The organism is Ruegeria sp. CDSB136 (assembly GCF_059610965.1).
Genome location: NZ_JBXWOP010000009.1, coordinates 57,378 through 112,741 on the forward strand (window position 1 = coordinate 57,378; position 55,364 = coordinate 112,741).

General features: G+C 58.5%; 62 protein-coding genes and 1 pseudogene (2 of these 63 cut by a window edge). 23 read left to right on the plus strand and 40 right to left on the minus strand.

Annotated elements, in window-relative coordinates; genetic code table 11:
• Positions 1-357 carry the 3' end of a bifunctional 2-polyprenyl-6-hydroxyphenol methylase/3-demethylubiquinol 3-O-methyltransferase UbiG gene (gene ubiG / locus AC2FIR_RS11250; RefSeq protein WP_480914961.1) on the plus strand. The gene continues 390 nt to the left of window position 1, outside the view, so only the last 357 of its 747 coding nucleotides appear in the window; its start codon lies off the left edge, out of view; the stop codon is at positions 355-357.
• Between the two features lie 52 nt (positions 358-409).
• On the opposite strand, the gene AC2FIR_RS11255 is transcribed toward ubiG, so the two are convergent.
• The 4 genes from AC2FIR_RS11255 to AC2FIR_RS11270 are packed head-to-tail and all read right to left on the minus strand — an operon-like array spanning position 410 to position 2,735.
• Entirely contained in the window at positions 410-850 is a 441-nt protein-coding gene (locus AC2FIR_RS11255; RefSeq protein WP_010442526.1) for a MarR family winged helix-turn-helix transcriptional regulator, read from the minus strand.
• A 14-nt stretch (positions 851-864) separates the two neighbouring features.
• On the minus strand, positions 865-1,695 hold the full coding sequence (locus tag AC2FIR_RS11260; RefSeq protein ID WP_496746747.1) for a carbon-nitrogen hydrolase family protein: 831 nt from the start codon (positions 1,693-1,695) through the stop codon (positions 865-867).
• Complete coding sequence (gene grxC / locus AC2FIR_RS11265; RefSeq protein ID WP_170615509.1) at positions 1,695-1,952, minus strand: glutaredoxin 3; 258 nt, start codon at positions 1,950-1,952, stop codon at positions 1,695-1,697. The genes AC2FIR_RS11260 and grxC overlap by 1 nt, the downstream gene beginning before the upstream one ends.
• A 36-nt stretch (positions 1,953-1,988) precedes the next feature.
• Entirely contained in the window at positions 1,989-2,735 is a 747-nt protein-coding gene (locus AC2FIR_RS11270; protein ID WP_480914960.1) for a double zinc ribbon domain-containing protein, read from the minus strand.
• On the opposite strand from AC2FIR_RS11270, the gene AC2FIR_RS11275 reads away from it, so the two are divergent.
• Both AC2FIR_RS11275 and hemH read left to right on the plus strand, forming a co-directional pair.
• Positions 2,734-3,564, plus strand: coding sequence for a methyltransferase domain-containing protein (locus AC2FIR_RS11275; RefSeq protein WP_496746748.1), 831 nt, complete (start codon positions 2,734-2,736; stop codon positions 3,562-3,564). The genes AC2FIR_RS11270 and AC2FIR_RS11275 overlap by 2 nt on opposite strands.
• Before the next feature lie 55 nt (positions 3,565-3,619).
• Positions 3,620-4,669 (plus strand): ferrochelatase, encoded by a 1,050-nt coding sequence (gene hemH / locus AC2FIR_RS11280; RefSeq protein WP_480490802.1) that lies wholly within the window; start codon positions 3,620-3,622, stop codon positions 4,667-4,669.
• A 72-nt stretch (positions 4,670-4,741) separates the two neighbouring features.
• Here the strand turns inward: hemH and AC2FIR_RS11285 are convergent, their stop codons facing one another.
• Both AC2FIR_RS11285 and AC2FIR_RS11290 read right to left on the minus strand, forming a co-directional pair.
• On the minus strand, positions 4,742-4,924 hold the full coding sequence (locus AC2FIR_RS11285) for a hypothetical protein (RefSeq protein WP_010442520.1): 183 nt from the start codon (positions 4,922-4,924) through the stop codon (positions 4,742-4,744).
• Between the two features lie 139 nt (positions 4,925-5,063).
• Positions 5,064-5,663, minus strand: a complete 600-nt coding sequence (locus AC2FIR_RS11290; protein WP_321250490.1) for a L,D-transpeptidase — start codon at positions 5,661-5,663, stop codon at positions 5,064-5,066.
• A gap of 169 nt (positions 5,664-5,832) precedes the next feature.
• On the opposite strand from AC2FIR_RS11290, the gene dalA reads away from it, so the two are divergent.
• Positions 5,833-6,348 carry a divisome-associated lipoprotein DalA gene (dalA, locus tag AC2FIR_RS11295; RefSeq protein ID WP_170615517.1) on the plus strand — a complete coding sequence of 172 codons (516 nt, stop codon included), beginning with the start codon at positions 5,833-5,835 and terminating at the stop codon, positions 6,346-6,348.
• 57 nt (positions 6,349-6,405) lie between these two features.
• Here the strand turns inward: dalA and AC2FIR_RS11300 are convergent, their stop codons facing one another.
• From AC2FIR_RS11300 to AC2FIR_RS11330, 7 genes are all read right to left on the minus strand, one after another.
• Positions 6,406-6,870 (minus strand): PTS sugar transporter subunit IIA, encoded by a 465-nt coding sequence (locus tag AC2FIR_RS11300; protein ID WP_170615519.1) that lies wholly within the window; start codon positions 6,868-6,870, stop codon positions 6,406-6,408.
• A 59-nt stretch (positions 6,871-6,929) separates the two neighbouring features.
• Positions 6,930-7,493: a ribosome hibernation-promoting factor, HPF/YfiA family gene (gene hpf, locus AC2FIR_RS11305; RefSeq protein WP_170615521.1), complete on the minus strand. Its 564-nt coding sequence runs from the start codon at positions 7,491-7,493 to the stop codon at positions 6,930-6,932.
• A 252-nt stretch (positions 7,494-7,745) separates the two neighbouring features.
• Entirely contained in the window at positions 7,746-8,504 is a 759-nt protein-coding gene (lptB, locus tag AC2FIR_RS11310) for an LPS export ABC transporter ATP-binding protein (RefSeq protein ID WP_170615523.1), read from the minus strand.
• Positions 8,504-8,995, minus strand: coding sequence for an LptA/OstA family protein (locus AC2FIR_RS11315; RefSeq protein ID WP_170681930.1), 492 nt, complete (start codon positions 8,993-8,995; stop codon positions 8,504-8,506). The genes lptB and AC2FIR_RS11315 overlap by 1 nt, the downstream gene beginning before the upstream one ends.
• Before the next feature lie 3 nt (positions 8,996-8,998).
• Positions 8,999-9,598, minus strand: a complete 600-nt coding sequence (gene lptC / locus AC2FIR_RS11320; RefSeq protein WP_480914954.1) for an LPS export ABC transporter periplasmic protein LptC — start codon at positions 9,596-9,598, stop codon at positions 8,999-9,001.
• Positions 9,599-9,610: 12 nt separating this feature from the next.
• Entirely contained in the window at positions 9,611-10,579 is a 969-nt protein-coding gene (locus AC2FIR_RS11325) for a KpsF/GutQ family sugar-phosphate isomerase (protein WP_170615529.1), read from the minus strand.
• Positions 10,576-11,190 carry a ribonuclease D gene (locus AC2FIR_RS11330; protein WP_496746751.1) on the minus strand — a complete coding sequence of 205 codons (615 nt, stop codon included), beginning with the start codon at positions 11,188-11,190 and terminating at the stop codon, positions 10,576-10,578. Before AC2FIR_RS11330 ends, AC2FIR_RS11325 begins: the two co-directional genes overlap by 4 nt.
• 177 nt (positions 11,191-11,367) lie before the next feature.
• Between AC2FIR_RS11330 and AC2FIR_RS11335 the strand changes: the two genes are divergently transcribed.
• From AC2FIR_RS11335 to AC2FIR_RS11350, 4 genes and pseudogenes are all read left to right on the plus strand, one after another.
• Complete coding sequence (locus AC2FIR_RS11335) at positions 11,368-11,796, plus strand: Lrp/AsnC family transcriptional regulator (RefSeq protein WP_170615533.1); 429 nt, start codon at positions 11,368-11,370, stop codon at positions 11,794-11,796.
• A gap of 212 nt (positions 11,797-12,008) precedes the next feature.
• Positions 12,009-12,563 carry a transglycosylase SLT domain-containing protein gene (locus AC2FIR_RS11340; RefSeq protein WP_496746752.1) on the plus strand — a complete coding sequence of 185 codons (555 nt, stop codon included), beginning with the start codon at positions 12,009-12,011 and terminating at the stop codon, positions 12,561-12,563.
• Positions 12,564-12,633: 70 nt separating this feature from the next.
• A pseudogene (gene flhA, locus AC2FIR_RS11345) lies at positions 12,634-14,661 on the plus strand (flagellar biosynthesis protein FlhA).
• Positions 14,658-15,668 carry a flagellar basal body P-ring protein FlgI gene (locus AC2FIR_RS11350; protein ID WP_480441697.1) on the plus strand — a complete coding sequence of 337 codons (1,011 nt, stop codon included), beginning with the start codon at positions 14,658-14,660 and terminating at the stop codon, positions 15,666-15,668. The pseudogene flhA and the gene AC2FIR_RS11350 overlap by 4 nt, the downstream one beginning before the upstream one ends.
• A gap of 30 nt (positions 15,669-15,698) precedes the next feature.
• Here AC2FIR_RS11350 and AC2FIR_RS11355 read toward each other — a convergent pair whose 3' ends face one another.
• The 8 genes from AC2FIR_RS11355 to AC2FIR_RS11390 are packed head-to-tail and all read right to left on the minus strand — an operon-like array spanning position 15,699 to position 23,178.
• Positions 15,699-16,343, minus strand: coding sequence for a DUF1523 family protein (locus AC2FIR_RS11355; RefSeq protein ID WP_496762369.1), 645 nt, complete (start codon positions 16,341-16,343; stop codon positions 15,699-15,701).
• A gap of 11 nt (positions 16,344-16,354) precedes the next feature.
• A complete protein-coding gene (locus AC2FIR_RS11360) occupies positions 16,355-16,621 on the minus strand; it encodes a hypothetical protein (protein ID WP_496746753.1) in 267 nt (88 codons plus the stop codon).
• Complete coding sequence (locus AC2FIR_RS11365; protein WP_496746754.1) at positions 16,622-17,959, minus strand: DUF6638 family protein; 1,338 nt, start codon at positions 17,957-17,959, stop codon at positions 16,622-16,624.
• A gap of 16 nt (positions 17,960-17,975) precedes the next feature.
• Positions 17,976-18,581 (minus strand): hypothetical protein, encoded by a 606-nt coding sequence (locus AC2FIR_RS11370; protein ID WP_480914947.1) that lies wholly within the window; start codon positions 18,579-18,581, stop codon positions 17,976-17,978.
• On the minus strand, positions 18,578-20,509 hold the full coding sequence (locus AC2FIR_RS11375) for an AAA family ATPase (RefSeq protein WP_496746755.1): 1,932 nt from the start codon (positions 20,507-20,509) through the stop codon (positions 18,578-18,580). The genes AC2FIR_RS11370 and AC2FIR_RS11375 overlap by 4 nt, the downstream gene beginning before the upstream one ends.
• Before the next feature lie 57 nt (positions 20,510-20,566).
• Positions 20,567-21,685 (minus strand): hypothetical protein, encoded by a 1,119-nt coding sequence (locus AC2FIR_RS11380; protein ID WP_496746756.1) that lies wholly within the window; start codon positions 21,683-21,685, stop codon positions 20,567-20,569.
• Positions 21,678-22,094, minus strand: a complete 417-nt coding sequence (locus AC2FIR_RS11385) for a hypothetical protein (protein ID WP_496746757.1) — start codon at positions 22,092-22,094, stop codon at positions 21,678-21,680. The genes AC2FIR_RS11380 and AC2FIR_RS11385 overlap by 8 nt, the downstream gene beginning before the upstream one ends.
• Positions 22,095-22,098: 4 nt before the next feature.
• On the minus strand, positions 22,099-23,178 hold the full coding sequence (locus tag AC2FIR_RS11390) for a hypothetical protein (protein WP_496746758.1): 1,080 nt from the start codon (positions 23,176-23,178) through the stop codon (positions 22,099-22,101).
• Positions 23,179-23,448: 270 nt separating this feature from the next.
• Here AC2FIR_RS11390 and AC2FIR_RS11395 point away from each other — a divergent pair, with 270 nt between their 5' ends.
• Positions 23,449-24,924, plus strand: coding sequence for an NAD-dependent succinate-semialdehyde dehydrogenase (locus tag AC2FIR_RS11395; protein ID WP_480914940.1), 1,476 nt, complete (start codon positions 23,449-23,451; stop codon positions 24,922-24,924).
• An 18-nt stretch (positions 24,925-24,942) separates the two neighbouring features.
• Entirely contained in the window at positions 24,943-25,149 is a 207-nt protein-coding gene (locus tag AC2FIR_RS11400) for a hypothetical protein (protein WP_496746759.1), read from the plus strand.
• A 137-nt stretch (positions 25,150-25,286) separates the two neighbouring features.
• Here AC2FIR_RS11400 and AC2FIR_RS11405 read toward each other — a convergent pair whose 3' ends face one another.
• Positions 25,287-26,240, minus strand: a complete 954-nt coding sequence (locus tag AC2FIR_RS11405; protein WP_170615559.1) for an SDR family oxidoreductase — start codon at positions 26,238-26,240, stop codon at positions 25,287-25,289.
• Between the two features lie 168 nt (positions 26,241-26,408).
• On the opposite strand from AC2FIR_RS11405, the gene AC2FIR_RS11410 reads away from it, so the two are divergent.
• The gene (locus tag AC2FIR_RS11410) at positions 26,409-27,302 is read left to right on the plus strand and encodes an AraC family transcriptional regulator (protein WP_480914937.1); all 894 of its coding nucleotides are present in this window, start codon (positions 26,409-26,411) and stop codon (positions 27,300-27,302) included.
• A 175-nt stretch (positions 27,303-27,477) separates the two neighbouring features.
• On the opposite strand, the gene AC2FIR_RS11415 is transcribed toward AC2FIR_RS11410, so the two are convergent.
• From AC2FIR_RS11415 to AC2FIR_RS11440, 6 genes are all read right to left on the minus strand, one after another.
• The gene (locus AC2FIR_RS11415; protein WP_480490818.1) at positions 27,478-27,945 is read right to left on the minus strand and encodes an Hsp20 family protein; all 468 of its coding nucleotides are present in this window, start codon (positions 27,943-27,945) and stop codon (positions 27,478-27,480) included.
• A 124-nt stretch (positions 27,946-28,069) separates the two neighbouring features.
• A complete protein-coding gene (locus tag AC2FIR_RS11420) occupies positions 28,070-28,888 on the minus strand; it encodes a trypsin-like serine peptidase (protein WP_496762372.1) in 819 nt (272 codons plus the stop codon).
• Entirely contained in the window at positions 28,885-29,670 is a 786-nt protein-coding gene (locus AC2FIR_RS11425; RefSeq protein ID WP_321250447.1) for a trypsin-like serine peptidase, read from the minus strand. Before AC2FIR_RS11425 ends, AC2FIR_RS11420 begins: the two co-directional genes overlap by 4 nt.
• 116 nt (positions 29,671-29,786) lie before the next feature.
• Positions 29,787-31,112, minus strand: coding sequence for a glycolate oxidase subunit GlcF (gene glcF / locus AC2FIR_RS11430; RefSeq protein ID WP_170615566.1), 1,326 nt, complete (start codon positions 31,110-31,112; stop codon positions 29,787-29,789).
• 4 nt (positions 31,113-31,116) lie between these two features.
• Positions 31,117-32,244 carry an FAD-binding protein gene (locus tag AC2FIR_RS11435; protein ID WP_496746764.1) on the minus strand — a complete coding sequence of 376 codons (1,128 nt, stop codon included), beginning with the start codon at positions 32,242-32,244 and terminating at the stop codon, positions 31,117-31,119.
• Positions 32,245-32,300: 56 nt separating this feature from the next.
• On the minus strand, positions 32,301-33,740 hold the full coding sequence (locus AC2FIR_RS11440) for an FAD-linked oxidase C-terminal domain-containing protein (protein ID WP_496746765.1): 1,440 nt from the start codon (positions 33,738-33,740) through the stop codon (positions 32,301-32,303).
• Positions 33,741-33,943: 203 nt separating this feature from the next.
• On the opposite strand from AC2FIR_RS11440, the gene AC2FIR_RS11445 reads away from it, so the two are divergent.
• On the plus strand, positions 33,944-34,291 hold the full coding sequence (locus tag AC2FIR_RS11445; protein WP_170615572.1) for a hypothetical protein: 348 nt from the start codon (positions 33,944-33,946) through the stop codon (positions 34,289-34,291).
• Positions 34,292-34,294: 3 nt separating this feature from the next.
• On the opposite strand, the gene AC2FIR_RS11450 is transcribed toward AC2FIR_RS11445, so the two are convergent.
• The 4 genes from AC2FIR_RS11450 to AC2FIR_RS11465 all read right to left on the minus strand — a co-directional run bounded on the left by AC2FIR_RS11450 (position 34,295) and on the right by AC2FIR_RS11465 (position 37,174).
• Positions 34,295-34,780 (minus strand): flavodoxin family protein, encoded by a 486-nt coding sequence (locus AC2FIR_RS11450; RefSeq protein WP_170615574.1) that lies wholly within the window; start codon positions 34,778-34,780, stop codon positions 34,295-34,297.
• A 1-nt stretch (position 34,781) separates the two neighbouring features.
• On the minus strand, positions 34,782-35,252 hold the full coding sequence (gene rlmH, locus AC2FIR_RS11455; RefSeq protein ID WP_496746766.1) for a 23S rRNA (pseudouridine(1915)-N(3))-methyltransferase RlmH: 471 nt from the start codon (positions 35,250-35,252) through the stop codon (positions 34,782-34,784).
• A gap of 44 nt (positions 35,253-35,296) precedes the next feature.
• Positions 35,297-35,656, minus strand: a complete 360-nt coding sequence (gene rsfS, locus AC2FIR_RS11460; protein WP_058276550.1) for a ribosome silencing factor — start codon at positions 35,654-35,656, stop codon at positions 35,297-35,299.
• Positions 35,657-35,821: 165 nt separating this feature from the next.
• On the minus strand, positions 35,822-37,174 hold the full coding sequence (locus AC2FIR_RS11465) for a mechanosensitive ion channel family protein (RefSeq protein ID WP_480526650.1): 1,353 nt from the start codon (positions 37,172-37,174) through the stop codon (positions 35,822-35,824).
• A gap of 114 nt (positions 37,175-37,288) precedes the next feature.
• On the opposite strand from AC2FIR_RS11465, the gene AC2FIR_RS11470 reads away from it, so the two are divergent.
• From AC2FIR_RS11470 to AC2FIR_RS11495, 6 genes are all read left to right on the plus strand, one after another.
• Positions 37,289-37,384, plus strand: coding sequence for an isopropylmalate isomerase (locus tag AC2FIR_RS11470; protein WP_480441683.1), 96 nt, complete (start codon positions 37,289-37,291; stop codon positions 37,382-37,384).
• 43 nt (positions 37,385-37,427) lie between these two features.
• A complete protein-coding gene (gene leuC, locus AC2FIR_RS11475; RefSeq protein ID WP_170681888.1) occupies positions 37,428-38,831 on the plus strand; it encodes a 3-isopropylmalate dehydratase large subunit in 1,404 nt (467 codons plus the stop codon).
• Positions 38,832-38,869: 38 nt separating this feature from the next.
• On the plus strand, positions 38,870-39,421 hold the full coding sequence (locus AC2FIR_RS11480; RefSeq protein ID WP_321250428.1) for an HdeD family acid-resistance protein: 552 nt from the start codon (positions 38,870-38,872) through the stop codon (positions 39,419-39,421).
• 42 nt (positions 39,422-39,463) lie between these two features.
• Positions 39,464-40,069 (plus strand): 3-isopropylmalate dehydratase small subunit, encoded by a 606-nt coding sequence (gene leuD / locus AC2FIR_RS11485; protein ID WP_496762374.1) that lies wholly within the window; start codon positions 39,464-39,466, stop codon positions 40,067-40,069.
• 330 nt (positions 40,070-40,399) lie between these two features.
• On the plus strand, positions 40,400-41,230 hold the full coding sequence (locus AC2FIR_RS11490) for a hypothetical protein (protein ID WP_170615584.1): 831 nt from the start codon (positions 40,400-40,402) through the stop codon (positions 41,228-41,230).
• Positions 41,227-42,255 carry an endonuclease/exonuclease/phosphatase family protein gene (locus tag AC2FIR_RS11495; protein WP_496762376.1) on the plus strand — a complete coding sequence of 343 codons (1,029 nt, stop codon included), beginning with the start codon at positions 41,227-41,229 and terminating at the stop codon, positions 42,253-42,255. The genes AC2FIR_RS11490 and AC2FIR_RS11495 overlap by 4 nt, the downstream gene beginning before the upstream one ends.
• Before the next feature lie 12 nt (positions 42,256-42,267).
• Here AC2FIR_RS11495 and AC2FIR_RS11500 read toward each other — a convergent pair whose 3' ends face one another.
• The gene (locus tag AC2FIR_RS11500) at positions 42,268-43,167 is read right to left on the minus strand and encodes a Rossmann-fold NAD(P)-binding domain-containing protein (RefSeq protein ID WP_496762378.1); all 900 of its coding nucleotides are present in this window, start codon (positions 43,165-43,167) and stop codon (positions 42,268-42,270) included.
• Between the two features lie 83 nt (positions 43,168-43,250).
• Between AC2FIR_RS11500 and AC2FIR_RS11505 the strand changes: the two genes are divergently transcribed.
• Positions 43,251-44,144 (plus strand): LysR family transcriptional regulator, encoded by an 894-nt coding sequence (locus tag AC2FIR_RS11505; RefSeq protein WP_480914920.1) that lies wholly within the window; start codon positions 43,251-43,253, stop codon positions 44,142-44,144.
• Between the two features lie 4 nt (positions 44,145-44,148).
• On the opposite strand, the gene AC2FIR_RS11510 is transcribed toward AC2FIR_RS11505, so the two are convergent.
• Complete coding sequence (locus AC2FIR_RS11510) at positions 44,149-44,676, minus strand: redoxin domain-containing protein (RefSeq protein ID WP_496746771.1); 528 nt, start codon at positions 44,674-44,676, stop codon at positions 44,149-44,151.
• Positions 44,677-44,767: 91 nt separating this feature from the next.
• On the opposite strand from AC2FIR_RS11510, the gene leuB reads away from it, so the two are divergent.
• Positions 44,768-45,871, plus strand: coding sequence for a 3-isopropylmalate dehydrogenase (leuB, locus tag AC2FIR_RS11515; RefSeq protein WP_170615594.1), 1,104 nt, complete (start codon positions 44,768-44,770; stop codon positions 45,869-45,871).
• Positions 45,872-45,924: 53 nt separating this feature from the next.
• Here the strand turns inward: leuB and AC2FIR_RS11520 are convergent, their stop codons facing one another.
• Complete coding sequence (locus tag AC2FIR_RS11520; protein ID WP_496746773.1) at positions 45,925-48,105, minus strand: transglycosylase domain-containing protein; 2,181 nt, start codon at positions 48,103-48,105, stop codon at positions 45,925-45,927.
• Positions 48,106-48,363: 258 nt separating this feature from the next.
• Here AC2FIR_RS11520 and AC2FIR_RS11525 point away from each other — a divergent pair, with 258 nt between their 5' ends.
• Both AC2FIR_RS11525 and AC2FIR_RS11530 read left to right on the plus strand, forming a co-directional pair.
• The gene (locus AC2FIR_RS11525) at positions 48,364-48,702 is read left to right on the plus strand and encodes a P-II family nitrogen regulator (RefSeq protein WP_170615599.1); all 339 of its coding nucleotides are present in this window, start codon (positions 48,364-48,366) and stop codon (positions 48,700-48,702) included.
• Positions 48,703-48,736: 34 nt separating this feature from the next.
• Positions 48,737-50,062 (plus strand): ammonium transporter, encoded by a 1,326-nt coding sequence (locus tag AC2FIR_RS11530; protein WP_496746775.1) that lies wholly within the window; start codon positions 48,737-48,739, stop codon positions 50,060-50,062.
• Between the two features lie 66 nt (positions 50,063-50,128).
• Here the strand turns inward: AC2FIR_RS11530 and AC2FIR_RS11535 are convergent, their stop codons facing one another.
• From AC2FIR_RS11535 to AC2FIR_RS11550, 4 genes are all read right to left on the minus strand, one after another.
• Positions 50,129-51,313 (minus strand): amino acid aminotransferase, encoded by a 1,185-nt coding sequence (locus AC2FIR_RS11535; RefSeq protein ID WP_496746776.1) that lies wholly within the window; start codon positions 51,311-51,313, stop codon positions 50,129-50,131.
• The gene (gene sseA, locus AC2FIR_RS11540) at positions 51,313-52,167 is read right to left on the minus strand and encodes a 3-mercaptopyruvate sulfurtransferase (protein ID WP_170805792.1); all 855 of its coding nucleotides are present in this window, start codon (positions 52,165-52,167) and stop codon (positions 51,313-51,315) included. Before sseA ends, AC2FIR_RS11535 begins: the two co-directional genes overlap by 1 nt.
• 70 nt (positions 52,168-52,237) lie before the next feature.
• A complete protein-coding gene (locus tag AC2FIR_RS11545; protein ID WP_496746778.1) occupies positions 52,238-52,510 on the minus strand; it encodes a CBU_0592 family membrane protein in 273 nt (90 codons plus the stop codon).
• The gene (locus tag AC2FIR_RS11550) at positions 52,510-53,070 is read right to left on the minus strand and encodes a helix-turn-helix domain-containing protein (RefSeq protein WP_170619584.1); all 561 of its coding nucleotides are present in this window, start codon (positions 53,068-53,070) and stop codon (positions 52,510-52,512) included. The genes AC2FIR_RS11545 and AC2FIR_RS11550 overlap by 1 nt, the downstream gene beginning before the upstream one ends.
• A 107-nt stretch (positions 53,071-53,177) precedes the next feature.
• Here AC2FIR_RS11550 and ilvD point away from each other — a divergent pair, with 107 nt between their 5' ends.
• Positions 53,178-55,010: a dihydroxy-acid dehydratase gene (gene ilvD, locus AC2FIR_RS11555; RefSeq protein ID WP_170615611.1), complete on the plus strand. Its 1,833-nt coding sequence runs from the start codon at positions 53,178-53,180 to the stop codon at positions 55,008-55,010.
• Positions 55,011-55,213: 203 nt separating this feature from the next.
• Here ilvD and AC2FIR_RS11560 read toward each other — a convergent pair whose 3' ends face one another.
• Positions 55,214-55,364, minus strand: partial view of a sulfotransferase family protein gene (locus tag AC2FIR_RS11560; RefSeq protein WP_170805790.1) — the 3' portion only. 668 nt of this gene lie beyond the right edge of the window; only the last 151 of its 819 coding nucleotides appear in the window; its start codon lies beyond the right edge, outside the window — the gene reads right to left on this strand; it ends in the stop codon at positions 55,214-55,216.

Sequence of the window (55,364 nt, forward strand, 5' to 3'; positions counted from 1 at the left end):
GTTGTCCTGAACATGGAAGTTGTCGAACACGTTGCTGATCCGCTCAGCTACCTGACGGCGACCCAGCACCTGCTGAAACCCGGCGGACTGCAGATCTGTTCGACCATCAACCGCAATCCGAAATCCTACGCCATGGCGATCATCGGAGCCGAAGTGGTCATGCGCTGGCTGCCGCGCGGCACCCATGAGTGGCACAAGTTCATCACACCAGACGAATTGTTCGACCTGCTGCGCCAGGCAGGGCTGGACCCGGTCGACCGCAAGGGGTTCGTGTTCAACCCAATCCTGTGGAATTGGTCAATTTCCGACCGCGACCTCAGCGTGAATTACGTGACCGCAAGCGTGAAGCCGGGGTGAGCTGATCGAGATGGGGGCAAGCGCCCATCTGACGCTGGATGCCGAATTGCCCCTATTCACCCTCAAGCTGCAACCGCAAATCCCGCAACACGGGCAGGGTGCTGCGGACCCGCTCCAGACCCAACTCTCCGACCACTCGGTTGATCAGCGGTGCAATCGACGAAATCGCCTGATCGCGCGCTCGGCGGCCGGCGGGGCTGATCGCCACCATCTTACGACGGGCATCGTCCCAGTCGGGTCGAATGTGGATGTATCCGGCCCATTCCAGCTTGGCCAAAGTGTTGGTCATCGCACCTCGGGTCACATGGAATGTGTTGGCCAGTTGCGCCGGGCTGCGCTCGTCTCCGACAAAGACCAGATGGTTCAGCACCGAGAAATGCGAGATCTCCATGCCCTTGGGCAGCACCCGGCTGAGCCGGTTTCGCAAAAGCTGATCGGCGGTCAGGATCTCGCTGAAAAGCGTGACCGCAAGGGCATTTTTCTCGTCCGTCATATTCCGGTTCTGGATCAGGGCCCGTCGAAAGGCCGCACGTGAGTCAATGAGGGCACACGGCTGCGCGCCTGTGTCACAGAACTATCATCCAAATCGAAAATGTGAATGCCCGGATCGTTACCTGCGTCGATCAGCACCTCTCCCCAAGGGGCCACAACCATGCTGTGGCCATAGGTATGACGCGTCCTGCCGCGGGTTTTCGGATGCTCACCCGTTTGTGCCGGGGCCAGAACCCAACAGCCGGTCTCAATCGCGCGCGCGCGCAACAACGGTTCCCAATGGGCCGCGCCGGTAACCGGTGAAAAAGCCGCCGGAACAGTCAGAATCCGCGCGCCGGACTGCGCCAGCGCCGCGTAAAGTTGCGGGAAGCGAATGTCATAGCAGACAGTCATGCCAACCTTGCCGAAATCGGTCTCGGCAATCACTGCCTTGTCGCCTGGCCGATAGTTCCTGGATTCGCGGAAGGTCTCAGACTCGGTGACCTGCACGTCGAACATGTGAATCTTGTCATAGCGGGCCACGATCTGACCCTTCGGTTCGATCAGGAAGGACCGGTTGGCGAATCGCCCATCTGCGTCATGGGTCCTGACCGCCAGCGAGCCGATCAGCAGCCAGACACCAAGCGTGGCGGCCTGTTCTCGCAGGCCGGCCAGCGTGATGTCATCTTCTTCGTGCTGCAAAACTTCGCGCTGCCGTGTGGTGTTTGTCGAGACGCAATTCGTGACCTCGGGCGTCAGGACAAACTGCGCGCCCTGCGCTGCCGCATCGGCCATCATGGCGCGCACCATAATGAGGTTTTCTGCCGGGTCATCCGACGAAGTGATTTGCAACAGCGCCGTTTTCATCAGGCCGCCAGCAGACGGTCCAGCTTGCCCTGCCGGTCCAGCTCGTACAGGTCATCGCAACCGCCGACATGGATGTCACCTACAAAGATCTGAGGCACCGTGCGTTTACCCGAGGCCCGTTTGATCATCTCTGGTTTTCGCTTGGGGTCCATCAGGACATCGATTTCTTTGAAATCGATACCCTTCTGCTTGAGCAGGCGTTTGGCAGCGTGGCAAAAGCCGCATAGCGGCGAGGTGTAGATTTCTACCGGCTTCATGTTCCGTTCCCTAGATTTCGCGCAATCTTGAGCGAATTAGGCATCCTTGGCAACGCGCGCCAGTACCAACACGAAAATATGATTTGCCCCCGCGATCTGGCATGCCCGGGTACAGGCTGCCAAAGTCGCGCCGGATGTCATCACGTCATCCACCAGAAGGATATCGCGGCCTGTCAGCAGGTTTCGCCGCTTGGGGTGAACTGCGATCGCATCAGACAGGATGTCCGCCCGTTCCGCTGCGGTTTTGCCATCCAGAACCGGGGTTTTTGTTCGACGCACCAGCAGGTCCGGACACATGTCCAGGCCGGTTTCACGGGCCAGACTTTGCGCCAGCAGGGCAGACTGATTGTATCGCCGTTTCAGCAGGCGCGACCAGTGCAACGGGACAGGTGCGATCAGCATCTCGTCGCGAAGCAGATCTTGGCCTGCCCGCGCCATCCAAAGGGCCGCTGTTCGGGCCAGTTCGGGCCTGTCACCGTGCTTGAAGCTCAGGATCAGCGATCGTGCCTGACCCTGATACAACAGCGCTGCGCGCCCGTCCCTCCATGGTCGGGGGCTCGCCAGACAATCGTCGCACTCGATTCTGTGACCATCCGCCTCGCCCTCTATCGGCATTCCGCAGGTTTCGCAGACGGTCCCGCCGATGAATGGTGTGTCACGCCAACAGGAGCCGCACAAACCAAAGTCGGATTCCGTCAATACGCCGCATCCCAGGCAACGCGGCGGGTAGATCAGTGCAACAACGGTTTGAATCCGCTGCCACATGCGATACTTGCGACCCATGAAACTGCCTGCCGACACTGCACCCTCGCCGTTTGATCGCTCGATACTGACCATGCGCCGCGCCCGTGCCCGGGACGATGCGTTGTTCCTGCATCACGCTGCCATGGATGAGGTGAAGGATCGGCTTTTGATGGTTAACAGAACCTTTACAGCACCGGCGATTATCACTCCGTTCCCGCATCTCTGGCGCGATTTTCTGCCCGCTGCTACCACCATAGCGGATAGTGAGGTTCTGGAGCTGGAGAGTGGATCGCATGATCTGGTTATTCACGCGATCGCGCTGCACTGGGCCAATGACCCGGTCGGGCAATTGATCCAATGCCGTCACGCCCTGCGCCCGGACGGGCTGCTGCTGGGCGTCTGTCCCGGTGGTGAAACCCTGCACGAACTGCGTGCAGCCCTGGGCCAGGCCGAGATCGAAGTAACCGGGGGGCTCAGCCCCCGCATCGCCCCGATGGCAGAACTGCGGGATCTGGGTGGGCTATTGCAGCGGGCCGGATTTGCATTGCCCGTGGCCGACAGGGCTACCGTGACAGCGGAATACCGTGACCTGATGCACCTGATGCACGATCTTCGCGCAATGGGTGAGACCAATATTCTGACCGCCCGTCTGAAATACCCGACTCAACGCCTTATCTTTGACAAAGCCCAGACCATCTACAACCGCCACTTTGCGTCGCCTCAGGGCCGTCTGCTGGCGACGTTCGAATTGATCTGCCTGACAGGCTGGTCCCCGCACGACAGCCAACCGCAACCGTTGCGCCCCGGGTCCGCCCGCATGCGACTAGCTGAAGCTTTAGGGACAAAAGAAGGCAAACTGTCCGATTGACCGCCGGGCATTTCCGTTTATCTCAGGCCGGACCACAAAAACTCAGGAAGCCTAAATGACTGACGCAACCCGCCCCGACCATGCACCAGCCGACCACCCAAAGGTCAAAACGGGCCGCGTCGGAATCCTGCTGGCAAATCTCGGCACGCCGGATGACTACAGCTATTGGCCGATGCGGCGTTATTTGAACGAGTTTCTGTCGGATCAACGCGTGATCGACTATCCAAAGTGGAAGTGGCAACCGATCCTGCAGGGGATCATCCTGACCAAGCGCCCGTTCAGCTCGGGTGAGGCCTACAAATCGATCTGGAATCACGACGAGGGCGAAAGCCCGTTGATGACGATCACCAAGGACCAGACAGCCAAGCTGCGCAACGCAATGCAAGATCGTTACGGCGATCAGGTGATGGTCGATTTCTGCATGCGCTATGGCAACCCTTCGACCAAGTCCAAAGTAAGCGAGATGGTGGCGGCGGGCTGTGACCGCATCCTGTTCTTCCCGCTCTACCCGCAATACGCGGGAGCCACGACAGCGACAGCAAATGATCAGTTCTTCCGGGCGCTGATGGAGGAGGTCTGGCAACCGGCCACCCGGACCGTACCCGCGTATTTTGACGAACCTGCCTACATCGACGCATTGGCGGGGTCGGTTGAGCGCGCTTATGCAGAGATGGAGACGAGGCCCGACATTCTCGTCTGTTCCTATCACGGGATGCCGGAACGCTATTTGCAGCAAGGCGACCCCTATCACTGCCAATGCGCAAAAACGACCAGATTGCTGAAAGAGCGGCTGGGCTGGACAGACGATCAGCTGGTTTCGACGTTCCAGTCCAGGTTCGGACCCGAGGAATGGCTGAAGCCCTACACCGTCGATCACGTCGCCGATCTGGCGCGGCAGGGCAAAAAGAACATCGCGGTAATCGCCCCGGCCTTTTCAGCCGACTGCATCGAAACGCTGGAAGAAATCAACGAAGAAATTCGGGAAAGCTTTGAGGAGGCCGGCGGCGAGGGCTTTACTTATATCCCATGCCTCAACGCCGATGATTCGCATATCGCCGCACTTGGCGCGGTGATCGAAGACAATCTCAGGGGCTGGCTGGACTGAACGACCCACGGACCGGACACAAAAAAAGGCGATGGATAAATCCACCGCCTTTTCTTTGATCAGCTTGTCGAATTAGCTTGCTGCAACAGCTGCGGCAACAACAACCAGCAGGATCAGCGGCAGGATGATACCCTGCGACGAACCTTGGGTTTCTTCGACAACGACAGGTGCCTCTACAACCGGCTCTTCCAGGTTGCCAGCATAGGCAGTCGAAGCAGCAGCGGTCAGAGCAGCGGCGAGAACGAGTTTTTTCATATTAACCTCCAGAATTTGCGTGATTCCGATTAGTGGAGTCACACATCTAAGACTTACCTCGTGTTTTTTTCTAATCAGCAATGCGCAGGGATTGCAATTGCAACTTGATCGCCAAGCGGGTTCGTGCATGAAAATGTCGTCAAATTAGCAACACTTGCGTGCCAACCTTCGCCATAGAAAACAGCTCGGCAATGTCCTCGTTGAACAGGCCGATACAGCCGTTTGAAGACCGGCGCCCGATTTTGCGCGTGTCATGGGTGCCGTGAATGCGATAATATTTCCAGCTCAGGTACAAAGCATGTGTTCCCAAAGGGTTATCCGGACCAGGCGGGATATAGTCGGGCCATTCCGGATTTCGCTTCTTCATCGACGGCGTCGGCGACCAGCTTGGGCCTTCGACCTTCCGGATCACGCTCGTCCGTCCGCGGCGGGTCAGTTCTTCGGTCAATGGAACCGAAGATGGGTAGAGTTTGTATACAGATTGATCATCTGACCAATAATGCAGCGCCCGCGAGACGGTATCGACCAAAATGGCACCGTTTCTGGTATTGGAAAAATAGGGCTGCCAGTCCAACGCCCGGAAGCCCGAAACATTGCGGCGAACCGCCGGTTCTGCTTCCGGAGCAGGACGCAATGGGTCTCCGGGAATGTACTGGGCGATTGCCGGCGTGGCCAGCACGGCCGTCGCACCTGCCAGAAATCCGCGGCGGGTCGAGGGCTGAATACGTTTTTTGACCATGACAAAGGGTCCTTTGCTTAGGTGACTTGGAAATTTCGGATCATTTTATTGCCAGAATGCTTCAGTCGCAAATCAAACCGGCAGAATCACGCGGGTTGTGGCCATTGTACGTTTGCCCAGCGCGTTCAGTCACGCTATGCCCGTTGATAACACAATTATCAGGTCGACCATGACGCGTATCCTTTCTCTGCTAGTTATTTGCCTTGTCGCACTGGCGGCATGCACGGACACCTCAACCACAGCCTTGGGGGCCGACGGGCGGCCGTTGCCGACAGTCTACAAGATTCGCGGCAGCACCGATAAACTACAATTCCGCATGTTGGATTCGGTGAATGCACTCCGTCAGGCCTCGGGCCTGCAACCGGTTCAACTGAATGCCCAACTGAATGCGGCCGCAGCCACCCATTCCAAAGACATGGCCCGTCAGAACCGCCCCTGGCATTTCGGATCGGACGGATCCTCGCCCATCGATCGCGCCGCGCGCGCAGGCTACTTCGGGACCTTCCTGGGCGAAGCGATATCGGAAACCTACGAGACCGAGACCGAAACCCTGGCCGCATGGATGCAGGAGCCCGGCCCGCGCGCCGTCATCATGGATCCGAAGGCAAGCCAGATGGGCTTTGCCTGGCATCAGGAAAAAGGCGGCAAAATCTGGTGGACACTGGAAATGGGCACAGGCGGCTGATCGCCTCGGGCCGCAACAAAGCCTCCGGATAGCGGGGGCTTTTTCAATAGAGCCAGGTTACGCAGCCTGCATCGACTGCGCTTCAGTCAGAATGGCATAAAGTTTGACGGGGTCAGGATTTGCCCGCAACTTTGCGCAGACAGATGTGTCACGCAAGGTCCGCGACACAAGCGCCAAAGCCTTGAGATGATCGACACCCGCTTCTTCCGGCGCAAACAACGAAAAGGCAATGTCGACTGGCTGACGGTCGACCGAACCGAAATCAATAGGCTTTTCCAGCATGACGAATACGCCCGAAACGGCCTGAAGCTGCGGCAATCTCGCATGTGGCAGCGCCACGCCATGGCCAACCCCGGTCGGGCCGAGGCTTTCACGCTCCAGCAGGCTGTCCACAACTTCCTGCGCGTCCAGCCCAAGGGTGGCGGCAGCGACATCGCTGATTTCCTGAAACAACCGCTTCTTGCTGGAAGCAGATGACAATACACGTACGGCTTCGGGCTTCAGTATGCTCGACAGCTCCATGATCACGCTCCATGACGTTGCCCCGGCCAAAACCGGGGCCCGTCTTTCAATCTTGCCTGTTACGGATCGATCCACCCGATATTGCCGTCATCCCGGCGATACACGACATTCAATCCGTCCTTGTTTTCATTACGGAACACCAGCACCGGGGCGCCTGCAAGTTCCATTTGCATAACAGCTTCGCCAACGCTGAGAGATGGTATCTTTGTTTCCATCTCAGCCACAATCATGGGCTGCAGCGATTCGGGTTCGTCAGCCGTCTCCGATTCATTAGAGGCGAGGATATATGAGGACGCGCCGAAGAGTTCAACCGGCTCGGATCGATCCTTATGGTGGTCTTTCAGGCGGCGCTTGTATCTGCGCAGTTGTGTCTCCATTTTGTCGCAGCAAGCCTCGAATGCCGCATATATCTCGATTGCGTGGGCCTTGGCCTGGGCGGTCAGGCCCGTCGACAGATGCACCGTGGTCTCGCATACATATTCATGCGCTGAACGGGAAAAGACGACGGCGGCGTCCGTCGGGCGCTGGGCATACTTACCCACAACCTCGCCCAGCTCGGTCTGCACGTGGGTCTGCAGCGCCGCGCCGATGTCGATCTGTTTTCCGCTGATTTGGTAACGCATGTGATCTCCTTCACAATTCACACCCATTCTGACGCCACGTTACGCGGCGAGCTTGTTTTTATCGGGTGGGGGGTAGCGACATGTTTTGTGGTTGTCTGCCATCGCGCCCTTCGGAGAAGGAATATCGTGATCCAGACTGGAACCGCAAAACTGCCATGAGCCAATTGAGCCAAGAGGCGGCGGAAGAGTCAATCAAAACAAAAGCGTATTTGTGTAATTTCCGACATGCAGCAAGTGCAGATCAGCGCAAGCCTATGAAATCCTGAAGTTTTCACCCAGATACACGCGGCGCACATTCTCGTTTTCAACAACTTCGTCCGGCGTGCCGGACATCAGCATCTTTCCGTCATGCAGGATGTAGGCCCTGTCCACAATTTCCAGCGTTTCGCGGACGTTGTGATCCGTGATCAAAACACCAATTCCGCGCTTTTTCAGGTCGGCAACCAAATGCCGGATATCCCCAACACTGATAGGGTCCACACCCGCAAACGGTTCATCCAAAAGCAAATACTTGGGATCGGCAGCCAGGCAGCGGGCGATTTCCACCCGGCGTCTTTCCCCCCCTGACAAAGCCAGGGCCGGGGCCCGCCGCAAATGCTCGATCGAGAAATCGGACAAAAGTTCTTCCAAACGTTCCTTGCGGCGATGGGCGTGGCTGACGGTTATGTCCAGCACAGCGGCGATATTGTCCTCGACGCTCATGCCGCGAAAAATCGACATCTCCTGAGGCAGATAACCGATCCCCATCCGGGCGCGCCGGTACATCGGCAAAGTCGTGACATTGTGCCCGTCCAGCGTGACCGTGCCCGCCTCGGGGAAAACCAGCCCGGCGACAGAATAGAACGTCGTCGTCTTGCCCGACCCGTTGGGACCAAGCAAAGCCACAACTTCGGACCGGCCCAGTGTCATCGAAACATCCCGGATCACGGTCTTCTTGCGATAGGACTTTCGCAGTTTCTCGATTCTGAGACCCGAGGTGCCGTCGGCAACGGATAAGTTGGGTCGTGCCATCAGTTGTTGCCCTGTTGCAGGATCGTTTTCACCCGACCGGTCATGGTTGCGGTACCTGTGGTCAGGTTGGCATTCATCTGATCGCCGCTGATGACGCTTGGCCCCTGTGTCAGAAGAACATTGCCCTTCATCAGGATCACACCGGAATCAATCGTATATTCGGCCCAATCCCCCTGCGCCGCGTCGGGAGGGCTTACCAGAACCACGTCTTCCGTGGCCTCTAGCCGCTCGATCGCCGAACGCTCGTTGTTGTAGATGACCAGAACTCGTTCTGCAGTCAGACGCATTTCGCCCTGAATCACGATGACATTTCCCAGAAACTCGGCCGACCCGTTTTCCTGATTGACGTTGAGTGTTTCCGACGTCACTTCGACCGGCAAACTGGGGTCCGCCTTGGTCGACCCAAACGCCACCTGCGTTTCCTGCGCGGTCGCGGAAACGGCACTCGTCACCAGAGCGATGCAAACAAGGGCAATTCGAAAATCAAACACACTTCATCTTTCTGCTTTTGCCGGCTCATACACCAGCTTTACGCCATCTGTAAAAACAATATGGACCGGTCCGTCCTTTTTTTCAGTCCCAAATGTCATGCGCCCGGCCGAGAAATCACCGATCGGTCCGGTTCCGTTAACCTGACCCGGTGTATCCCCGCGGATTTCATCCAACGAGGTGTTCAGCAAATCCGTGGTGACCTGGATGCCGTCCGTGGTGGTTATGACTACGTCGCCGACAAAAGTTGCCGTCTTTTTGTCTGGTCGGATCATGCCCGAATTTGAATCCAATGTTATGACACCGCCATTCAACAGCCCCAGACGCCCCCGAAACTCGGCCGCGGTCGGGACAGATCCTTCGGCCCCTTTTGCCGCCTGTATGGCCTTGATGTGTACGTCTTCGCCCTTGCGGGTTGTGCCCCGGTAGTCGGGCTGGGTAATAACCTGGTCGGCAAGGCGATCGTTGATTTCCGTTTGCGGGAATGGAACCGACACGTCTGTCTCGATGCTGCGGGACAGAAGGAACACCGTGGACAGCATCAGGATAGCCACCAGTGGCAACAGCACCTTCAAGAACTGTACCATGCGGGAATAGCGGTCCACAGTTTCCACCTTTCAGCCCAACCCGACGCGCAGGCAATCGTGAATGTGCAAAATGCCTTCAGCCCGCCCGCCCGAGGCCGGATCGACCACAAACAAACAGGTAATCTTGGGCGTCTGCATCGTCATCAGAGCCACGGCGCTCTCGGCCAGTTCACCCGGTCCGATGGTACGCGGGTTCTCGGTCATCACCTGATCGACGGTCAGGTCAAGCAGACCCTGCATATGCCGCCGCAGGTCGCCATCGGTCACGATGCCCAGCAACCGCCCCTCGGCATCACTAACGCCGACAACGCCAAAACCCTTCTGGCTCATGACCAGCAACGCCTCGCTCATCGGCGTGCCCGAGGAAACGATCGGCGTGTCGGTATGCATCAGATCGCGAACCTTGCTGAGCTGCGCGCCGAGTTTGCCGCCGGGGTGGAAGTCACGGAAGTTTTCAGGCCGGAAATCGCGGTACTTCATCAAGGCAATCGCCAGCGCATCCCCCATTGCAAGCGTCAGCGTCGTCGAAATCGAAGGCACCATGCCAAAGCCGCAGGCCTCACCCATCGACGGGATCAGCAGATGCACGTCCGCCTGTTTCATCAACGTGCTTTCGGGCTTGCTGGACAGACCGATCAGAGGGATGCCGAACCGCCGGGTAAAGGCCAGAAGATTGGCCAGTTCCGGTGCCTCGCCCGAGTTCGAAATCGCCAGAACCACATCGCCCTTCGACACCATGCCCAGATCGCCGTGGCTTGCCTCGGCCGGGTGCACGAAATAGGCGGGTGTCCCGGTACTCGCCAGCGTCGCCGCGATCTTGTGGCCGATATGGCCCGATTTGCCGATCCCGCTGACAATGATCCGACCGGTTGCCTGCAGGATCATCTGGACGGCAGTGGCAAAATTTTCATCCAGGCCGTCCGCCAGAACGTCAAGCGCACGGGCTTCGTCAGTGATGACCTGCCGCGCGGTTTTCAGAAAGGATTCGTTGTCAGTCATGAGTGCGCAAAAATATCCGTTTCAGGCCAACCGGCGAGGTCCAGCTTGGCACGCATCGGCAGGAAATCAAAACAGGCCTGCGCCATCTCGGTCCGGCCCTCGCGTGCCAGGCGCCCATTCAGCGCATCGCGCAACTGGTGCAGGTACAAAACGTCCGAGGCGGCATAGTCCAGCTGGGCCTCGGTCAGGGATTCCGCACCCCAGTCGCTCATTTGCTGCTGTTTCGAGATGTCGACGCCGATCAGTTCCTGGCACAGGTTCTTCAGCCCGTGCCGGTCTGTATAGGTGCGTACCAGTCGGCTGGCGATCTTGGTACAATAGACCGGCGCCGCCAGCGCACCAAATGTGTGGTACATGACCGCGATGTCAAATCGCCCGAAATGAAACAGCTTCAGCACATCGGGATTTTCCAGCATGGCACACAGGTTCGGCGCTGATGTCTGCCCATTTTCGACTTGAACGATATGGCTGTGCCCATCGCCACCCGACATCTGGATAACGCACAACCTGTCCCGATGCGGATTCAAACCCATGGTTTCACAGTCGATCGCCACGACCGGGCCCAGATCCAGCCCATCCGGCAGGTCGTTTTTGTACAAGTGGTTCGCCACGGATTTTTCCTTTGTTCGGTCTCAAACCACGAGATAGGAGGTTTGGTCCGCAAACTCAACGCCATCCAGCGGGCGTCATTGTGACCAGGCCCGGCCGGGACGGGATTTTGCCGCGACACAAATGAGGTCAGCAGGAACTTGAGCATCTGTATGCTAATGCTCTAAACCTTGGCCACCATGGACAAACTTGATCGAAATATCGTTGCCGCACTTCAGCAGAACGCGCGTGAATCAACAACCCGGATCGCAGCAAAGCTGGGCGTGGCGCGCACCACCGTTCACGAGCGTATCAGCCGCATGGAAGATCGCGGTGTAATTGCAGGGTACTCTGTGGTTTTGCATAGCCCGCAAGACACGCCGCGTGTTCAGGTCATCGTTCTGCTGGAAGTGCAGCAAAAAGAAACGGCCCGCATCATCAAACGTCTTGAAGCCTATCCCGAGGTCAAACTGTGCCTGTCCATCAACGGAGAATTCGACCTGCTGCTGAGTGCCGAAGCACCGCATATCGAAGATTTGGACATCCTCGTCGACGAACTCGCCAAGATCCCGGGCGTCATGCGAACCAACACAAGCGTTGTGTTTGGCCGCCGGATCGACCGGAACTGATGCTGCGATAACCCTATGTAAACCGATGCGCGGCTAGCCTGCCCCGGACTGATCAAGATCCCGGACCGGCAGAATGCCCCATCGAATACTCCTTTTCCTTCTGATTTTGCTTTTTGCCGGGCGTTCGCTGCATGCACGACCTGACGCAAGAACCGCCGATCTGTGTGATCAGGCCATGAGGCAAGCCGCTTTGTCGGAAGGGGTTCCTCTGGATGTTCTACGGGCCGCGCGCGCGCGTGGAATCCGGTCTTAATGTCGCCGGCACCCTGCGCCCTTGGCCGTGGGCGATCAATGTCGAGGGGCAAGGTCTTTGGTTTGACAGCGAGGTCGAGGCAAAATCCCATGTTTTCCAAATCTTCAAAGCGGGCGCACGCAGTTTCGACATTGGCTGCTTCCAGATCAACTATCGCTGGCACGGGCAGGCATTCCGGTCGATTGACGAAATGTTCGACCCGGATCAGAACGCCAGGTATGCCGCCGGTTTCCTAAAAGACCTGTTTGCAGAGTTGGCATCCTGGCCCGCAGCGGCCGGTGCTTATCACTCTCGCACTCCCGCTTTGGCCCAGACCTATTCCGAGCGTTTTCAGACCGAATTGGCGCGTCTCAACGAGAACGAGCCGAGAAAGTATGCGGCAGTTGCCCGCGATCCTATTACACAGTCCTCTGAACCATTGCTTCCGTCGCGATCTGAAGCGCCAAAACGGGTAATGCTGGGGTCGCTGGTTCCGGTAGCGGATAGTGCCACCGCCTTTATCGTCTTCAACTAAGGGGGTGATCGTGTTCAGGTTTGATGCCCGCTCTGTGTTTTCGCCGACCGTCCTGCTGGCGCTGGCCTTGATGACGGTCATCGTGATGATGATCCTGCCAATGCCCGCCTGGGTTCTGGATGTGGGGCTGGCAGCGTCGTTTGCGCTGGCTATTCTGATCTTCACCTTGACTCTGTTTATCGAACGCCCGCTGGATTTCTCATCTTTTCCAACGATCCTGCTGTCATCCCTGATGCTACGATTGTCGCTGAATGTTTCGTCCACCAAGCTGATCATCGGTCAGGGTCATTAGGGCACCAACGCCGCAGGTGATGTGATCGAGGGGTTTGCCCAATTCGCCATGGGCGGAAGCATCTTTCTGGGTCTCGTCGTGTTTGGCGTTCTGCTGATCGTGAATTTCATGGTGATCACCAAGGGCGCCGCCCGCATGGCCGAGGTCGGAGCCAGGTTTGCGCTGGATGGGATGCCGGGCAAACAACTTGCAATTGACAGCGACATGTCCGCAGGGGCCATCGACCATCAGCAAGCCAAGGAACGGCGCGAAACAGAACAGCAGGAAACGACTTTCTTCGGCTCGCTGGACGGTGCGTCCAAATTCGTCAAGGGCGACGCCGTTGCCGGGTTGCTGATCACCTTGCTGAACCTTGTCATGGGTCTGGTCATGGGCGTGATCGTGCATGGTATGCCGGTTGCATCCGCCTTCGAAACCTATTCGATCCTGACGGTTGGTCATGGGCTGGTCTCACAAATCCCTGCGGTCATTATCTCAATCGCGTCCGCGCTGCTGCTGGCGCGGGGCGGCACGCAGGGGGCAACCGACAGCGCCATCTTCTCGCAGTTGGGGCGGCACCCGGCTGCATTGGGCACAGTCTCGCTGCTGATGGCCCTGTTTGCGTTGGTGCCAGGCCTGCCGTTTCTGCCCTTCATTCTAGGCGCAGGTGTTTTGGGATACTCAGCCTACAGCGTTTACAGCAAACAAAAATCCGAGCTGACAAAAGCGCACTCACCGGCACCCGAGACCGATGCCCCGACCCCGCAGGCCATCGGAGACATCCTGGACCTGGACGACGTTCATCTGGAATTCGCGCCGGATCTGGTCAGCATGGTTCTAAACCCAGGCACCGGTCTGGACGCGCGGATCGCCAATATGCGGACATATGTCGCCTCTGGCTTTGGTCTGATCCTGCCCGAAATTCGGTTGACCGATCGCGCCGATCTTCCAACCGGCACTTACGTTATCAAAGTTCAGGGCGTCGAACAGGCGCGCGGTGTTCTGAACCCCGACCTTGTATTGGCGCTGATTCAGGAAGGGCCGGACATTCTGCCGGACGGAAATGATGTGACCGAACCTGTCTACGGCGCACCTGCCCGTTGGATACTGCCCAAAGATCGGGAGGCTGCGGCCCTGAGCGGCGCAACGATCGTCTCGCCCCCCGAAATCCTGGCGACCCATCTGCTTGAAATCATCAAGCAGAACTTCTCCCGACTGCTGACACTCAAGTCGCTGCGGCGTCTTTTGTCCGAAATGACTCGGCTGAGCGATCCGGGCCGGGCCGAGGCCAACCGCAAGTTGCTGGACGAACTGATCCCGGACAAGGTCCCGATCGATACATTACATTCCGTTCTGCGGCTGCTGCTGGACGAACGGGTGTCCATCCGAAACATGGCCCTGATCCTGGAAACCGTGGCCGAGGCCCGGCTGACCACAACTCTGCCCGAAGGGATTTGCGAACTGGTGCGCCAACGTCTCGGGTTCCAGCTGGTCGCCGACATGAAGCGCGAAGATGGGTCGATCCCACTGATCCAACTGGCACCGGAGTGGGAGGACACGTTCGCCACTTACCAAATCGACGCCCAAAACGCAGGTCTCGACGTCGCGCTTCCGCCCAACCTGTTCAACAAGCTTGCAGACGGTGTCGTGCAAAGCGCTGCGCAAACCGCGGATCGGGGCGTGTTTGCGGCCGTTGTGACTTCGACCCGTCGACGCAGGTTGCTGCGCACGATCCTGCACGCACGCGGCATCTCGAACCCGGTTCTGTCATTTGAAGAAATCGGCTTGGAAGCCAGGCCGGCACTTGTCGGTACGGTGCCCGCGTGATCGGCCTGCCCCCCGACTTGCTGCCGTTTATCAGTAGCGAGCTTGAGCACTTGTTCGCCGTTTTCCTGCGGGTTTCCGCTTTGGTTTCCCTTCTGCCTGCCTTCGGAGAGCGCAGCATTCCGGCCCGCGTAAAACTGGCGATAGCAGTGGCATTTACGCTCGTGGTTTCTTCCGCAATTGACCCGTCCGGGGCGATGTCTGGACTGTTCCCCGTAGTGCGGCTGATCGGCACCGAAATCCTGACGGGTCTGGCACTTGGCTTAAGCTTGAGGCTTTTCGTGCTTGCCCTTCAGACAGCAGGATCAATTGCCGCTCAGGCGACATCGCTATCCCAGCTTCTGGGCGGGGCGGCAGAGGGCGAGGCCGCATCCGTTGTGCGCGGAGTTCCGACTTCTGGCGTCATTCCGTCCGGCGCCAAGGTTGAGCGTGAAATCGAATTTGAACTGTCGTCGCTCAGTCAAATCCGCCTGGCCCTACGAGAACCGGATTTCACAACGGGTGAACGAATCGAAACTGCAGTCAATTCAGAATTCCGAAAGGCAGTGGCCATCATGAGAGATTCCGGCACGGTGGAGTTAAGCATTCCCGCCACCGGCGCACGATCAGCTGCACATGCACTTCGACGCATCGAAAACATCCTGGTAGAGCCGGAAACCAAGGCTCGTGTCGTGGTTGATCAACGCTCGGGCACCATCGTGATGGGTCAAGAGGTGCGTATCTCGAGGGTGGCGGTATCCCAAGGCAATCTGACCCTCACCGTCGAAGAGGCTCCGATCGCAATCCAGCCCAACCCGTTCGCGCGTGGCGAAACGGTGGTCGTTCCCAGAACCGTCGCAGGTATTGACGAAGAAGAAGGCACCGGGCTGGCAGAAATACCCGAAGCGACAACCTTGTCAGAAGTGGTGGCCGGTTTGAACGCTTTGGGCGTTTCTCCAAGGGACATGATTGACATATTGAAGACGATCAAAGCCGCCGGTGCGCTGCATGCTGAATTCATTGTTCGGTGACACCAAGGCCGGCCCAGTCATATTCGGCCCCTACTTTGACTTCCAACTGTTCAGCCACCTGCGAAACCTGCTGCTGCGTTCCTCGATCGCGTCGCCTGCGGCATACAGGCCGTCTTCCACATTCTCCATCATTGGGTCGATGCGGGCTTCTCGGAACCTGTGCCAGCGCACCCAGATGGCCCAAACAAGGGCGAAGAAAACAGTCAGGAAGATGATGTTGAACCATGGAATGATCCGCACATCCGGGCTGTCGACCTGCCATATCTTAACGGCGTTCGGAAAGATCGAAAGGAATTCACTGCGCCAGCCGTAGTGACGTACCACCACCCAACGCGGCGCCTCGGTTTTTGATTTCAGGTCTGCCGCTTCTGCCTGCAGGTTCGAGGAGTTCAGCTTGAAATAGGGCGGCCAGCCCCAGCCTGTATCCTCGTTCCGATAGACCATGACCTTGCCGTTGGTCTTGCGGGTCTGGATGAAGAACACATCACGGTTCGGTGTGGTCGGGTCGCTGCCGACATCATGAACCGACCAGAAGATGCTGTTCTCACCGGGGTCGATCCGTTTTTCATAGGTGTCCGAGATTCGAACCACGTCATGCTGCGGCAGGGTGTAGTTCGACACCGCCGCGATCGTGCCCCAGAACAGGATGATGATGGCCCATTTGACATAACGCATTGGTCAAACCCTCACATGAAATTCGAAACATAAATCAGGATCGCGATCAGGCCCAGCGGCACGACATAGATCCCAAGGATAAGTTTGCGGCGAAACGATCCGTCGTACTTTATCAGCCCGCGCTGGACAAAGGCGTCCCTGTCGCCTGTCATGCCCTTTTTCTCCCAATGCGCGATCAGTTTACCGCGTCGCACCCGGCGGGAATAGATTGATACGCCCACATACAAGACGGTCAGAACGATCAGCAACGGGATCAGAAAGCGGAGTGCGACCAACATTTAACTTCTCCCTACTGCGCCCCAGGGACCAACGCGCGCGATGATATCATCGCTGACCCGATCACTGCCACTCATGTCCGGCTCATGCCCGAACAGCGCGGCCCGGGCGCCTGCCTTGTCCACCTGATACTCTCGCGCAAGGAACTCGGCAACATAGGCTTTTTTTGTTTCCGGCCATGTCGCATAAGTGCGGTAGAACAGCTCTTTGTGGCAAATGAACATCTGGCGCGGATCCAGCGGGGCCAGTTCGGCCAGCAGCATATTCACCAGATCGCGGTGCGGCGTATCGGCGGCGCGCAAAGTATAGAAATAGGCCGGATGATCCGAAGCTACACGCGGCCAGGGCCCCCCGTCCGTCGCCCAGCGCAGCAACTGCGCCAGACCGTGATAAGCCTCGGGCAGACGGTCCGAATGGTTGCGCGCCAGACGGCGCATGTCCCTGCGGTCCAGCCCGGTCAGATCGACATCGGCATCCGCAGCAGCATCGATGGTCAGGAAATCCATCTTCTGCTGCAAGATCGCGGCGGCATCCACGCCGCGCGCCTTGACGATGGGTTCGACCAGATCGTTGTAGTCGAGAAATTTTGCAATTTGGTTCCGCTGCGACGGACCAAAGATGTACTTGATCGGCAGGCCATCCGGCCTGTCCCCCATACAAATCGCCGCCGGGTGATCCAGATCCGGGAACAGATACAGCCCGCCGAAATGCGCCGTCCAGAAGTTGCGCTGCTCGAATGCGGTGTGGCGCAGGCGGACGGGATTGCGCGTGACGTCCCCCGTCTCCTTGGCTGTCTCGATCATCTTCGCGATCAGAACATCATCGAACCAGGCATCCTCTTCGGTTTTGAACCGTTCGACCATCCCCGCCAGTTGCTGTGCCTTGCGCAGAGTGCCGCCCGCGGTGTCGGCCTCAATCTCGATCTTGCGCAGGTTCAGCAGATCGCGCGGCGTTGTGAGTTTGATGACCGAGTTCACCAGCTCTCCGGCCACCGCATCGGTGGCAGTCAGGGCGAAAAGCTGCGCCTCGTTCATCTCGATGAATTCGCGCAGGATATCGCGCGAGGTCGAGAATTTGACGTTCAGCAACGGCGCGCGTTTCTGCTCGGTCGTCAACAGAATGAACTGCCGGTTGACCCCGTTGGGGTTGAGGTAGAGCTCATCCTCCAGCTCAATCCCCACCTCCGGCGAATAGCCCGAGATATCGACATGAAAATCCGTCAGCTCTGTGGTTTTGCCCGCCAGATGCTGCAACGCGCGGTTATACCGCTCGACTAAGGCCGGGCTGGAGATGTGGACGAGGTTGCCGAACATCAGGCCTTGTTCGATGAGGCGGATCATTGTTTGGTGCCCTCCTCTATCCTACCTGAACAATCTTTGGCTTCAGAACCGCCTCTAGCTGCCTGAAACAACTGTTGTAGCGCTCTTTTCGATTCTCTGAATCTCTCCGACTTTTCAATACTTGATCGAGTTCTTTTTTTACTTCTTCTGTTGGGCGGAAACTACCGATTTCTACCTCGCGAAGATCATCTAGAGAGCAAATCAGCTCGTGTTCCAATTCAATAATTGGTTCACTTAACTGTCTTAGGTCCACGCCCCAACGCAACTCGGCCTCATCGAACAGTCGAGCTTGTTTGTTTTCTGTTTCTTTCAACACCTGCCAATACAGAATGAGAGCTTCTGTTCGTTTTCCGTTCGCGCGTACGTTGTCGATCTGTTTTTTGCGTTCCGCGTTCTGGATCTCGGGCAAAACTGAATGAGGTGATCTAAAATAATTGTAGATTTCACGTCTTTCGCGAAATCGACCATACAATTCGATAGCGAGTTCGTAGTCATGCTGCCACTTAGTTTGTTTTTTCCAAGTATTCAGCCCAATCCAAGCGGCTATCGCTGCAGAAATCGCCGCCAAAGCTGTGACGGTATTGGCAATCGCTGAAACTATCTCGGCAAGACCTGGCGTCACCCCTTCCCCTCCAGATACCGCCGCTTGGCCTCTTCCATCCTGCCCATCTCACGCACCGCGTTCTCAATGGCGACCTCGTCGCTCTTGTCGGCATAGCGGAATTCGCTGTCGGCGTAGCGGTTGATCTCTTGGATCACCATGTCCACCGTAATCGGCTGGCGCAGGTCCTCGATCATCGCCCTTTTGGTGTCGTAATCGCGAAACAGGAACAGGTCGGGGTTCTCCATCCATTCGTCAGGCAGTTCGAAATCCATCGCGCGGACCTTGACCGCGTCGGTGATGTTCTTGATCGCACGACCGGTAAAGCGCTCATCCGCCTGCTGGATCGCCTTGAGGTAGGTGCCCAGCTTGGCGATGGTGTCCATCTGGCCGATCTGAGCAGAGACCCGGTCATAGACCTGTAGCAGCGCGTCCTCATGCGGGCGGGCGTGGCTTTCGAAGCTGGCGGCAACGGCCTTCTTGATTTCCTGCGCGGCATAGGCGTCGTGCTCGCCCAGCGGGATGTCGTGGTTGCGGCCCATCAGCAGGTGCAGGATGTCGATGTAATCCTCGCGCGTCTGCGGCCCGTCCACCAGGAACCGCGCCCCCGCCCGCTGGCGCAGGGCGTCGTCCACATTCTCGAGGTAGTTCGAAAACATGCCAAAAGTGCAGTTGCCGCGCACGACGGTGTTGGCACCCGCAAAGCTCTCCATCAGCACGGCAGTGATTTCCAGTTGACCGGCTGACGACTGCCGGTCGCCGCGTTTGCCCGCCAGCTGGTCGATGTCGTCGATGGTACCAAAGCCGATGACCGAGGGGTCGATGATCGTGTTGATAAACGCCTTGGCGTTCTGGCCGGATTTGCCCTGATAGCTGTCGATATTGTCGGTGCTCAGGTTCTGATAGCGGAACGGATAGCCCGCGTTCTGGCAATAGTCGTTGATCAGCCCGGCCATCATCTGAATCAGAGTGGTCTTGCCGGTGCCCGGTTTGCCGTCGCCCATGAAGGTGAAGATGAACCCGCCGAGTTCCGCGAACGGGTTCAGGCGGCGGTCGAAGTCATAGGCCATCACCATCTTGGCCAGCTTCATCGCCTGATACTTGGCGATATGGTTGCCCACCACTTCGTTCGGTTTCTTGAACGTCATGGTCAGGGTGGTGGATTTGGCTTTGGAGGCTGGCTCAAACCCCCGGATCGTCAGGTCGTCAGACTCGATATGCCAGGCAGCGTTCTGGAACGGGGCCAGATGGCCAGCCGATTGCGCGCGCAGGGCGGCCTTCTCCATCAGTTGCTCGGCATAGGCGCTGGTTGCGGCGATCAAATACGCATCATCGGGAGCGTGTTTGGCAAAGGTCTGGTCCAGTTCCCACAACGCGCCATGCAGAGCGAGTTGGCCGTTGTCAGTCAGAACTTCCTCAATCTCGCCGATATCAACCGTGGTCTCACCCAGATGCGATGACATGAGGTAAGCCAAAGCATTGCCGAATACGTGCGACGTGATCAGAGCCTCCGCCGTCAGCAGTTCCGAGAACTCGGTCTTGCGTGCAGCGGGCAAATCCCCGGCCAAATTCGCACGCTTTAGATCGGCCAGCGGCGTCTGTTCCGCGTAAGCCTCAGCGACGGCCAGAGCGATTGCGATGGCGCGCCGGATGGCCTGCTGGGTGGTGGCCTGCGGTGGTGACACCAGCGCATCGCCCTCATCCGAGGCTTCGATCCGCTCAACCAGATGCACCCCATCGGCGCGCACCGTGCGCCGCGTCACCAACCCCGGTGTCGTCGACCGAAACCGTCGCCCTGTCGATACACCCGGAGACCGCTCAACTGCCGCCTCCACCGCCTTTACAATCCGAGGCGCGTGTTCGAAACCGTTCAGCAAAGCGGTTGCCGCCGGATAATGCTTGCGAATATCCGCCTCACGCAATTCCATCTGATCTGACGTCAAACTCATCTCAAAAGCCGCCCTTACTTCATCTCTTCAAAAGTACTCTCGCCGAAGGCGAAAATCTCAATACCTCAACACCTGCCCCGCCTTGCTGACCACGAACTTGCGTACATCGGCGAAACCCGGTGGGTTGCGCTCGGCCAGCACCTGAAACGGGCGTTGGGGCAGGATGATCGAGCGCTGTGTGTGCGTCGCCCCGGTCTCGGCCCCCTGACCGCCGAACGGGTCCAGCGCAAAGACCTCGCGCTCAACGGTTGAGAACCAACCGGCGCGCTCCTCGATAACCTCTTCGCTTTGCAGTTCTTCGGTGGTCCAGGCCAGTGCCCAGTCCTGACCTTCGGGCGCCCGCGCATCCTCCAGCACCTGCCGCAGGGGGCCGGATTGCTCGGTATAGGCCGAGGAATACATCGGCCCCACATGGATGCGGCGCAGGTGTTTGGGATGCAAGTCGTCAAAGTCCTGATCAAATCCCTTGGCAATGGTCACCAGTTTCAACCCGCCTAAGGACTGCGCAATCAGATGCGCCTGCACCTCGGGCCAGCGGCGTTGGTCCTTGGGCAGGGCGGTTTTGCCACTGTCCTCCAACTGCATCAAGTAGATGACCGGCAGGTTGATCTGGCTGTCATAGACCGCCCAGTGGATCAGAAATTTGCGCCGCCCGCCTTCATTCCCGATCCAGTGGCATTCGGGATCGTTGCGAGCCCAGAAAAGCTGACCCTTTGGCAATTCCTCATAATAGAGCCTTTGGGACAGCGCGAATTGCAGTTTGGTAGGGATTTCCCGGTCGCCGATGATTGTCCGAACCATGTCGGTCTTCAGGTCATCTTCCGAGGGCATATTCGCCAGATGCACCTGCGCCTGTTGCGCGTCATTGGCCATAGTCAGCAGTTCGGCCGCCACCGGGAACCCGCTGTCGCGCTTGTCCATCGCAAGGCTGCCAAAGAACCGCCCTGTATCGCGGCCGACAAGCAGGTATTTCATGCTGAGCGCGCGGAAGGTGTAAAGCAGCCCCGAGAGGTAGCGCGACACGATCCGCACCTCTTGCTTCGAGATCGCGCCCTCCGCTTCCATCGTCGCGGCCACGCGCAGGAGGTGAACGGTTATTACCTCGAATTTGCGAAAATAGCGGCGCGAGGCGAATGTGTCGGTCAGTCCGACATGGTCTTGGGTGGGGTTAGACATTGGGCATACGTGAGTGACAAATTTTTGTCCTGCAGTCTTCAAGTTGAGCTACAAAAATGAAGAGGTAGAGCCCAATGACGCCGCTCACCGGTAATCCCCAATGCAAAAACAGTGGAATTCCAAGAAACATACCTGCGAAAGGCAGCGCCCACTCCTTTCTGTATTTTCGCCAGAGAGCTATTGAGAGAATTGCTTTTCCAAACGTAAACTGATCCTCCCAATCCTCTGCAGCGTTTGGTGGGGGTTTCACAAAGTAAGTGATCAGAAGCTGACCGGGTAGCATGGTCCAAATCGCGACCACACTTAGGGTTGGGATGTTTGCAATCAGCGCGACGCCAAATGCAATCGTGAGGGCCACCGTTAGAAGTGCCAATACGGCTAGAGAGATTTCTCGCGCAGAATAACGCACGCCCTCACCCCCCATACAAGTTCTTATCATGCTTCTCGACAATCGAGGCAAACCGGCGGGCAAAGCGTTCATCCGCCTTGGCTTTTTTCTCCAGCACGTCGCGGGCAAAGACCATGTGGTCTTCATGCGCCTCAAGCATGTCGGCCATTTTCTGGTTGGTCGCGGTGCCGATGGCGGCCATGGCGGTTTGCGCCTCTTGGTCCGTTTGCACGCCGATCTCATTGATGCGGTGGGCCACGTCCTGCTGCTGCGCGGTTTTCAGCGATTTGGTCAGGGCGTCATACAGCACCACGCGTTGTTGCGTGTCTGTCTGCAGCTTGTTGATCAGCACCATCTGCGTCGCCGCCTGGTTCTGTAGGGAATCGACCCAGGTCTTGCCCTTTTCGATATAGCGCTCCAGCGTTTGCGACTTAGCCAGCTTGACCTGCTCCTCCTGAACCTTGGCATTGTATTGCTTGTTCAGCTCGGCCAGTTCGGTTTCCAATTGGGTGCGCGCGGCGGCGTCCTGTTCGACGCTGATCTTGTTCTCCAGCGTGATAATCGTCGGGTCCATATTCTGAATTTCAGCGCGCAGAGCCTCCAGCTCGGCAACAGTGGCCTCGCGATCATCCAGTGTGACGGTCAGGTTCTCTTCGACCTTCACGCGCTGTGCTTCCAGTACGGCCAGTTGCCCTTCCAGCAGCTTCACGATCACGTCGGATTTGGCGATCAGGTCCTGCAGCTTGTCGTCGATATTGGCGGTGCGCATCCGCTCCTGCCGCATCGACTCGGATTTGGCCTTGGCAAAGATGCCGACAAAGCTCTCCCACCCGGTTTTCGAGCGCATCTCGTCGAAATCCTTGGAAAAGGCGTTGGTCACGTCGTCCAGACCCATGATCAGCTCGGCGATATTCGCATTCATCACCTCAGTATGGGCATGCACGTCCTCAAGCGTCGCGTTCTCGATGTCGATATCCGCCTCGGCAGTGCCGATCTTGGCGCGCGCGGCCTCAATCCGCGAGGTCAGCCCTTCGATCTGTGACTGACTTTCACGCACTTTGGTCTGAGTTTCCTGAATCAATGCCTCGAACTGTTGGTTCGACATCTGTCCTATCCTTGTTTTTTCTTATCTACCCAATGAGATAGTGAATGTTATGACGATTTACATCCCCATGGGTCTCGAAATCACCAGAACTTTGGCAAAATCAATCAGAAAAAGATAGGCGCGACGATACAATCCAAAGCTGTATTATCAGCCGACGCTGACGTTCTGTTGTCCATATTCTGGATTGATCCATCCGCCGGAGTGGCCATGGACAAAACCCGCGGCACATGGTTGGGTGCGCGCAAATCTTTTCCTGCCGGAGACTGACTCATGCTGGACGCAACAACCGACCTTAAATCAATCCTGAAAAACCCCGATCTGCTGGTGACCAAAGCTTATATTGGCGGCCAGTGGGTGGACGGTGACAATGGCACCTTTGCAGTGACCAACCCCGCGCGCGGCGATGTGGTTGCCGAAGTTGCGGATCTCAGCCGCGCTCAGGTCGCTGGTGCGATTGCACAGGCGGAGGCCGCGCAGAAGGAGTGGGCCAAGCTGACCGGCAAGGAGCGCGCCGTGATCCTGCGCCGCTGGTACGACCTGATGATGGAAAACGCCGAGGATCTGGGCAAAATCCTGACCGCCGAGCAAGGCAAGCCACTGGCCGAGGCCGTTGGCGAGATCGCCTATGGTGCATCCTTCATCGAGTTCTTCGGCGAAGAGGCCAAGCGCGTTTACGGCGAGACGATCCCCGGCCATCAGCGCGACAAGCGGATCATGGTTCTGAAACAGCCGATCGGCGTTGCAGCCTCGATCACGCCTTGGAACTTCCCCAACGCGATGATTACCCGCAAGGCAGGACCCGCGCTGGCCGCTGGCTGCGCGTTTGTCGCCCGCCCTGCAGCCGAAACACCGCTATCCGCGCTGGTTCTTGGCCTTCTGGCCGAAAAGGCCGGCATCCCGGCGGGTGTGTTCAACGTCGTGCCGTCCTCGCGTGCCAGCGAGATCGGCAAGGAGTTCTGCGAAAACCCGGGTGTGCGCAAGCTGACCTTTACCGGCTCGACCGAGGTGGGACGCATCCTGCTGCGCCAAGCCGCCGATCAGGTCATGAAGTGCTCGATGGAGTTGGGCGGCAACGCGCCTTTCATCGTGTTCGACGACGCCGATCTGGATGCAGCCGTCGAAGGTGCCATGCTGTGCAAGTTCCGCAATAACGGCCAGACCTGTGTCTGCGCCAACCGGATTTACGTGCAGGCGGGTGTCTACGACGCCTTCGCAGCCAAGCTGAAAGCAGCGGTCGAAGCGTTGAAAGTCGGCGACGGTTTGACCTCCGGCACCACCACCGGTCCGCTGATCAACGCCGAAGCTGTCGCCAAGGTTGAGGAACACATCAAGGATGTCACCGACAAGGGCGGTGCAGTTCTGACCGGCGGTCTGCCGCATGACCTGGGTGGCACCTTCTTCCAGCCGACAATCGTGACCGGTGTGACGCAGGACATGATGGTCGCGCAGGACGAGACATTCGGGCCGCTCGCGCCGCTGTTCAAGTTCGAGGACGAGGACGATGTGATCGCCATGGCCAACGACACGATCTTTGGTCTGGCCTCCTACTTCTACGCCAATGACCTGAGCCGCGTCTACAAAGTGGCCGAGGCACTGGAGTATGGCATCGTCGGCGTGAACACCGGCATCATCTCGACCGAGCTTGGCCCGTTCGGCGGAGTCAAACAGTCAGGCCTGGGCCGCGAAGGCAGCCACCACGGTATGGAAGACTATCTGGAGATGAAATACGTCTGCCTGTCGGTTTGATAAGGCCCGGTCCGGTGTTTGGGTGCGCTTGCCACAAAAGCGCACCCAAAGCGTCACCTTCTTTCAATAGGCGTTACTGATTTCCAACGCGACCTGCTGCCCTTCCTGGCCTCGACCGACGGTAAGCTTCTGGAAAAGATCGAAGGACAGGCCATCCTGCCCGCGGGCGACACGGTGTTCTGGTCGATCGGGTTGGTGGTCGAGGATCCAACTTTCAAACACTGAGTAAGATGTGCTTCGTGCGAAATTTGCGCGGGGCTTTTCTTTTAATGTCAGCCTTGAGCCCATTCTACTAAATGCTGCACGGAGCACGAATGTCCGATGGTGGGTGAAGCATCACCAGCCGCACGGGGCCCGTTGGATCAAATCTCCCACTTGAAGCTTGTTTCTTGTTCAGTCACCTCCCAAAGCCTTGTCATTACCGGTTTGTCATACGCATGTGGGTTCAATGTACCCTTGCCGACCGGGCCAACGGCTTCAAAGCGGCCTGTTGGTCCGTAGAGCGCGCGTTGTTCGGTCAAATTCTCTTCGGTGGCGCACATGACTTCGGGATACGACCCTTGCTCGGCCGTTTGAACCATCGGCGTCATGGTCATAAGCCACCAGATGAACCTCATCGTCCGGCTGCCACTTGTACTGATCAGTGACGTTGCCGACGAGCCGGGATGGCAGACATAGACCTCGACCTTGGTTCGCCCTACGGCTGCAAGCCTGTCCTGTAGTTCATAGGCGAACATCATTTGCGCGAGCTTGCTTTGTGAGTATGCGGTATTAGGCCCGTAACTCTCTTCCCAGTTCATGTCGTCGAATTTGATCGTCTTCAATCCCATGTTGTAGCCAAGACTGGCAACTACAACGATCCGACCCTTCGAGGCTTCGATCCGCTCGAACAGAAGACCACAGAGTAGGAAGTGACCGTAATGGTTGGTGCCAAGCTGGCTCTCGAACCCATCTTCTGTCAGCTTGCGGGTTGGCACCTGCGCGATGGCAGCATTGCAGATGAGCGCATCAATCCGGGGAACGGAATTTAGAACCTCGTCTGCAGCTTCACGCACGCTTGCGAGCGAAGCCAGGTCCATTCGTATGAAGATCACTTCTGCTTCACTGCCGAACTCACTCTTCAGGTCCGCAACAGCTGCCTGAGACTTCTCAGCCGAACGGTTCAACATCACGACCTTGGCGTTCTTTTTTAGGAGCGTCCGCGCGGCCTGGAACCCGGCACCGGCGTTGGCACCCGTGATGAGGTAGGTCTTGCCGGAGAGGTCGCCGAGGCGCTCAGGCATCCAGCCTTTGGGTCCAAATGTGGTATCTGGCATTTTTTATCTCCTATCCGCGTTGGCGCATGGGCCGAGCGAACTTTGTTGAAGCATGGAAATGCAGATAGCTCTCATAAGAACGCGGAAACAGGCAAAATTATCGCAAATACTTGCCCAATTGCATCAAAATAGTTGCCAGTATCGATCTGGAGCCATTACATCCCTCTTATGAGCAAGGATCAGATCAAGCAAATCATTGCAGACCGAACCGAAACGGACGGCCTGACTGAGACGGGCATCAAGGGTGTACGGCTGTTTCGCGCCACGCTTTCAATCCCCTGTGTTCCAGCCGTTTACGAGCCCTGCATCGTGGCCATCGTGAGTGGGGTGAAGGAAGCCGTTCTGGATGGCCGAAGATACGAATACGACAGCAGTCAATATCTCTGCTGTCCGATGTCGATGCCGGTCAAGGCCGGTACGCCATTGGCCTCGCATGACAATCCTCTCTACGGGGTTATGATCTCACTGGAACAACGTGTTATGGCCGAGCTGGCGATGGAGATGGAAAATGCCGGGGGCGTTCTGCCTTCGGTCAAAGAAGAACTGCGGGAGCCCGGAATTAGGCTCGCGCGATGGGACGATGGTTTTACTGATGCGCTGCTGCGGCTACTGCGGCTCGGAGACAGCGAGACGGATACAGCGGTTCTCGGCGAGGCGCGATTGCGTGAGGTGCTCTATTCGATCCTGAAGGGAGAAGCTGGCACATTCGCACGGCAGGCATTCGGTGCTGGCAACGCCATCGCACGTTCCATTGCGCACGTGTCGTCACACTTGGATGCGCCGATCTCGATTGACGATATGGCAAGCCGAGCGGGTATGAGCCGGGCCGTCTTCCATCGCAAATTCAAGCAGGTTACGACGATGGCCCCAATCCAGTTCGTTAAGTCGATGCGGCTCAACAACGCCGCCATGAAGATCGCGGGCGGGATGCCTGTGAACGAAGCCGCGATGGACGTTGGCTATGTCAGCCCGTCCCAGTTCAGTCGCGAGTTCAAGCGCACGTATGGGCAATCGCCGAGGCAATGGGGAGAGGCACATCAACTTCCGGTCGATGTTGCATGAAGCTGACTTGCGTGAGCGGAGCGGACCTTGGAGCCACCGATGCGAACGGAAGCTTTGTCCGCATTACGGCCACTCACTGACCCCACAAAAAAACAACGCCCCGCGTCTGGAGGAACGCGGGGCGGGTGTTGCGACGGTCCGGGAGGAGGAGACCGTCGCAGGATCTTAAAGCGCGTTAGTTCACGGCCTTGGCGTCAACCACATCCTTCTCGATGGCTTTCGCCGAAGAAATCTCGATCCGGCGCGGTTTCAGGGCCTCGGGCACTTCGCGTTTCAGGTCGATGTTCAGCATGCCGTTTTCATGGCTGGCGCCGGTGACACGGACATGGTCGGCCAGCGCAAAGCGGCGCTCGAACGCGCGCGTGGCGATGCCGCGGTGCAGGTAGCTGCGCTGTTTGTCTTCGGCGACTTTCTTACCGGCGACGATCAGCGCGTTTTCCTTCACTTCGACCGACAGGTCATCTTCCGAAAAACCGGCGACAGCGACGGAAATCCGATAGGTGTCGGCATCGGTTTTTTCGATGTTATAGGGCGGGTAGCTGGGCTGAGCCACGTCGTTGGTCAGAACGCGGTCCATCATGTCGGCGATCTGGTCGAAACCGATGGTGGCGCGGTGCAGCGGTGCAAAATCAAATGTACGCATGTGTCGTATCCTCATGTTTGAGCGATTCACGATTTGTTGCCCTCCGTTCGGACGGGCGGTGATGTTTCCCGAACCCCGTTGTGGCGATCCGGCACAATTCACATGGGTAGCGATTTCGCCGAGTTCAAGACCCGCCAGCACCGATGAATTTCGCACCAGAGCTGGACTTGCCCGATCCCACCTGCAACCGGCGGATCAAGGCCTTGGGTTGCGGCGCATCCCGCCGCATGATCGCCTTGAGTTCGGACACGACGCCGGCCAGTTCCATACCAAATCCGACCCTTTTTCCGTCATAGACTCCGACGGCGGACACCACGGACAGGATCTGCCAGCGCGGGCCATTTTTCGCCAGTATGGCCGAACCGGATGACCCAAAGGTAATATCGCAATCAAAGGTAATCAGACCCAGACGTCGTTCCAGAATTCGGCATGATCGTTCGCGCGTAATCGCCTCGGACCGGCCCAACCCGTATGAGGCAATGGTGATTTCCTTGTTGAGAATTTGCCCGCCATGCAAGGCGAAGGGATCGGCAATCGTGTAAGGGATTGGCTTTTCCAGACGCATGAGCGCGACGTCGGCGCGAACCGCTTCAGGCGAAAGCGGTTCATTCGCGCCATAGGCGGGATGGGCGGCGATCTGCACCACGTTGCGTTCGGCCAACGCCTTGCCGTTGCTCAGCCCGGCGCGGAAAACCACCTCGCCAGACCGGTAAGGTTTGCCGGTTTTCTTGTCCAGGGCGCAATGCGCTGCCGTCAGCACCAGGTCCTGCGCAATCAGCGTTCCGGTACAAAACGACCGCGACCCCACATCCAATCGTCCGACCGCTTCCCATCCATACAGATCATCGCGGTCCACCAGCGTGCGTTTGCTTGATGTCTGGGCGGATGCTGCACCGATCAGAACGGACTGGCAAAACAGGAAGAACAGCAGAAACCTGATCATGGCCTTACGAACCTTGCCCCGATGTTTTTGCCTGAATCACCGGTTTTAGAGCCGTATCCGCGCCCCGCCGACAGTTCTGCACGCAGCAATTGCAGCGCATCCTCAACCGCCGTACCGATCGCGACGCTCTTGCCGCCCATCATCGCCTTGGCCGCAACGACCGAGACAATGCGGGGACGATTACCAGCAAAGGAAAACACCGGCGCGCCTGAAGCGCCAAAATCCACGTCGCAGGACATCACCAGAACACCCCCCTGCCCGGTCACGACAGAACAAACCTCCTGCAGTGATGGCGCCTCGGCCCTGTCCTGTGCGTAGGACACAACACCCACTTCTTCGCCCTGCACAGGGCGTTCACCAGTTTCGAAAGGAATGACCGTTGTGTTCCGGACCGGCTGCCACAACTCGATCAGCGCGATATCATGCCGGACACGTTCTGACGGGGTTCCGCCGTCAAAACGGTATTCTGGGTGGATTACGACCTGCCGGGCAGCGCGGTACGCCGATGCGCGGCCCAGGCGCCAACCAGCGAGAAACTCGATCAACGCGGGGTCAATCCGACGGCGCGTCGATTTGTCGAAAAGGCAATGTGCTGCAGTCAGAACCAGTCCGGGTGCAATCAGTGTCCCGGTGCAAAAACCGGTACCGGCGATATCCAACCGCCCGACGGCCATCCACTCGCGCCCGGAATCCGAAGTCTCAAGGCTTTTCAGCCCCGTGTCCTGCGCCATGGCTGCCATTGGCAACACAGCAAACGCTATGGCCCTGATCCAGTTTCGCACGCATGTCTCCGGTATTGCTAAAGACAGTTTGTTACGCAAACGGTGCGGCGAAAATAGGGCGCAGGCCCAGTCGGGGTTTTTCCATCGCAATTGAGGCAGCGTTGCATCAACCGCGATTACTTCAGAATGGGTACGTCACCGCCGTCGGCTGTTCGGCTTTGTTGCAAGGCCCTGGGCATTGGGCCGCCAGTCGCCCAGTCCAGTAACTCGACCGTGTGCACGACGGGCGTACCTGTTCCCGACCCGATCTGCATCATGCACCCAATATTTCCGGCGGCGATCACATCGGGCTTTTTCGCTTCCAGTGTCCGCACTTTGCGTTGCCTGAGCTGGGCCGAAATTTCAGGCTGCAACAGGTTATAGGTTCCGGCGCTGCCACAGCACAGATGACTGTCAGCCGGCTCGGACACGGTGAAACCTGCGCGCTTCAGCAAATCCTTGGGGTAGGTTTTGATCTTTTGCCCGTGCTGCAGCGAACAGGCCGCGTGATACGCCACACTCATGCCCCGGTCATCACTTTCCGGAAGATCCAGCTGCATCAGAAGCTCGCTCACATCCATGGCAATTGCAGATATACGTTCCGCATCCGCAGCCAGCGCGTCGTTGCGGAACATGTGACCGTAATCCTTCACGGTGGTCCCGCAGCCCGATGTATTGATGACGATGGCATCCAACCCCTTGCTGTCCATCTCGCGCGTCCAGGCCCGGATGTTGGTCGCGGCAGAAGCGTGACTTTCGCGCGTCTTGCCCATGTGATGGGTCAACGCTCCACAGCAACCGGCGCCATCGGCGACCACGACCTCGCACCCCAATCTGGTCAACAGGCGGATTGTGGCGTCATTGATATCGGTGTTCAGCGCCTTTTGTGCGCAACCTGTCATCAACGCCACGCGCTTTTTGCGTTCGCCCTTGGACTCAAAGCACTGCGGATCATCGTTTCGGCTAACTGGCGGGATGTGTTTTGGTGCCATATCCAGCATTGCACGCAAACGCGCATCAGGCATCAGAAAGCGAAATGGCCGCCCCAGCTTTGCCCCGATCAAAGCCCACCTGAACCGCATCGGGTAAGGCAGGATCTGCGCCAGCATCCAGCGCAGTGCACGATCCATGAAGGGGCGCTTGTAGTTCGTATCGATATACTCGCGCGCGTGATCGACCAGATGCATGTAATGCACGCCCGACGGGCAAGTGGTCATGCAAGCCAGACAGGACAGACAACGGTCAATGTGTTTGACGGTCTTTTCGTCCGGAACGCGATTGTTCTCCAACATGTCCTTGATCAGGTAGATACGCCCGCGCGGGCTGTCCAGCTCATCCCCAAGAACCTGGTATGTCGGGCAGGTCGCAGTGCAAAAACCGCAATGCACGCAACTCCGCAGGATGTCGTTGGACCTTCGGATTGCGGGATCCTGCAACTGTTCTTCGGAAAAAGTTGTCTGCATTACCCTACCCCATCAGGCCCGGATTGAATAAACCCTTCGGGTCAAACCGCTGTCGCAATCCCTGCGTCAGCGCGGCCACCCCTGCAGGTTCGGGCTGAAAACGACCAAACCGTGCGATTTCAGCATCGTTGCCCCGAACAAGCGTGGAATGCCCCGGAACCTCGGCCAGCGCGGCCCGAAGATCGACCCCTTCGGGCGCAAGCGTCCAGATCAGCCCTCCGCCCCAATCCAGAAGATGAGTGCAGCCCGGCTGGTCTACGACGCGCAGCATGTCTGTCGGCTTGACGGACGTTTTCCAGACATTTCCCGCAGTGTCTGCGAAGGGCTCGACATCACGAACAGCCTTCCAGATCGCCTCGTTTTCCGCAGCGTCGGTCACTATTCGGTCGGGCTTTTGATGGTTGAACATTTCTGCCAGTTTGCCAACCCGATACGCAACTGAATCGCTGAACCCTTCAATACGAATGACCGTCTCGGACGTTGTTTGTTTCATCTGTGATCCGCCCGGCAGTCGCGCGGCACCCGTGACTTCGAAAGGGGACGCCAGCGCCTCGCTGAACAGTTTCAGGGATTGTGACCAGTCGCACCCGCTCCACACCAGAGTTGCCGAACTTTCCGAGCGCGGCAAAACTTTCAGCGAGACCTCGGTCAACACGCCAAGCGTCCCCCACGACCCGGCCAACAGCTTGACCAGATCGTATCCGGTAACGTTTTTCATCACCCGGCCACCGTTTCGGATCACTTGCCCCAAACCGTCGACATAGCGCACGCCCAAAAGAAAATCCCGACACGCCCCCGCCTGCACGCGGCGCGGCCCCGAGACATTGGCGGCAACCACGCCCCCTATTGTCGGCTCGCCTGTTGTGCCCATCAGCGCGCGATGATCCATCGGCTCGAACGCAAGCCTCTGGCCTTCGGCATCAAGCGCGGCATTGATATCCGCTACCGAAGTTCCGGCCCGGGCGACCAATGTCAGCGCACCCGGCTCATAGAGGGTGATCCCGCGCAATCCTGTCACACTCAGGTCCGCATCCGGCCCGGTCACACCTCGGGTACCTCCCCCGGCAATTCGCACCGGCTGCGCCAGCCCGGCCACCATTTCGGCCAATTCGGCCTCTGTTTCAGGTCTCATGTCTCTTCTTCTGTTCCAAAATCCTCGGGGCGATCGCGCGACGAGGGCAGTGCCCCCTACTCTGCAGCAATTCGGCGCGTCGCCGAAACATCCAGCGGAAACACCTTGGCCGGGTTCAGCAGCCAGTTCGGATCGAACACATCCTTGACCGCCATCTGCGCTTCAAGATCCTGCGCCCCGTATTGATGTGTCATCAGATCGCGCTTTTCGATGCCGACCCCGTGTTCGCCGGTCAGACATCCGCCGACATCGACGCACAGCTTCAGTATTTCGGCACCGAACGCTTCGCATTTCTCAAGATCGCCCGGTTTGTTGGCATCGAACAGGATCAGCGGGTGTATATTGCCGTCGCCTGCATGAAACACGTTGCCGACATGCAGTCCGAATTCCTCACTCATCTCGCCGATACGTCGCAGCACTTTTGGAAGCGATGAAACCGGGATCGTGCCGTCGAGACACATATAATCGTTCATCTGCCCCATCGCGCCAAAGGCCGATTTGCGCCCCAGCCAAATTCGGGCGCTTTCCTCGGCGGACTGGCTTTCGCGCAGTTCGACCGGGTTGTGACGTTTGGCGATCTCGACGATCTTGGACAACTGGCTGTCGATTTCTGCCTCGGATCCTTCGACCTCGACAATCAGCAGGGCTTCGCAATCCGGATACCCGGCTTTGGCAAAGTTCTCGCAGGCCTGAATGCACAGACGGTCCATGAATTCGATTGCCACCGGCAGAATGCCTGACTTTATTATGTCGGACACGCACTGCCCGGCGACTTCGTTATCGTCAAAACCCATCAGAACAGGCCGGGCGCCTTCCGGTTTGCGCAGGATGCGCAGCGTTGCCTCGGTCACGACACCCAATTGCCCTTCCGAGCCGCAGATGACGCCAAGCAGGTCCAGTCCGCCTGCATCCAGATGCGCACCGCCGATTTCGACCACGCTGCCGTCCATCATTACCATCTTCACGCCCAGCAGGTTGTTGGTCGTCACCCCATATTTCAGGCAATGCGCCCCACCCGAATTCATTGCGATATTACCGGCAATCGCGCAGGCCAGTTGCGATGAGGGGTCCGGGGCATAGAAGAAATCATTGTCTTCGACTGCACCGGTAACACTCAGGTTCGTTCGGCCCGTCTGCACCCGGATGAAGCGGTTGTCGTAGTCTACCTCCAGCACATCGTTCATACGGGCGACGCCCAGAATGACACAGTCGGCGGTTGGCAGGGCGCCTCCGGCCAGAGACGTCCCCGCACCACGCGGGACAACCGGCACGCCTTCCTGATGGCAAATACGCAGAACCTCCGAAACCTCTTGCGTGGTAGATGGCAGAACCACCAGCATCGGAGGGCACCTGTATGCCGTCAGGGCGTCGCATTCATAGGCCCGGGTTTCAGCCTGATCGTGAATGATCGCATCGCTTGGCAAAACCTGTTGCAGGCGCATTGTGATCCTGTGCTTTCGTGAAATCACGTCCGGATCAGGCAGTGGCATTTCCATGGCGAACCCTCCCTTTTGGTAAAATAATATTACCAAAAGGGAGGGCTGACAAGCATTCATCTGGTGGCCGCTTCGGCCCCACATGATCAGTACCGTCCAAACGCACGGTCACACCGATCAGCTCTTCACATTGCACTGACAACCGGTCAGACAGACACACAGACGTGATTAACAATCCGCTTACAAAACCGTAGCTTCGGACCATGCGATACCTGATTCTCAACCTTCTCCTTGCTGCGCCAGCCCTCGCCGACCCGCCCGTGATCGAAAATGTCTCGACCAGCAGCAACGGGGATACGTGGCGGTTTGATGTCACCATCCGTCACCCTGACACCGGCTGGGATCACTACGCGGATGGTTGGCGTATTCTCAACATGAACGGCGAACAGATTGGTATTCGCGTTCTGCACCATCCACACGAGACCGAGCAGCCTTTCACGCGATCCCTGAGCGGCATCACGATACCGGCGGGCACGTCGCAGGTTCAGGTGCAGGCCCGTTGCAGCGTGGACGGCTGGAACGCCGAGACGACAATCGTCCAGTTGAAGTGACGATCAGAACACACCCAGACTGAGGCCGGCGGCCATGGCTGCCCCAACTTCGGAGCATTTGTCCAGTTGGTCGGCCGGGATGGTCTTTTCGGCCAGTATAGCCTCGGACGTCTGGGCATGGGTGCAAACAATCAAAGGGGGCTGCACCTCTTTCAATCGCCATCCCGTCGCGATCCTTGCGATCTGACGGGCGGCATTTTGGCCATCTGACCCGGCGCATATCATTTGTGCATACGGACGGCCTTCGATTTTTCCCAAAACCGGATAGTAGCTGCGGTCGAAGAATTCTTTCATCTGACCCGAAATCGCCGCCAGATTCTCGGGTCCGCAGAAGATGTATCCATCGGCGCGCAGCAGGTCCTCGGGCTCAGCCTGACAGGCGGTTTTCAACACCACATCTGCCTCAGCCCGCCCCGCCTCTGCCGCAGCCTCGGCCATCTGGCGGCTACCGCCGGTGCGTGAATGATAGATGATCAGAAGCTGTGCCATGTCAGACCCGGTGATAGGGGCCGCCCGACAGAATAGTTGCGGCCCGGTAGAGTTGTTCGGCCAACATCACACGGACCAACATGTGAGGCCAGACCATCGACCCAAAGGAAATGGAAAAGTCGGCCTCGGCGCGCAGACCCGGATCTATTCCGTCCGCCCCGCCAATGATCAGCGCCAGATCCTGTCGCCCGGCATCCCGCCAGTTGCCCAGCTTCCGCGCAAAATCGGGAGAGGACAACACCTGTCCCCGCTCATCCATTGTACAGATTACAGCCCCTTTGGGCAGTGCCTTGCGCAGAAGCGCGCCCTCGGCGCCCATACCGGCGTTTTTCTTATCTTCAACCTCGATCACCCGCGCAGGACCAAGGCCCAGCGCACGGCCGGTCCGGTCAAATCGGGTAAGATAATCGTCAAGCAGGGTCTTCTCCGGTCCGGCGCGCAATCGCCCGACCGCAACTATACTGATACGCATGTCTCTCTAGCCTCCGGCCAGTTAATGCAGGCCGGGATGGCGCCTCAGTTCGCCGAGGCGCTGCCGCCCTGAGGCAGCCACATCTTTTCCAGCTGGTAGAATTCACGCACTTCGGGACGGAAGATATGGACGATCACGTCGCCCGTATCGATCAGCACCCAGTCGCCGGCATCCTTGCCTTCGACCTTCGAGGTGAAACCGAATTCCTGCTTGATGCGATCCGTCAGCTTTTCCGCCATGGCCGAGACCTGACGGGTCGACCGACCCGAGGCAATCACCATGTGATCCGCAACCGACGATTTGCCCTGCAGGTTGATCTGCACGACGTCTTCGGCCTTGTCATCGGAAAGTGAGGAAAGGATGCGTTCAAGCAGCTTGTCGCTGATTGACTGAGAGTGGGCCATTACGCTGGCACCATCATCGGCGGGCAAACCCGCCTGTGTATGTAGAGACAGGACATAGTCCTCCTTTGCTGCGCGCCGCCAAAACCCCGGCGCTGGGGTACTATTAAGGTAACAAGGGGAATGCAACATTTCAATGAATGGGCGATTTCAGGGCGCCCGGCCCTTTCACTCTTTCGAGAGTTGTTGCGCGTCTGCGTCGTCGGGAAGCAAGCGAACCTCACGCTGCGGGAAGGGTATTGTTATTCCCTCATCCTTGAACGCGTCCCATAGCGCCAGGTAGACATTGCCCCGGATATTCGTCAGCCCCTTGGTCGGGTCGCTGATCCAGAACCGCAACACGTAGTCCACGCTGCTGTCGCCAAAACCGGTGATGTGGCAGACAGGTTCGTGCGAGCCGCCGCTCAGCACCCGGGCCACCGTTTTAACGGACCGGATGGCCGTGGCACGTACCTTGTGTGGGTCATCGCCATAGCTGGTGCCGAACTTCAGATCCAGCCGAACGAACTTGTCAGAATGCGACCAGTTCACCACCTGATTGGTGATCAGATCCTCATTCGGGATCAGATATTCGCGCCCATCTCGAGTGACGACCGAAACATAACGCGCGCCCAGCGCATTGATCCAGCCGAACGTGTCGCCCAGCGATATGACATCGCCGGGTTTGATCGACCGGTCCATCAGGATGATGATCCCGGAAATCAAGTTCGACACCACTTTCTGAAGCCCGAAACCGATGCCGACACCGATCGCACCGGACAACAGCGCGATCCCCGTCAGGTCGAAGCCAAGCGTGCGGATCGCGGCCATGAAAACCGCGCCGTAAAGCAGCACCTGAATGCCCTTGGCCAGCAACACCTGCATCGAGGGCGTAATGTCGTCGTTGCTTTTCAGCCCGCGCTCGGCCGCGCGCGTTCCAAGCCGGGCCAGCGTCAGCAGGATGCCGATCAGCAGGACAGCCTTGATGATCCCAAGCGCCGAGATATGCAGATCGCCGATGGAAATCGCCACCCCGTCCAGGAACCCGGCCACATCATCGGTCAACCCCAGGGCAATCAGCGTTGCGTAGACCCACATGGACCACTTGAATATCTGCCGCAGCGTTCGGTTCCGCACCAGCCGCGAGACCAGCGCGATGGCCAGCCAGGCCAGGCCCAATGTGGCAAAAACACCGATGATGTAACTGCGCGAGGGCCATGTCGCCTGCTGCATCCCCCAGTAAAGTCCCCAGGACAGCAGCGTGAAATATACGAGCGTCAGGCGCCGCATCAGTTGGACCAGAATGCGCAGTCGCCATTTCGGCCAGCCGGAGCGCGCGCGGGCCCAGGCCTCCCACCGGCTCTGTGTCAGCAGTTTCAGCAGGAACGCCAACAACCACAGGAACAGGATGATGACGAGTTGGTACTGCCTCCAGCCCGGCGTGACGATCAATTCGATCAGATTTTCAAGCTGTTCTGAAAAAGCCGCCGTCATGTTCGCGTAAAGCTCGGACAGCGTTTCCGGTAGCAAATCCTGGTTCATGCCCGCCAGATTGGCGATCTGTGCGAGGCGATGCAAGCCCGCACGCGAACTGCACCGGTATTGAACCTTGATTGACGTGAGTGGCCGTTATATCTGAACCGCATGAGACTCAATGTGGCCCAACTTCAGAATCTGGAAGACCGCGCGCGTCTGCGTGAACGGTTCTACGGGGCTGCCCGCACGGTCCTGGCGCGCCTATCGGCCGCCTGAGCCAACTCGCCAGCTATTTCTCATTACTTACGGGAGAGGACCGATGTCCCCCAAAACACTCTATGACAAGATCTGGGATGCCCATGTCGCGCACGAAGCCGATGATGGCACCAGCCTGCTGTATATCGACCGCCACCTGGTGCACGAAGTCACCAGCCCGCAGGCGTTCGAAGGCCTGCGCATGGCCGGCCGCAAGGTCCGCGCGCCGGAAAAGACCATTGCCGTGCCGGATCACAACGTTCCCACCACGCCGGATCGCGTAAACGGGATCGAAAACCCCGAATCGCGCATTCAGGTCGAAGCGCTGGACAAGAACGCCAAGGATTTCGGCATTCACTACTACCCGGTGAATGACGTTCGTCAGGGCATCGTGCACATCGTCGGCCCGGAGCAGGGCTGGACCCTGCCCGGCATGACCGTCGTCTGTGGCGACAGCCACACCGCCACCCACGGCGCGTTTGGCGCTCTGGCCCACGGTATCGGTACGTCTGAGGTCGAGCATGTTCTGGCCACGCAGACACTGATCCAGAAGAAGTCCAAGAATATGAAGGTGGAAATCACCGGCAAATTGCAGCCGGGCGTAACCGCCAAGGACATCACGCTGGCCGTGATCGGTGAGACCGGCACCGCCGGCGGCACCGGCTATGTCATTGAATATTGCGGCGAAGCGATCCGCGATCTGTCGATGGAAGGCCGCATGACCGTCTGCAACATGGCCATCGAAGGCGGTGCCCGTGCTGGCCTGATCGCACCTGATGAGACCACCTTTGAATATGTCAAAGGCCGCCCGCACGCCCCTAAAGGCGCGCAGTGGGAAGCCGCGATGGACTGGTGGAAGACGCTCTACACCGATGAAGGCGCGCATTTCGACAAGGTCGTCACCCTGCGTGGCGAAGACATCGCGCCGGTCGTGACCTGGGGCACCAGCCCCGAGGACGTTCTGCCGATCACCGCAACCGTGCCCCACCCCGAGGATTTCGAGGGCGGCAAGGTCGATGCAGCCCGCCGTTCGATCGAGTACATGGGCCTGACAGCCGGTCAGAAACTGAGCGATGTGGAAATCGACACCGTCTTCATCGGCTCGTGCACCAATGGCCGAATCGAAGATCTGCGGGCCGCCGCCGCGATCCTGAAAGGCAAGAAGATCAAGGACGGCATGCGCGCGATGGTCGTGCCCGGCTCGGGTCTGGTCCGTGCTCAGGCCGAGGAAGAAGGTCTGGCAGACATCTTCAAAGAGGCCGGTTTCGAATGGCGTCTGGCGGGATGCTCGATGTGTCTGGCGATGAACCCCGATCAGTTGCAACCGGGCGAGCGCTGCGCCGCGACTTCGAACCGCAATTTCGAGGGTCGTCAGGGCCGTGGTGGGCGCACCCATCTGCTGAGCCCGGCAATGGCTGCCGCAGCGGCAATCACAGGACGGCTGACAGACGTCCGTGAACTGATGTAAGCTACCCTCATATCTAGATATTTGAGGGAGAGACTGAAATGAGTGATTGGGTCAAATGGCTCCTGCTGGGGCTGCTGTCCATAGCGTTCGGCGTCTTTGTGCTGGGCGCGCCTTATGTGGCGTCGATTGCCGTCACTTTGGTTACGGGTGTGCTGTTGCTGATCTCCGGCGTGCTGCAGGTTGCCGGGGGGTTTTCGGTCGAAGGAACGGGTAACAAGATCCTGTCCTTCATCATGGGGGCCGTGATGCTGTTCCTGGGTTGGTCCTTTCTGGGCAACCCGCTGGAAGGTACGCTGACGCTGGCAACGGTTGTTCTGATCCTGTTCATGGCAGGCGGGATTGCCCGAATCATCCTTTCATTTCAGATGCGCGGAACGTCATTTTTCTGGCCGACCCTGATTTCGGGGATCTTGTCGATCATCCTGGCAGGCATCATCTGGTCTTATGCGGCTGCGGAACCAACGGTTCTGCTGCGGTTGCTGGGCATCCTGCTTGGCATCGAGATGCTGTTCAACGGGTTCGGTCTGGTCTTCATGGCGCTCTTCGTCAAAGGCGCACCTAACGAAACGACAGAAGCGAAAGAAGCTTAAACGCGGGGCATGGGCGCGGCCCTCTCCCGCAGGAGTGTGAACATGGAAAAGTTTGAAAAAGTCCGAGGGGTGGCCGCCCCAATGCCGCTGATCAATATCGACACCGATATGATCATTCCGAAAGTACATCTGAAAACCATCAAACGGTCCGGCCTTGGCGTCGTGCTGTTTGACGAGATGCGTTATCACGATCATGGCGGCGAGAACGAAGGCTTCGTCCTGAACAAGCCCGCCTACCGCAACACCGAAATTCTGGTGGCCGGTGACAATTTCGGCTGCGGCTCGTCGCGTGAACATGCGCCCTGGGCGATCAGGGATTTCGGCATCAAGGTCGTGATCTCGACCAGCTTCGCCGACATCTTCTTCAACAACTGCTTCAAGAACGGCATCCTGCCCATCGTGGTCGAGGCAGAGCATCACGCGATCCTGATGGAAGATGCACACAAGGGCGAAAACGCCCGCATGACCGTGCATCTGGAAGATCAGCAGATCACCACCTCGGACGGCGTTGTCATCGAGTTCGAAATTGACCCGCACCGCAAGCATTGCCTGCTGAACGGTCTGGACGATATCGGCCTGACGATGGAAAAAGACCATCACATCGACAAATTCGAGGAACATGCCAGCCAGTCCCGCCCCTGGGTCTGATTCTGGAAACGAATCTGGGGATACTCAACCTGACGGGGTCGCCAAGGCGGCCCCGCTCGCATTCTTGGGGTTGAAAACGCGCGGCCCACAACATGTAGGTATCAATTTGACATACACGTCGGATTTGCGTCAAAAATGATGCAATCCCGCACCAGTTGCGCCATCATTTTGCCTGAAAGCACGTGTTTTCTGCCCCTTGGCTTGAGCTGATTGACCGGTTTTGTTCATCTTGCATCAAAACAGGCATCCGCCGATGACTCACTCGGCAGGCACAAGTTGGAATGAAGTCGGCACAGAACTGACTAGTCCAGTTTGAAAGGGTTCGGAATATTGATTGCGCGCACAACCGGGGCGGCGATACGTGGAATACTGGTGGCACTGATGGTGCTTACCCCTGCGTTATATCTGCCGATATCTTCGACGAACGGAACCGAGATTGTCGTCTTTCTCGCGATCCTCGCGTTTTTCCTGACCTTTGCAGAATACAACTCTGCCTTCCCCAGTTTCATTGAATTCCGTGATGCACCGCCGGTAAACCGGCTGCGCTTTGTCGGATTGCTGTCGATGGTCACGTTTCTGACGCTGATCTGCAAAAACATGTACGCCCCGACCGAGCTGACACGCGCGGTCTATTCCATGGGCCTCGCTGTAGCCAACGTGGCTGACTTTCCATATTCACCGGTTCGGCTGATCGTTCTGATGCTTCCTGCTGACGCCGGGCAGTCGATGATCGAACTGGTTCGGGCGACCGCCAGTGTGGCCTATGTCGCGGCCCTGGTGACAATTGCAAGCTTTGCTTATGCCGTGAAGCTGCGCGGCTGGCCGACAGGAAACGGCGCGTTCAATGTCTGGACCAATCTGCCGCTGTTTGACCCGACCAAGGGCGGTGACGTCGTCACCCGCCTGCAGCGCGATGGCCGACTGAATATCTCGATCGGTATCCTTCTGCCGTTCCTGATTCCCGCGCTGATCAAGCTATTGACCGATTTTGCCAATCCCATCTCGCTCAGCAATCCGCAGACGCTGATCTGGACCATGTGTGCGTGGGCCTTCCTGCCTGCCAGCATGATCATGCGGGGGATGGCGACCCTGCGCATTGCCGGGCTGATCGTCGAAAAGCGCCGCGCATACTCCACAGCCGAGTCAACGCAGACTGCATGATCCGCGCCCTTGTCCTGTTGTTGCTGCCCTTCGCAGCGCAGGCAGAGACGGTGCGCGTCGCGACTTTCAACACAGAACTCAGCCGGGAAGGTCCGGGCCTTTTGCTGCGCGACATAGAGCGGGGTGACGATCAGGTTCAGGCAGTGGTCGAGGTTCTGGGCGCGGTTCGCCCCGACATCGTGGCTTTGCAAGGTATCGACTGGGATCTGGACGGCCTGACCCTGACTGCGTTCACCGAACAATTGCGCATCCAAGGCCTCGACTACCCCCATAGTTATTCGGTACTGCCCAATTCCGGACTGGAAGCGGAGGTCGATCTGGATGGAGATGGCGAAACGCAAGGACCCGGCGATGCACAAGGCTGGGGGCGTTTCACGGGGCACGGCGGGCTCGCAGTCTTGTCACGATACAAGATCATTCAGTCCGAGACGCTGGATTTCTCTGCGCTGCTGTGGCGCGATTTGCCAGGGGCGCAACTGCCACAACAGGCAGGAAGGCCATTTCCCTCAGCTCAGGCGCAAGACGTGCAACGCCTGTCATCAACCGGTCACTGGGTCGTGCCAGTCGACACCCCGATCGGCAAACTGCGCCTTTTCACGTTTCATGCCACGCCACCTGTCTTCGACGGCCCTGAAGACCGCAACGGATTGCGCAACCGCGATGAGCTTCGGTTCTGGTCACTGCTTCTGGACGGGCATTTGGGACCGGCACCGACCGCCCCGTTTGTCATTGCCGGGGACGCCAATCTGGACCCCGGAGGTGGCGAGGGTCATCGCGACGAAATCCGGAAACTGCTGGCCGATCCACGCTTGCAGGACCCGATCCCTCGCAATAGTGAGGGTGACACCAACACAGTTCGCTGGAAAGGGGTCGGCGAACTGCGGGTAGACTATGTGTTGCCATCCTCGGATCTGACGGTTGCAGGGTCGGGGATGTTCTGGCCACCAGAAGACTCGGCCCTTCGCAAAACCGCAGAACGCGCCAGCAGGCACAGGTTGGTCTGGGTCGACCTGACTGCGCCCTGAGGCGTGCGCCCGTCAGGCGCCGACTGCGTGCGATGACGGGGATTGCGATACACGAAACTCTGGCGATGCATTACGCAATGCAACATCCAGATCAGTTTGCGGAATCCGCCCAAGCAAGTCGCGCAGCGCAGTTCCATCCAGACTGTGCGGCACATTCCAAAGATACCGCATCTCAATCAGATGCGGCGCCAGCCGCCAGAACGGGCGGGCCAAATATATGGGCCACCACCGCATCGGCTTCACAAGGACCTGAGTTCCGGTCACACGCGACAGTGCCTTCGCCAGTTCCGAACCGGTCAGCGTATACCCCTTAAAGGACACATCACAGAACCTGGGCAGGCTGGCCCTGCGTTCCGCCAGCTCTACCGCGGTTCTTGCAAGATCCGGCAGATAGGCCCAGGAATGCGGAATGTCCGGATCACCCGGATAGGTGATCCAACCCCTTTGCAATGGCTTGGCAATAACCTGATCGAACCAGTTTCCGGAGGCACAGGTATCTATGAAATCACCTGCCCGCAGGATGATCGTGCGAACCGGTGAAGAACGGTAAGCGTCTTCCATCTCGGCCCGAATACGACCCAAGGGGTTCGTTGCCCCATGCGGTGCGTCCGCAGACCATGGCCCTGGCGCGTTGGCGTCAAAAACATAGACGTTTCCGGGCACGACAACTGTGGCGCCTGTTTCCGTTGCGGCGGAAATCACCTGTTTGTGCAGTTTTGGAACCTGTCTTTCCCAATCCGGATATTGCGGGTTCCACGCGTTGACGATCACATCCACGCCTTGGGCTTCCGCCTGCAAACTCTGAGTTTTGCGGTCGAAGGTGCGGACCTGCCAGCCCGCATCTTGAAACGCTGCCTTTGCATTTCGGCCGAACCGGCCTGTGGACCCCAGTATGAGAACGGTATTTGTCATGGCTTCCTCCTGTCAGAGCCAAGATATCCATTCACATCACATGGGGAATTGCCGAAAACAACAGATCATGTATTCATCAGTGAATGGATAAATCCCTCACCCACTCAGACTGGTCGCTGATTCAAAGCTTTTTGTCAGTGGCGGAAACCGGCTCTCTCTCGGCTGCGGCGCGTCAGCTCAATCGCAGCCAGCCAACACTCGGGCGGCAGATCCAGACCCTGGAAACCGATTTGGGTGTATCCCTGTTCGAGCGGCATGCAAGAGGCCTGCGCCTTAGCGATGCAGGTGCTCAGCTTTTGCCGATGGCCCAGCAGATGCATGCTGCCATGAACGCCTTCAATCTGACTGCGGCCGGGCAATCGACGCAATTGGAAGGGTCGGTCCGCATTACGGCTTCGGTCTTTGCCTCGCATCACCTTCTGCCGCCAATTCTGGCCCAGATCCGCATACAGGAGCCATCCATACAGCTTGAGCTGGTTGCCACGGACGCCAGCGAAAACCTGCTGTATCGCGAGGCAGACATCGCCGTGCGCATGTACAGGCCCGAACAGGTGGACATTGTATCCCGTTATCTCGGGGACGTGCCGCTTTGTTTCTGTGCTGCCCGCTCGTATCTGGATCGGGCCGGCCGCCCTCAAAACCCCGAGGACCTGTTCCGGCATGATCTGGTCGGATTTGACGCCAACGAACAGATCATCACCGAGATGCGCAACAAGGGTTGGCCCGCCAATCGGGACAACTTTGCCACAAGATGCGATCTGCAAAGCGCCTATTGGGAATTGATCCGCGCCGGCTGCGGCATCGGTTTCAGCCAGGTGCAGGTGGCTGAAGCGGATCCGGATGTCGAGATTCTGCCGCTGGACGTGGAGATTCCGGTATTGCCGGTGTGGCTGGCCGCCCCTCAGGCGATGCGACAGACACCGCGCATTCGCAGGGTCTGGGACCTGTTGGCCGAAGGTTTGCGGGCCAGCCTGTAAGCGATCAGAGCGCCCCTGTGTAGGTACCGCGCGGCGGATAGCTGTTGTCGAGCGCGTATTTGATACCGCCTTTCATGTCCGAAACCGACGGCCGGCCAAATGGGGTCGATTGCAGCCATGCGAAATACAGCGTCCGGTCCGGGGCAATATAGAAATGCCCGGGCTCGGCGAAAAATGCGGCCTCGGCGGTGCCTTCGCGCCCTTTTGACATATACAAACCCCAGTCATCTCGTGCCGCAGGCAGCGGCAGGCTGTGCCCGACCCTTAGCCGCGAGGTGCCTGCTTTTCCAACAGTTTCAGCCGCCCGCTCGGCCGTGTCTGTGCTCAGCATGATCACTTCGACACCAAGCGCAGCGAAGTCATCCAGCGCAGCTTCCACCTCGCCCATCTGCCGGATACAGATCGGGCAATGCAAACCGCGATACTGAATCACCAGTGTCCCGTTTTCGCCCTTGTCGGCTTCCAGATCGAACGTTCCCTGCCCCACGGTCTGGATTTTCAGATCAGGAACGGCGTTTCCCGGTATCAACATGTGTTTTCCTTCTGATTTGGCGGGTTCGTCTCATTGACCCGATGCGGCGCAGACGCTAGGGCCATTGCGACAAAACGCAAGGAGACCCTTCATGTCCAACCCCTCGCTCCTCATCCTGCCCGGAGACGGAATTGGCCCGGAAGTTATGGCCGAAGTGCGCAGAATCATCGACTGGTTCGGCGAAAACCGCGGCCTTCACTTTGACGTGAGCGAGGATCTGGTCGGCGGCGCGGCCTATGATGCGCACGGCAAGCCCCTGTCGGATGAGACTATGGCCAAGGCGCAGGAGGTCGACGCAGTTCTTCTGGGTGCCGTGGGTGGTCCGAAATACGATGATCTGGACTTCAGCCTGAAACCCGAACGCGGTCTGCTGCGCCTGCGCAAGGAGATGGACCTGTATTCCAACCTGCGCCCGGCACAATGCTTTGACGCATTGGCGGATTTCTCATCGCTGAAAAAGGACGTGGTCGCAGGCCTCGACATCATGATCGTGCGCGAGCTGACCTCGGGCGTCTACTTCGGCGAGCCGCGCGGCATTTTCGAAGAAGGCAACGAGCGTGTGGGCATCAACACCCAGCGCTATACCGAATCCGAAATCGAACGCGCCGCACGTTCGGCCTTTGAGCTGGCCATGCGCCGGAACAAGAAACTGTGCTCGATGGAGAAAGCCAACGTGATGGAATCGGGCATCCTGTGGCGCGAGGTCGTGACTCGCGTCGGCCAGGAATACCCCGAAGTCGAACTGAGCCATATGTATGCCGACAACGGTGCGATGCAGTTGGTTCGCGCACCCAAGCAGTTCGATGTAATCGTAACCGACAACCTGTTCGGCGACGTGCTGTCCGATTGCGCCGCGATGCTGACCGGTTCGCTGGGGATGCTGCCGTCGGCCAGCCTTGGCGCGCCGATGGCGAATGGCCGCCCCAAGGCGATGTATGAACCAGTGCATGGGTCAGCCCCGGACATCACCGGTCAGGGCAAAGCCAACCCGATTGCCTGTATCCTCAGCTTTGCCATGGCGCTGCGCTACAGCTTTGATCAGGGCGCCGAGGCCGACCGCCTTGAAGCCGCGATCGAGAAAGTTCTGGCCGACGGCGTGCGCACAGCCGATCTGCTGGCCGAAAAAGGGGTCGAGCCGGTCTCGACCACCGAAATGGGCGACGCCATTCTGGCCGCGCTGGACGCCAGCGTCTGAAAAACACCGAAGGCGGCGCGCAGGTCGCCGCCTTCCCCTTTTTTTGGCGCGGGTCAGTTCCCGCCAAAAATATCCTTCAGCAAGTTATCCACCGCTTTGGCAAAACCACCGGGTTTGCGTTTGGGATTTCTGGGTTTTGCCACCTGCTTGGGTTGCTCCGGCAGCATCATCGGCAATGGCGTGGGCGTCATCCCCTCGGTCACGCGCAGCATGGTTTCCCTCCATATCTCTGCGGGCAGACCGCCACCTGTCACTCCGGACAACGGCGTGTTGTCGTCATAACCCATCCAGACACCCGCCACATAGTCCGCCGTAAAGCCAATGAACCACGCATCGCGGGCCGCCTGCGTCGTGCCGGTCTTTCCTGCCACCTGCCAACCCGGCAGCTTCGCGCGTTGGCCGGTGCCTTCGGAAACGACACGCTCCATCATCCAGGTCAGTTGCCGGGCCGCGTCATCGCGGATCACACGCTCACCAATCCCTGTCGTCGTTACCATCACCGGCGTTTCATCGCCCAGCAGCTTGAGTTCCGTCAGACCGTACGGTTCAACTGCCGAGCCACCGTTCAGGATGCCGGCATATGCTCCCGTCATCTCGATCAGCGTGCTTTCCGACGCGCCCAGCGCCAGTGCAGGGCCCTGCGCAAGATCGCTGGCGATACCGAAACCGCTGGCAACCGTGCGAACGTTTTCCAGCCCGGAAATCTCGGCGACTTTCACTGCTGGTATATTCAGAGAATTCTTCAGCGCATCCGCCAGCGTGACCCGGCCATAATACTTCTTGGTATAGTTCTTGGGGCACCACTGCCCGGAACCGGGAATGTCGATGCAGTAGGGCTCGTCCACGACGATATCCAATGGGGAATACCCCAGTTCCAGCGCCGTAGCATAAACGAAGGGCTTGAACGAGGAACCGGTCTGGCGCAGCGCCTGGGTCGCCCGGTTGAACGCGCCCGATACACGGGTCTTGCGACCACCGACCATCGCGCGCACGGCGCCATCGGCGGACATCACAATGATCGCGGCTTGCGCCTTGGACCCGTCGCGCACTTTTTCCTGAAAAATGTACTGCAGCGCCTCTTCAGCCGATTTCTGCAGGCGCTGATCCAGGGTGGTGCGGATTACCACGTCCTCGGTCGTATTGCGCGTAAAGAACTCGGGCCCGCTGGCCATGACCCAGTCGGCGAAGTACCCACCTGCCCGCGCGGCGGCGGCTTCGGAAAGCTCTGCCGGGTTATTTCGCGCTGCAGATGCCTGAGAGGCTGTCAGGTAGCCCTGCGCCTCCATCAACCCGACCACAAGCCGTGCCCGGTCCTGCGAGCGTTGGAGATCGTTGGTGGGTGCAAACCGCGTCGGGGCGACCAGCAACCCGGCCAGCATCGCAGCCTGGGACGGATTGACCTCGGCCGCCGATATCCCGAAGTACCGCTGACTTGCGGCCTCAAACCCGCGCGCACCGGCGCCAAGGAAAGCGCGGTTCAGATAGATCGTGAGAATCTCATCCTTGGAGTATTTGACCTCCATCGCCATCGCGTAGATGGCTTCCTTGGCCTTGCGCCAGAGTGACCCCTGCCGGCAATCAGCTTCATATGCGGCCTCTGATTCCCATTCGCTTGGCACATAAGGCACACCCAGACACAACAGCTTGGCCGTCTGCTGCGTGATGGTCGACCCACCGTGGCCCGACAAGGGACCGCGCCCTTCACTCAGATTGATGCGAACCGCGCTGGCCACACCCCGTGGGCTGACACCGAAATGGCGATAGAACCGCTTGTCCTCGGTCGCCACAACGGCGTTTTTGAGATGGGGCGAGACAGTTCTGGCCGTTATCACCCCGCCAAACTGATCACCGCGCCAGGCAAAGACTTTGCCGTTGCGATCCAGCAGCGTGACCGAACCACGCGCACGACCGTCCAGCAGCGCATCAACATCCGGAAGCGTAGAATAAACCACGCCGACGGCCAACATCAGCAACAGCCCGACGATTGCGCCGACACGCCACGTCAGCCCCCAGAGCAGGCGGAAAACCCACCGGAACATGCGACGGAACACGCCGCCACCACCGCCGGTGCGCCGGGTTTTCTTTCGCCCAGTCCTGCGCGTCGCCGTCTTTCGGGCGTTTGATTTCTTGCCAGCGGGTTTTGCAGCCCGCTTGGTCGCCGTGGGCTTGCGGCCCTTCGACGGATACCTTTTTTCTGCGACCAGTGGCGGCTTTCGGCGCTTGGACTCAGTCATGCTCAAACTCTGCCCGATTGTGCTTTTGCGTCACCTTACCTTGGCAACGCGGTCATGTAGAGGTGTGAAATTCCGGTAATTTCCCTCTCAGATTCGCTTAAAATTTAAACATGTCGGAAATTTTGTGCAAAAAATGTGCAACTTTGCCCTGATTTCCCTCGCGTCCGGGCTGTCAGACCGTTTCCTATGACGCCCGCTCAGGCTCTTTTTCTGCAGGTGCAAACAAACCGGCCTGCCCGGGAAGCAGAGGGGAAAGACGTGAAACTGATCATTGCGACAATCAAGCCGTTCAAGCTTGAGGAGGTGCGCGAGGCACTGACCGAAGCGGGCGTGCGCGGCATGATGGTAACCGAGATCAAGGGCTTTGGTTCGCAGTCGGGCCACACGGAAATCTATCGCGGCGCCGAGTACGCGGTGAACTTCGTGCCCAAGATCAAACTGGAAATCGTGGTTCCCGCCACGATGACCGACCAGATCGTCGAAACCATCACCAAAACAGCCAAAACCGGCAAGATCGGCGATGGCAAGGTTTTCGTCCTCGATGTCGAGCAGGCCCTGCGCGTGCGGACCGGGGAAACCAACGAAGAGGCGCTGTAAGGCGTCCCCACTCATAGTCATTCGAGGAAGTCACATGAACCTGATGAAATCTCTCATCCCTGCTGCCGCGCTTGTCGTGCTGCCGCAGATGGGCCTTGCGCAAGAGGCCGCCGCTGGCGAGACCGCGCAGCACACGCAATACATCCTGACCTCGCTGCTGTTTCTGGTTGGCGGGTTCCTGGTGTTCTGGATGGCCGCTGGCTTTGCCATGCTCGAGGCCGGTCTGGTGCGCTCCAAGAACGTTGCGATGCAGCTGATCAAGAACATGGGCCTGTTTTCGTTTGCCGCCATCATGTACTGGCTGGTCGGCTTCAACCTGATGTATCCGGGTGATGGCTGGACCATTACAGGCGTTCTTGGCGCGTTCTCGCCAACATCGCTAGAACCCGTCGGTCTTGCCGGAGTTGAGACCGACCTGTCCTATGCCTCCGTCGGTTCGGACTTCTTCTTCCAGCTGATGTTCTGCGCCACCACTGCGTCGATTGTCTCGGGCACCATGGCGGAACGTGTCAAACTGTGGCCGTTCTTCGCCTTTGTGATCGTGCTGACCGGCATCATCTACCCGATCGAAGCATCCTGGCAGTGGGGCGGCGGTTGGCTGTCCGAGATGGGCTTCAGTGACTTCGCTGGCTCGACTCTGGTCCATGCCGCAGGTGGTTTTGCCGCGCTCGCAGGCGCCATCGTGCTGGGCCCGCGTATCGGCAAGTACAACAAGGACGGCAAAGTGGTTCCGATCCCCGGTTCGAACCTGGCGCTGGCCACTTTGGGCACGTTCATCCTTTGGCTGGGTTGGTTCGGCTTCAACGGTGGTTCGCAGCTGGCAATGGGCACCATTGGAGACATGGCCGACATCAGCCGTATCTTTGCCAACACCAACATGGCTGCTGCAGCGGGTGCCGTCGCCACGCTGATCCTGACGCAACTGATGTATGGCAAGGTCGATCTGACGATGGTACTGAACGGCGCGCTGGCTGGTCTGGTGTCGATCACCGCCGAACCGCTGGCCCCGTCGCTGTTCCAGGCACTGATCATCGGCGCAATCGGTGGCGTCATCGTCGTCCTCACCGTCCCGATGCTGGACCGCATGAAGATCGACGACGTGGTCGGCGCAATCCCGGTTCACCTGATCGCAGGCTTCTGGGGAACGTTCATCGTGGCATGGACCAACAGCGACGCCAGCTTTGTGACCCAGATCATCGGCTTTGCCGCCATCGGCATCTTCGTCTTCGTGGTCAGCTATGTCCTCTTCTCGGTTCTCAAGGCCACGGTCGGCCTGCGGGTTGGCGAAGAAGAAGAGATCAACGGGCTCGACATGGGCGAGTTGGGTATGGAAGCCTATCCGGAATTCTCCAAAGGCTAAGCTGCAAGACGGAACAAAAAAACCCGGGCAGTTCTGCCCGGGTTTTCTTATTGAAACCAAGCGAACTCAAGCTCCAACGTCGACAATCGCCTTGGCCAGAATCGGCACGGTTTTTGCATTCAGTCCTGCGATATTCAGACGGCTGTCACCAACCATGTAGATTCCATGGTCGGTCCGCAGTTTTTCAACCAGTTCCGGCGAGGCGCCGAGGCGCGAGAACATGCCGCGGTGCTGAGCGATGAAACCGAACCGGTCCGATCCGCTCAGGCGTTGCAGCTCGTCCGCCAGTTGCTTGCGCAATCCCAGCATGGACAAACGGGTTTCTTCCAGTTCGGCCTGCCATTCAGCACGCAGCGCTTCGTCCATCAGGATGGTCGTCACAACCCGCGCACCGTGATCGGGCGGGAAGGAATAGTTCTGGCGATTCAGGAAGGCCAGAGTGGCTTGGTTCAAAGCCGTCTGCCCCGCGTCCGCGCTGACGGCCATCAACAGGCCGGTACGCTCGCGATAGACACCGAAGTTCTTGGAACAGGACGCCGCGATCAGGCATTCCTTGACCGATGACGCCACCAACCGGACCGCCTGCGCGTCTTCTTCCAGACCGTCGCCAAACCCCTGGTAAGCAATGTCGATCATCGCCACCAAACCACGCTCGTTGATCAGGTTTACGACGTCCTGCCACTGCACCATGTTCAGATTGGCGCCGGTCGGGTTGTGGCAGCAACCATGCAGCAGAACGACGTCGCCCGCATTGGCGGTTTTCAGATCCTCGATCATGCCGTCGAAATCAACGCCGCGGGTATCGCCGTCGAAATATCGATACTGAACCGTCTCCATGCCCAGATAATTCAGAATGGACAGGTGGTTCGGCCATGTCGGGTTCGACACGAAGACGCGCGCCGAGGGGTTGGCCATGCGGATCAATTCGAACGCCTGTCGGCAGGCACCGGTCCCGCCAGGGGTCGCAACAGCTGCAATGTTTCCCCGCGGTACGGACGTGCCCAAGATCAGGCCGATCATCACATCTGCAAAGGCCGGATCGCCGGCCAGCCCTGTATAGGCTTTGGATTCCTGCTCTTCCAGTATGCGCTGCTCGGCGGCCTTGACCGAGCGCATCACCGGCGTCACACCCTCGGCATTTTTGTAGACGCCCACGCCCAGATCAATCTTCTGATCACGCGGGTCCTCGCGGTACATCTGCATCAGCATCAGGATTTTATCCGCAGGCTGCGGCTTGAGGAATTCGAACATCAGTTCTCTCCGGTTGCGACGGGAAGGGTCGGGAAGGCGCCCCATTCAGCCCAGGAGCCGTCATAAAGCGAGTGATCTTTCTTGCCCATGCGTTCAAGCGCAAGGCTGAGGATTGCAGCGGTAACGCCAGATCCGCAGGACGTGATCGCCGGTTTCGACAGATCAACGCCGGCAGCCTCGAAAACGGCACGGCAATCCTCAGGCGATTTCATTGTGCCATTGGCGTTCAACAACTGGCCAAACGGGACATTGCGCGACCCCGGAATATGACCGGAACGCAGGCCTTCCCGCGGCTCGACCTCAGTTCCGGCGAAACGGGCGGCAGAACGGGCATCAATGATCTCGTGATCTGCCAGTTTCGCTGCCGCAGACACTTGCGTGACGTCCCGAACCAAATGGTTCTGCACCCGGACTGTCATGTGGCGGTCGCGGATGACTGGCGGCAGATCCTCGAGCTCGCGCCCTTCCGCGTTCCATTTCGGCAATCCCCCATCCAGAATGGCGATGTTTTCCTGACCCATAAGCCGGAACAGCCACCAGACCCGGGCTGCGGACATCAGACCGGCCCCGTCGTAGACGACGACCTGATGACCATCACCCACGCCCATCGCCCGCAGGCGCGACATGAATTTCTCGACCGGAGGGGCCATGTGCGGCAGGTCCGAACGGTGGTCTGAAATCTCGTCGATATCGAAGAACCGCGCCCCGGGAATGTGACCCGCGTCATATTCAGCCCGGGCATCGCGGTTTTGCGAAGGCAAATACCACGACCCGTCCAGAATCCGCAGATCCGGGTCCTTGATATGTGCGGCCAGCCATTCGGTAGATACGAGGGTTTTCGGATCGTCCTGCATCAATGCCTCCCCTGAGCGAGCTTGATTTTTCCCTATACCCGGCAGCATAGGGGTTCAAGGCTGGATAGGGCTATTCTGCCGCGCTGCGCAGGCGAAAATGCTGAATAATTCCGATGAAACTGATCAAAACCCAGAACCCTTCGATCAGCATCGAAGCCAGATTGAAATTGTGCACCAGAGAATAGACGATCAGCACCGAGCCCAGAAGGTTGATCACCGGAAAGGCCAGATCGTCGGAATTCATCATTCGCATTTGCGTTGCGAAATACGCGGCGACCACGATCAAAGCGCCAAACGAACCGATTGCATCCACGATCGTGAGGGTGTTCAGAATATCGGTCATCAATGAGCCATGCCGTTTTCAGAATTGTCAGAGAGCTGTCCGTAATGGTGCATATTCAAAAACGCAGCACCCTGCGCCCCCGCGCGATACCCATGAGGCACGTCGGCTGCAAAGCGCAATCCCTGTCCGGCATGTAAGGGCACCCATTCCTCACCACGCAGAATTTCAAGTGTTCCGCCCAGAACAAAGACTTCCTCGGTAACACCAACCGCGTGTGCAGGCGATTCGTGGCTCTGGTTCGGGTTCAGATTGACGTGGAATGTCTCAGCCCCCAATGCGGGATCGAAAGGGAACACGATCTTGACCTCTATACTGCCGGGAAACGTGACCGTCTGAAAGACGGATGGATCGCCGATCGCCGTGTCGATCAGAGCACTCAGCGGCACTTGAAACCCTTTGGCGATTTTCCAGAGCGTAGCGATCGTCGGGCTGGATTCACCGCGTTCGATCTGACCCAACATTGCTTTGCTGACGCCTGTCATTTCGGCCACTTTGGACAGGCTGAGGCCGGATGCTGCGCGCACATCCCTCAGCTTCAGTGTAATATCGTCAGAGTTCATGTCAGCGTCCCGCGAATCCTCTTGTGCGTTATAGCGCACATGTGATACGTGCGCTATAACGCACGAAACCCGATCTATGCAACCCGAGGCAACAGGGAAACAGCATCATGCCATTGTACCGATCCAGAACCTCCACTCATGGCCGCAACATGGCGGGCGCACGCGGCTTGTGGCGCGCCACTGGCATGGAGGATGACGATTTTGGCAAACCGATCATCGCCATCGTCAATTCGTTCACCCAATTCGTGCCCGGGCATGTGCACCTGAAGGATCTGGGCCAGATGGTTGCGCGCGAGGTCGAGGCCGCAGGCGGCGTCGCCAAAGAATTCAACACCATCGCTGTGGATGACGGCATCGCAATGGGCCATGACGGCATGCTCTATTCGCTGCCCTCGCGCGAGGTGATCGCGGATTCGGTTGAATACATGGTTAACGCCCATTGTGCAGATGCGATGGTCTGCATCTCGAACTGCGACAAGATCACCCCCGGCATGCTGATGGCTGCGATGCGCCTGAACATCCCGGCGATCTTTGTCTCAGGTGGACCGATGGAGGCCGGCAAGATCGACATCGCGGATCTGGACGTCAAGAAAATCGACCTCGTGGACGCGATGGTTGCCGCCGCGGACGACAAGTACACCGACGAACAGGTTCAGCACATCGAGGAAAACGCCTGCCCGACCTGCGGGTCGTGTTCGGGCATGTTCACCGCGAACTCGATGAATTGTCTGGCCGAGGCGCTGGGTCTGGCGCTGCCGGGCAATGGCTCGACCCTGGCGACCCATGCGGATCGCAAGGATCTGTTCCTGGAAGCCGGCCGCCGCATCGTCGAGATCACCAAGCGGCATTACGATCTGGACGAGAAAGGCTTTTTGCCGCGTGAGATCGCGACCTTTGATGCGTTCGAAAATGCCATGAGCCTGGATATCGCGATGGGCGGGTCCACCAACACCGTTCTGCACCTGCTGGCCATCGCGCACGAGGGTGAGGTGCATTTCACCATGTCCGACATGGATCGCCTCAGCCGCAAGGTGCCGTGTTTGTGCAAGGTCGCGCCCAACACCGAGAATGTGCATATGGAAGACGTTCACCGCGCCGGTGGCATCTTCTCGATCCTGGGCGAGTTGAGCCGTGCAGGCCTGTTGCACGAAGAATGCAGCACGGTCCATTCCGCCACAATGGGTGAAGCGATTGCCAATTGGGACATCAAGATCGCCAACAACCCCAAGGCGCAGGAGCTGTTCAAGGCGGCCCCCGGTGGCGTGCGCACCACCCAGGCATTCAGCCAGTCGAACCGTTACAAGGAGCTGGACACCGACCGCGAAGGTGGGGTGATCCGCTCGAAAGAACATGCGTTCAGCCAGGACGGCGGTCTGGCGGTTCTGTTCGGAAACATCGCGCGCGACGGCTGCATCGTGAAAACTGCCGGGGTGGATGCAGACATCCTGAAGTTCACCGGGTCGGCCTATGTCTGCGAAAGCCAGGATCAGGCGGTGAACGATATCCTCACCGGCAAGGTCAAGGAAGGTGACGTGGTGGTCATCCGCTACGAAGGTCCGCGCGGCGGGCCGGGGATGCAGGAAATGCTCTACCCGACTTCGTATCTGAAATCCAAAGGTCTGGGTAAAGCCTGCGCATTGCTGACAGACGGGCGCTTCTCGGGCGGCACGTCGGGGTTGTCCATCGGTCACGTCTCGCCTGAAGCCGCCGAGGGCGGCGAGATCGGCCTGGTGCAGAACGGCGATACAATCGAGATCGACATTCCAAACCGCTCCATCCATCTGGCCGTGTCGGACGAAGAACTTGCCGCCCGTCGCGAGGAACAGGACGAGAAAGGCTGGGTGCCCACGCAGCCGCGCAAGCGCAAAGTTTCAACCGCGCTGAAAGCCTACGCGAAACTGACCACCAGTGCAGCCAAAGGGGCCGTTCGCCAGGTTTGACCCCGAAACGGACCGGTTCTTTTCGCGAAGAACCGGCGGGTCTGCCTACTTTACAAAAGCTCCCGCGCCCAATCGCACCATCGGCCTTGCCGATGCCACGTTCGGACTTGGGCCCGGCGCCGCGCATTGCGCGGCGCCGGGCCCAACCAAAGGAGGTGTTTCGCAAGAAGCACTGACGATGGGCAGGAGCGTTTGCGGTTTGGTCAATCACCAAGTTTGGCGTGAACCTCGTCCAGATCGATTTCACCGATCGGCATCTTGTTTGCCGGGTTTTCGAAATCGTATTTGAATAGATCGAAATCCTGTTTGTAGATCTCATAGACCAGATGCATCGACAGGTCGTCGAAATAAGCC

Coding starts and splice junctions, on each gene's coding strand:
- AC2FIR_RS11255 (WP_010442526.1), bottom strand. CDS start 850: ATGACGGACGAGAAAAATGCCCTTGCGGTCACGCTTTTCAGCGAGATC.
- AC2FIR_RS11260 (WP_496746747.1), bottom strand. CDS start 1,695: ATGAAAACGGCGCTGTTGCAAATCACTTCGTCGGATGACCCGGCAGAA.
- grxC (WP_170615509.1), bottom strand. CDS start 1,952: ATGAAGCCGGTAGAAATCTACACCTCGCCGCTATGCGGCTTTTGCCAC.
- AC2FIR_RS11275 (WP_496746748.1), top strand. CDS start 2,734: ATGAAACTGCCTGCCGACACTGCACCCTCGCCGTTTGATCGCTCGATA.
- AC2FIR_RS11270 (WP_480914960.1), bottom strand. CDS start 2,735: ATGGGTCGCAAGTATCGCATGTGGCAGCGGATTCAAACCGTTGTTGCA.
- hemH (WP_480490802.1), top strand. CDS start 3,620: ATGACTGACGCAACCCGCCCCGACCATGCACCAGCCGACCACCCAAAG.
- AC2FIR_RS11285 (WP_010442520.1), bottom strand. CDS start 4,924: ATGAAAAAACTCGTTCTCGCCGCTGCTCTGACCGCTGCTGCTTCGACT.
- AC2FIR_RS11290 (WP_321250490.1), bottom strand. CDS start 5,663: ATGGTCAAAAAACGTATTCAGCCCTCGACCCGCCGCGGATTTCTGGCA.
- dalA (WP_170615517.1), top strand. CDS start 5,833: ATGACGCGTATCCTTTCTCTGCTAGTTATTTGCCTTGTCGCACTGGCG.
- AC2FIR_RS11300 (WP_170615519.1), bottom strand. CDS start 6,870: ATGGAGCTGTCGAGCATACTGAAGCCCGAAGCCGTACGTGTATTGTCA.
- hpf (WP_170615521.1), bottom strand. CDS start 7,493: ATGCGTTACCAAATCAGCGGAAAACAGATCGACATCGGCGCGGCGCTG.
- lptB (WP_170615523.1), bottom strand. CDS start 8,504: ATGGCACGACCCAACTTATCCGTTGCCGACGGCACCTCGGGTCTCAGA.
- AC2FIR_RS11325 (WP_170615529.1), bottom strand. CDS start 10,579: ATGACTGACAACGAATCCTTTCTGAAAACCGCGCGGCAGGTCATCACT.
- AC2FIR_RS11335 (WP_170615533.1), top strand. CDS start 11,368: ATGGACAAACTTGATCGAAATATCGTTGCCGCACTTCAGCAGAACGCG.
- AC2FIR_RS11340 (WP_496746752.1), top strand. CDS start 12,009: ATGTTCTACGGGCCGCGCGCGCGCGTGGAATCCGGTCTTAATGTCGCC.
- AC2FIR_RS11355 (WP_496762369.1), bottom strand. CDS start 16,343: ATGCGTTATGTCAAATGGGCCATCATCATCCTGTTCTGGGGCACGATC.
- AC2FIR_RS11360 (WP_496746753.1), bottom strand. CDS start 16,621: ATGTTGGTCGCACTCCGCTTTCTGATCCCGTTGCTGATCGTTCTGACC.
- AC2FIR_RS11365 (WP_496746754.1), bottom strand. CDS start 17,959: ATGATCCGCCTCATCGAACAAGGCCTGATGTTCGGCAACCTCGTCCAC.
- AC2FIR_RS11375 (WP_496746755.1), bottom strand. CDS start 20,509: ATGAGTTTGACGTCAGATCAGATGGAATTGCGTGAGGCGGATATTCGC.
- AC2FIR_RS11380 (WP_496746756.1), bottom strand. CDS start 21,685: ATGTCTAACCCCACCCAAGACCATGTCGGACTGACCGACACATTCGCC.
- AC2FIR_RS11390 (WP_496746758.1), bottom strand. CDS start 23,178: ATGTCGAACCAACAGTTCGAGGCATTGATTCAGGAAACTCAGACCAAA.
- AC2FIR_RS11395 (WP_480914940.1), top strand. CDS start 23,449: ATGCTGGACGCAACAACCGACCTTAAATCAATCCTGAAAAACCCCGAT.
- AC2FIR_RS11405 (WP_170615559.1), bottom strand. CDS start 26,240: ATGCCAGATACCACATTTGGACCCAAAGGCTGGATGCCTGAGCGCCTC.
- AC2FIR_RS11410 (WP_480914937.1), top strand. CDS start 26,409: ATGAGCAAGGATCAGATCAAGCAAATCATTGCAGACCGAACCGAAACG.
- AC2FIR_RS11415 (WP_480490818.1), bottom strand. CDS start 27,945: ATGCGTACATTTGATTTTGCACCGCTGCACCGCGCCACCATCGGTTTC.
- AC2FIR_RS11420 (WP_496762372.1), bottom strand. CDS start 28,888: ATGATCAGGTTTCTGCTGTTCTTCCTGTTTTGCCAGTCCGTTCTGATC.
- glcF (WP_170615566.1), bottom strand. CDS start 31,112: ATGCAGACAACTTTTTCCGAAGAACAGTTGCAGGATCCCGCAATCCGA.
- AC2FIR_RS11435 (WP_496746764.1), bottom strand. CDS start 32,244: ATGAGACCTGAAACAGAGGCCGAATTGGCCGAAATGGTGGCCGGGCTG.
- AC2FIR_RS11440 (WP_496746765.1), bottom strand. CDS start 33,740: ATGGAAATGCCACTGCCTGATCCGGACGTGATTTCACGAAAGCACAGG.
- AC2FIR_RS11445 (WP_170615572.1), top strand. CDS start 33,944: ATGCGATACCTGATTCTCAACCTTCTCCTTGCTGCGCCAGCCCTCGCC.
- AC2FIR_RS11450 (WP_170615574.1), bottom strand. CDS start 34,780: ATGGCACAGCTTCTGATCATCTATCATTCACGCACCGGCGGTAGCCGC.
- rlmH (WP_496746766.1), bottom strand. CDS start 35,252: ATGCGTATCAGTATAGTTGCGGTCGGGCGATTGCGCGCCGGACCGGAG.
- rsfS (WP_058276550.1), bottom strand. CDS start 35,656: ATGGCCCACTCTCAGTCAATCAGCGACAAGCTGCTTGAACGCATCCTT.
- AC2FIR_RS11465 (WP_480526650.1), bottom strand. CDS start 37,174: ATGAACCAGGATTTGCTACCGGAAACGCTGTCCGAGCTTTACGCGAAC.
- leuC (WP_170681888.1), top strand. CDS start 37,428: ATGTCCCCCAAAACACTCTATGACAAGATCTGGGATGCCCATGTCGCG.
- AC2FIR_RS11480 (WP_321250428.1), top strand. CDS start 38,870: ATGAGTGATTGGGTCAAATGGCTCCTGCTGGGGCTGCTGTCCATAGCG.
- leuD (WP_496762374.1), top strand. CDS start 39,464: ATGGAAAAGTTTGAAAAAGTCCGAGGGGTGGCCGCCCCAATGCCGCTG.
- AC2FIR_RS11495 (WP_496762376.1), top strand. CDS start 41,227: ATGATCCGCGCCCTTGTCCTGTTGTTGCTGCCCTTCGCAGCGCAGGCA.
- AC2FIR_RS11500 (WP_496762378.1), bottom strand. CDS start 43,167: ATGACAAATACCGTTCTCATACTGGGGTCCACAGGCCGGTTCGGCCGA.
- AC2FIR_RS11505 (WP_480914920.1), top strand. CDS start 43,251: ATGGATAAATCCCTCACCCACTCAGACTGGTCGCTGATTCAAAGCTTT.
- AC2FIR_RS11510 (WP_496746771.1), bottom strand. CDS start 44,676: ATGTTGATACCGGGAAACGCCGTTCCTGATCTGAAAATCCAGACCGTG.
- leuB (WP_170615594.1), top strand. CDS start 44,768: ATGTCCAACCCCTCGCTCCTCATCCTGCCCGGAGACGGAATTGGCCCG.
- AC2FIR_RS11520 (WP_496746773.1), bottom strand. CDS start 48,105: ATGACTGAGTCCAAGCGCCGAAAGCCGCCACTGGTCGCAGAAAAAAGG.
- AC2FIR_RS11530 (WP_496746775.1), top strand. CDS start 48,737: ATGAACCTGATGAAATCTCTCATCCCTGCTGCCGCGCTTGTCGTGCTG.
- AC2FIR_RS11535 (WP_496746776.1), bottom strand. CDS start 51,313: ATGTTCGAATTCCTCAAGCCGCAGCCTGCGGATAAAATCCTGATGCTG.
- sseA (WP_170805792.1), bottom strand. CDS start 52,167: ATGCAGGACGATCCGAAAACCCTCGTATCTACCGAATGGCTGGCCGCA.
- AC2FIR_RS11545 (WP_496746778.1), bottom strand. CDS start 52,510: ATGACCGATATTCTGAACACCCTCACGATCGTGGATGCAATCGGTTCG.
- AC2FIR_RS11550 (WP_170619584.1), bottom strand. CDS start 53,070: ATGAACTCTGACGATATTACACTGAAGCTGAGGGATGTGCGCGCAGCA.
- ilvD (WP_170615611.1), top strand. CDS start 53,178: ATGCCATTGTACCGATCCAGAACCTCCACTCATGGCCGCAACATGGCG.